52 protein-coding genes and 7 pseudogenes (2 of these 59 running past the window's edge) are annotated in these 56,428 nt (G+C 59.0%); 27 read left to right on the forward strand and 32 right to left on the reverse strand.

Annotated elements, in window-relative coordinates; all coding sequences use genetic code 11:
* Window positions 1-1,619, reverse strand: the start of a protein-coding gene (gene traA, locus HB780_RS01160) for a Ti-type conjugative transfer relaxase TraA (RefSeq protein ID WP_183685973.1). The gene continues 1,684 nt to the left of window position 1, outside the view; the window shows 1,619 of its 3,303 coding nt (coding positions 1-1,619); its start codon is at window positions 1,617-1,619; its stop codon lies beyond the left edge, outside the window.
* A gap of 244 nt (window positions 1,620-1,863) precedes the next feature.
* On the opposite strand from traA, the gene traC reads away from it, so the two are divergent.
* The 6 genes from traC to HB780_RS01190 all read left to right on the forward strand — a co-directional run bounded on the left by traC (window position 1,864) and on the right by HB780_RS01190 (window position 5,591).
* On the forward strand, window positions 1,864-2,160 hold the full coding sequence (gene traC, locus HB780_RS01165) for a conjugal transfer protein TraC (protein WP_183686427.1): 297 nt from the start codon (window positions 1,864-1,866) through the stop codon (window positions 2,158-2,160).
* Between the two features lie 4 nt (window positions 2,161-2,164).
* Window positions 2,165-2,380: a type IV conjugative transfer system coupling protein TraD gene (traD, locus tag HB780_RS01170; RefSeq protein ID WP_183685975.1), complete on the forward strand. Its 216-nt coding sequence runs from the start codon at window positions 2,165-2,167 to the stop codon at window positions 2,378-2,380.
* Window positions 2,367-4,301 carry a Ti-type conjugative transfer system protein TraG gene (gene traG / locus HB780_RS01175; RefSeq protein ID WP_183685976.1) on the forward strand — a complete coding sequence of 645 codons (1,935 nt, stop codon included), beginning with the start codon at window positions 2,367-2,369 and terminating at the stop codon, window positions 4,299-4,301. The genes traD and traG overlap by 14 nt, the downstream gene beginning before the upstream one ends.
* 138 nt (window positions 4,302-4,439) lie before the next feature.
* Entirely contained in the window at window positions 4,440-4,682 is a 243-nt protein-coding gene (locus HB780_RS01180; protein WP_183685977.1) for a hypothetical protein, read from the forward strand.
* A gap of 280 nt (window positions 4,683-4,962) precedes the next feature.
* Window positions 4,963-5,274, forward strand: a complete 312-nt coding sequence (locus HB780_RS01185; RefSeq protein ID WP_183685978.1) for a WGR domain-containing protein — start codon at window positions 4,963-4,965, stop codon at window positions 5,272-5,274.
* A 38-nt stretch (window positions 5,275-5,312) separates the two neighbouring features.
* Window positions 5,313-5,591 carry an HU family DNA-binding protein gene (locus tag HB780_RS01190; RefSeq protein WP_037197799.1) on the forward strand — a complete coding sequence of 93 codons (279 nt, stop codon included), beginning with the start codon at window positions 5,313-5,315 and terminating at the stop codon, window positions 5,589-5,591.
* Window positions 5,592-5,636: 45 nt separating this feature from the next.
* Here HB780_RS01190 and HB780_RS01195 read toward each other — a convergent pair whose 3' ends face one another.
* The 3 genes from HB780_RS01195 to HB780_RS01205 all read right to left on the reverse strand — a co-directional run bounded on the left by HB780_RS01195 (window position 5,637) and on the right by HB780_RS01205 (window position 7,805).
* Window positions 5,637-5,945, reverse strand: coding sequence for a DUF736 domain-containing protein (locus HB780_RS01195; RefSeq protein ID WP_183685979.1), 309 nt, complete (start codon window positions 5,943-5,945; stop codon window positions 5,637-5,639).
* A gap of 356 nt (window positions 5,946-6,301) precedes the next feature.
* Window positions 6,302-7,357, reverse strand: a complete 1,056-nt coding sequence (locus HB780_RS01200) for a Fic family protein (protein ID WP_183685980.1) — start codon at window positions 7,355-7,357, stop codon at window positions 6,302-6,304.
* A gap of 139 nt (window positions 7,358-7,496) precedes the next feature.
* A complete protein-coding gene (locus HB780_RS01205) occupies window positions 7,497-7,805 on the reverse strand; it encodes a DUF736 domain-containing protein (RefSeq protein ID WP_183685981.1) in 309 nt (102 codons plus the stop codon).
* Window positions 7,806-7,934: 129 nt separating this feature from the next.
* On the opposite strand from HB780_RS01205, the gene HB780_RS01210 reads away from it, so the two are divergent.
* On the forward strand, window positions 7,935-8,183 hold the full coding sequence (locus HB780_RS01210) for a hypothetical protein (protein WP_183685982.1): 249 nt from the start codon (window positions 7,935-7,937) through the stop codon (window positions 8,181-8,183).
* 405 nt (window positions 8,184-8,588) lie between these two features.
* On the forward strand, window positions 8,589-9,032 hold the full coding sequence (locus HB780_RS01215; protein ID WP_183685983.1) for a VOC family protein: 444 nt from the start codon (window positions 8,589-8,591) through the stop codon (window positions 9,030-9,032).
* Window positions 9,033-9,090: 58 nt separating this feature from the next.
* On the opposite strand, the gene HB780_RS01220 is transcribed toward HB780_RS01215, so the two are convergent.
* The 7 genes from HB780_RS01220 to HB780_RS01250 form a co-directional block, all read right to left on the reverse strand.
* A complete protein-coding gene (locus HB780_RS01220; protein WP_183685985.1) occupies window positions 9,091-9,675 on the reverse strand; it encodes a hypothetical protein in 585 nt (194 codons plus the stop codon).
* A 702-nt stretch (window positions 9,676-10,377) separates the two neighbouring features.
* Window positions 10,378-11,181, reverse strand: a complete 804-nt coding sequence (locus tag HB780_RS01225; protein ID WP_286202815.1) for a DUF7007 domain-containing protein — start codon at window positions 11,179-11,181, stop codon at window positions 10,378-10,380.
* The gene (locus HB780_RS01230) at window positions 11,111-12,823 is read right to left on the reverse strand and encodes a ParB/RepB/Spo0J family partition protein (protein WP_183685989.1); all 1,713 of its coding nucleotides are present in this window, start codon (window positions 12,821-12,823) and stop codon (window positions 11,111-11,113) included. The genes HB780_RS01225 and HB780_RS01230 overlap by 71 nt, the downstream gene beginning before the upstream one ends.
* Before the next feature lie 601 nt (window positions 12,824-13,424).
* Window positions 13,425-18,512 carry a helicase-related protein gene (locus tag HB780_RS01235; protein ID WP_183685991.1) on the reverse strand — a complete coding sequence of 1,696 codons (5,088 nt, stop codon included), beginning with the start codon at window positions 18,510-18,512 and terminating at the stop codon, window positions 13,425-13,427.
* Window positions 18,513-18,623: 111 nt separating this feature from the next.
* Window positions 18,624-19,241, reverse strand: coding sequence for a DUF1419 domain-containing protein (locus HB780_RS01240; RefSeq protein WP_183685993.1), 618 nt, complete (start codon window positions 19,239-19,241; stop codon window positions 18,624-18,626).
* Between the two features lie 130 nt (window positions 19,242-19,371).
* The gene (locus HB780_RS01245) at window positions 19,372-20,307 is read right to left on the reverse strand and encodes a DUF3991 and toprim domain-containing protein (protein WP_183685995.1); all 936 of its coding nucleotides are present in this window, start codon (window positions 20,305-20,307) and stop codon (window positions 19,372-19,374) included.
* Window positions 20,308-20,482: 175 nt separating this feature from the next.
* The gene (locus HB780_RS01250) at window positions 20,483-20,665 is read right to left on the reverse strand and encodes a hypothetical protein (protein ID WP_183685997.1); all 183 of its coding nucleotides are present in this window, start codon (window positions 20,663-20,665) and stop codon (window positions 20,483-20,485) included.
* Window positions 20,666-21,286: 621 nt separating this feature from the next.
* On the opposite strand from HB780_RS01250, the gene HB780_RS01255 reads away from it, so the two are divergent.
* The 3 genes from HB780_RS01255 (at window position 21,287) to HB780_RS01265 (ending at window position 23,397) form a co-directional block, all read left to right on the forward strand.
* A complete protein-coding gene (locus tag HB780_RS01255) occupies window positions 21,287-21,994 on the forward strand; it encodes a DUF6088 family protein (protein ID WP_183685999.1) in 708 nt (235 codons plus the stop codon).
* Window positions 21,975-23,066 carry a nucleotidyl transferase AbiEii/AbiGii toxin family protein gene (locus HB780_RS01260; RefSeq protein WP_183686001.1) on the forward strand — a complete coding sequence of 364 codons (1,092 nt, stop codon included), beginning with the start codon at window positions 21,975-21,977 and terminating at the stop codon, window positions 23,064-23,066. The genes HB780_RS01255 and HB780_RS01260 overlap by 20 nt, the downstream gene beginning before the upstream one ends.
* Before the next feature lie 127 nt (window positions 23,067-23,193).
* Entirely contained in the window at window positions 23,194-23,397 is a 204-nt protein-coding gene (locus HB780_RS01265) for a cold-shock protein (protein ID WP_065658963.1), read from the forward strand.
* A gap of 64 nt (window positions 23,398-23,461) precedes the next feature.
* On the opposite strand, the pseudogene HB780_RS01270 reads toward HB780_RS01265, so the two are convergent.
* A pseudogene (locus HB780_RS01270) lies at window positions 23,462-23,734 on the reverse strand (hypothetical protein); the annotation flags it as partial.
* Here HB780_RS01270 and HB780_RS32740 point away from each other — a divergent pair.
* A pseudogene (locus HB780_RS32740) lies at window positions 23,731-23,853 on the forward strand (DNA polymerase IV); the annotation flags it as partial. The pseudogenes HB780_RS01270 and HB780_RS32740 sit on opposite strands and share 4 nt — an antisense overlap.
* A 354-nt stretch (window positions 23,854-24,207) precedes the next feature.
* Here the strand turns inward: HB780_RS32740 and HB780_RS01275 are convergent.
* The 4 genes and pseudogenes from HB780_RS01275 to HB780_RS01290 form a co-directional block, all read right to left on the reverse strand.
* Window positions 24,208-24,354: a DUF1127 domain-containing protein gene (locus tag HB780_RS01275; protein ID WP_164049362.1), complete on the reverse strand. Its 147-nt coding sequence runs from the start codon at window positions 24,352-24,354 to the stop codon at window positions 24,208-24,210.
* A 170-nt stretch (window positions 24,355-24,524) separates the two neighbouring features.
* Window positions 24,525-24,788: pseudogene (locus tag HB780_RS01280) on the reverse strand (3'-5' exonuclease); the annotation flags it as partial.
* Window positions 24,772-25,490: pseudogene (locus HB780_RS01285) on the reverse strand (IS6 family transposase). The pseudogenes HB780_RS01285 and HB780_RS01280, both read right to left, overlap by 17 nt.
* A 31-nt stretch (window positions 25,491-25,521) precedes the next feature.
* The gene (locus tag HB780_RS01290) at window positions 25,522-26,916 is read right to left on the reverse strand and encodes a dipeptidase (protein ID WP_183686003.1); all 1,395 of its coding nucleotides are present in this window, start codon (window positions 26,914-26,916) and stop codon (window positions 25,522-25,524) included.
* Between the two features lie 288 nt (window positions 26,917-27,204).
* On the opposite strand from HB780_RS01290, the pseudogene HB780_RS01295 reads away from it, so the two are divergent.
* Window positions 27,205-27,435 (forward strand): annotated as a pseudogene (locus tag HB780_RS01295) (glutathione ABC transporter ATP-binding protein GsiA); the annotation flags it as partial.
* 78 nt (window positions 27,436-27,513) lie between these two features.
* A complete protein-coding gene (locus HB780_RS01300) occupies window positions 27,514-28,860 on the forward strand; it encodes an NAD(P)/FAD-dependent oxidoreductase (RefSeq protein ID WP_183686007.1) in 1,347 nt (448 codons plus the stop codon).
* Window positions 28,861-28,958: 98 nt separating this feature from the next.
* Here the strand turns inward: HB780_RS01300 and HB780_RS01305 are convergent.
* From HB780_RS01305 to HB780_RS01320, 4 genes and pseudogenes are all read right to left on the reverse strand, one after another.
* Window positions 28,959-29,706, reverse strand: a pseudogene (locus tag HB780_RS01305) (IS6 family transposase); the annotation flags it as partial.
* 245 nt (window positions 29,707-29,951) lie between these two features.
* A complete protein-coding gene (locus HB780_RS01310; RefSeq protein WP_183686010.1) occupies window positions 29,952-30,347 on the reverse strand; it encodes a response regulator in 396 nt (131 codons plus the stop codon).
* Window positions 30,348-30,699: 352 nt separating this feature from the next.
* The gene (locus HB780_RS01315; protein WP_183686012.1) at window positions 30,700-31,758 is read right to left on the reverse strand and encodes a sensor histidine kinase; all 1,059 of its coding nucleotides are present in this window, start codon (window positions 31,756-31,758) and stop codon (window positions 30,700-30,702) included.
* On the reverse strand, window positions 31,755-33,194 hold the full coding sequence (locus tag HB780_RS01320) for a DUF7125 family protein (protein ID WP_183686014.1): 1,440 nt from the start codon (window positions 33,192-33,194) through the stop codon (window positions 31,755-31,757). The genes HB780_RS01315 and HB780_RS01320 overlap by 4 nt, the downstream gene beginning before the upstream one ends.
* A 414-nt stretch (window positions 33,195-33,608) precedes the next feature.
* Between HB780_RS01320 and HB780_RS01325 the strand changes: the two genes are divergently transcribed.
* The 7 genes from HB780_RS01325 (at window position 33,609) to HB780_RS01355 (ending at window position 38,006) form a co-directional block, all read left to right on the forward strand.
* Complete coding sequence (locus tag HB780_RS01325; protein WP_027145347.1) at window positions 33,609-33,818, forward strand: cold-shock protein; 210 nt, start codon at window positions 33,609-33,611, stop codon at window positions 33,816-33,818.
* 154 nt (window positions 33,819-33,972) lie between these two features.
* On the forward strand, window positions 33,973-34,248 hold the full coding sequence (locus tag HB780_RS01330; RefSeq protein ID WP_183686016.1) for a hypothetical protein: 276 nt from the start codon (window positions 33,973-33,975) through the stop codon (window positions 34,246-34,248).
* A gap of 612 nt (window positions 34,249-34,860) precedes the next feature.
* Window positions 34,861-35,229, forward strand: coding sequence for a response regulator (locus tag HB780_RS01335; protein ID WP_183686429.1), 369 nt, complete (start codon window positions 34,861-34,863; stop codon window positions 35,227-35,229).
* 208 nt (window positions 35,230-35,437) lie between these two features.
* Window positions 35,438-35,884 (forward strand): PRC-barrel domain-containing protein, encoded by a 447-nt coding sequence (locus HB780_RS01340; RefSeq protein WP_183686018.1) that lies wholly within the window; start codon window positions 35,438-35,440, stop codon window positions 35,882-35,884.
* 246 nt (window positions 35,885-36,130) lie between these two features.
* Window positions 36,131-36,322, forward strand: a complete 192-nt coding sequence (locus HB780_RS01345; protein ID WP_183686020.1) for a CsbD family protein — start codon at window positions 36,131-36,133, stop codon at window positions 36,320-36,322.
* Between the two features lie 62 nt (window positions 36,323-36,384).
* Complete coding sequence (locus HB780_RS01350) at window positions 36,385-36,723, forward strand: hypothetical protein (RefSeq protein ID WP_183686022.1); 339 nt, start codon at window positions 36,385-36,387, stop codon at window positions 36,721-36,723.
* 536 nt (window positions 36,724-37,259) lie between these two features.
* Window positions 37,260-38,006, forward strand: a complete 747-nt coding sequence (locus HB780_RS01355; RefSeq protein ID WP_183686024.1) for an outer membrane protein — start codon at window positions 37,260-37,262, stop codon at window positions 38,004-38,006.
* A 71-nt stretch (window positions 38,007-38,077) separates the two neighbouring features.
* On the opposite strand, the gene HB780_RS01360 is transcribed toward HB780_RS01355, so the two are convergent.
* On the reverse strand, window positions 38,078-39,172 hold the full coding sequence (locus HB780_RS01360) for a GGDEF domain-containing protein (protein WP_183686026.1): 1,095 nt from the start codon (window positions 39,170-39,172) through the stop codon (window positions 38,078-38,080).
* A 150-nt stretch (window positions 39,173-39,322) separates the two neighbouring features.
* Between HB780_RS01360 and HB780_RS01365 the strand changes: the two genes are divergently transcribed.
* A complete protein-coding gene (locus tag HB780_RS01365) occupies window positions 39,323-39,658 on the forward strand; it encodes a curlin (RefSeq protein WP_183686028.1) in 336 nt (111 codons plus the stop codon).
* Between the two features lie 120 nt (window positions 39,659-39,778).
* On the opposite strand, the gene HB780_RS01370 is transcribed toward HB780_RS01365, so the two are convergent.
* Entirely contained in the window at window positions 39,779-40,075 is a 297-nt protein-coding gene (locus tag HB780_RS01370) for a PRC-barrel domain containing protein (protein ID WP_183686030.1), read from the reverse strand.
* 429 nt (window positions 40,076-40,504) lie between these two features.
* Between HB780_RS01370 and HB780_RS01375 the strand changes: the two genes are divergently transcribed.
* The 4 genes and pseudogenes from HB780_RS01375 (at window position 40,505) to HB780_RS01385 (ending at window position 42,476) form a co-directional block, all read left to right on the forward strand.
* Window positions 40,505-40,723, forward strand: a complete 219-nt coding sequence (locus tag HB780_RS01375) for a hypothetical protein (protein WP_183686032.1) — start codon at window positions 40,505-40,507, stop codon at window positions 40,721-40,723.
* A 263-nt stretch (window positions 40,724-40,986) separates the two neighbouring features.
* A pseudogene (locus tag HB780_RS32745) lies at window positions 40,987-41,177 on the forward strand (hypothetical protein); the annotation flags it as partial.
* Between the two features lie 120 nt (window positions 41,178-41,297).
* Entirely contained in the window at window positions 41,298-42,098 is an 801-nt protein-coding gene (locus HB780_RS01380) for a class I SAM-dependent methyltransferase (RefSeq protein WP_183686034.1), read from the forward strand.
* Window positions 42,099-42,278: 180 nt separating this feature from the next.
* The gene (locus HB780_RS01385; protein ID WP_183686036.1) at window positions 42,279-42,476 is read left to right on the forward strand and encodes a hypothetical protein; all 198 of its coding nucleotides are present in this window, start codon (window positions 42,279-42,281) and stop codon (window positions 42,474-42,476) included.
* A gap of 45 nt (window positions 42,477-42,521) precedes the next feature.
* On the opposite strand, the gene HB780_RS01390 is transcribed toward HB780_RS01385, so the two are convergent.
* The 10 genes from HB780_RS01390 to HB780_RS01435 all read right to left on the reverse strand — a co-directional run bounded on the left by HB780_RS01390 (window position 42,522) and on the right by HB780_RS01435 (window position 55,778).
* On the reverse strand, window positions 42,522-43,991 hold the full coding sequence (locus tag HB780_RS01390; RefSeq protein WP_183686037.1) for an FAD-dependent monooxygenase: 1,470 nt from the start codon (window positions 43,989-43,991) through the stop codon (window positions 42,522-42,524).
* 415 nt (window positions 43,992-44,406) lie between these two features.
* Window positions 44,407-45,420, reverse strand: coding sequence for an ABC transporter substrate-binding protein (locus HB780_RS01395; RefSeq protein WP_183686039.1), 1,014 nt, complete (start codon window positions 45,418-45,420; stop codon window positions 44,407-44,409).
* Window positions 45,421-45,799: 379 nt separating this feature from the next.
* Entirely contained in the window at window positions 45,800-46,549 is a 750-nt protein-coding gene (locus tag HB780_RS01400) for a MipA/OmpV family protein (protein ID WP_183686431.1), read from the reverse strand.
* A gap of 113 nt (window positions 46,550-46,662) precedes the next feature.
* A complete protein-coding gene (locus tag HB780_RS01405) occupies window positions 46,663-48,024 on the reverse strand; it encodes a sensor histidine kinase (RefSeq protein WP_183686041.1) in 1,362 nt (453 codons plus the stop codon).
* Window positions 48,011-48,688, reverse strand: coding sequence for a winged helix-turn-helix domain-containing protein (locus tag HB780_RS01410; protein WP_183686043.1), 678 nt, complete (start codon window positions 48,686-48,688; stop codon window positions 48,011-48,013). Before HB780_RS01410 ends, HB780_RS01405 begins: the two co-directional genes overlap by 14 nt.
* A gap of 269 nt (window positions 48,689-48,957) precedes the next feature.
* Entirely contained in the window at window positions 48,958-52,083 is a 3,126-nt protein-coding gene (locus HB780_RS01415; protein WP_183686045.1) for an efflux RND transporter permease subunit, read from the reverse strand.
* Window positions 52,080-53,282 (reverse strand): efflux RND transporter periplasmic adaptor subunit, encoded by a 1,203-nt coding sequence (locus HB780_RS01420; protein WP_183686047.1) that lies wholly within the window; start codon window positions 53,280-53,282, stop codon window positions 52,080-52,082. The genes HB780_RS01415 and HB780_RS01420 overlap by 4 nt, the downstream gene beginning before the upstream one ends.
* 184 nt (window positions 53,283-53,466) lie before the next feature.
* A complete protein-coding gene (locus HB780_RS01425) occupies window positions 53,467-54,312 on the reverse strand; it encodes a glycosyltransferase family 25 protein (protein ID WP_183686049.1) in 846 nt (281 codons plus the stop codon).
* 389 nt (window positions 54,313-54,701) lie between these two features.
* Window positions 54,702-55,490, reverse strand: coding sequence for a COG4705 family protein (locus tag HB780_RS01430; protein ID WP_183686051.1), 789 nt, complete (start codon window positions 55,488-55,490; stop codon window positions 54,702-54,704).
* A 24-nt stretch (window positions 55,491-55,514) separates the two neighbouring features.
* Window positions 55,515-55,778, reverse strand: a complete 264-nt coding sequence (locus HB780_RS01435) for a hypothetical protein (RefSeq protein WP_153370449.1) — start codon at window positions 55,776-55,778, stop codon at window positions 55,515-55,517.
* Between the two features lie 462 nt (window positions 55,779-56,240).
* Here HB780_RS01435 and HB780_RS01440 point away from each other — a divergent pair, with 462 nt between their 5' ends.
* A protein-coding gene (locus HB780_RS01440; RefSeq protein ID WP_183686053.1) for a DUF1344 domain-containing protein crosses the window boundary here: on the forward strand, window positions 56,241-56,428 show its 5' portion. The gene runs 70 nt beyond the window's last position; 188 of the gene's 258 nt are visible here — the first part of the coding sequence; it begins with the start codon at window positions 56,241-56,243; its stop codon lies off the right edge, out of view.

A 56,428-nucleotide genomic window follows, 5' to 3' on the forward strand; every position in this document is an offset into this window, starting at 1 on the left:
ATCCAGTCCTCGCGCTGGCGATAGATGGTTTCGAGTTCGGCATATCCGACACGATCGGCAATGGCGCGAAACGCGGCACCCGCTTCGATCGGTTGGAGCTGCTCGGGATCGCCCACAAGCACGAGCTTGGCGCCTGATCTGACGACGGCCTCGATGAAGCCGGCCATCTGCCTCGAGGCGACCATGCCGGCCTCGTCCATGACGAAGACGGTGTTTGCGTCCAGCGTGTCGCGGCCTCGCTTCCAGCGCAGCTCCCATGACGTGAGCGTGCGGCTCTGAATGCCGGCCTCTCTCTCCAGTCCCTCTGCCGCCTTACCGGCAAGAGCTCCACCGACGACACGGTATCCGGCGAGTTCCCAAGCTTCTCGGGCAGCTTTCATCATCGTGGTCTTGCCCGCACCGGCCCGACCGACGACAGCGGCGATGCGCGCCGGACCTGCGACATGTTCGATCGCTACTCGCTGTTCAGCCGAAAGGCGGGCATGGCGCGCGAACGTGGCCTCCAGGACCGGCTCAGATACACCATGCGTTTTCCGCTCGGAGAGCCAGAGCGAGCGCCTTGCCATCTCCGCTTCGAGCCGGATTAGCTCTCGCGTCGTGTACCGCGCCGGCAGCCTCTGGCCGGTCGCGAACTCGATCGTGTCGCGCTGCAGACGCAGGATTTCCGGGCTTTGGAGAATGCACGCCAGAAGCTGCTGGAAGATGCCCTGATCATCGATATAGCGATGCAGCACCTTGGCCACGTCGCGTTCATCGAAGACGCTCTTCTCACGGGAGACGAGATCGAGCACGATCTCCGGGCGCGCCTGAATGCGCCGCAGGTTGTCGGCCTTGCGCTCCTCCTGCAGGTCGAGCCGCTCCAGCGAAGGACGCTCCCCTTCCACCACGGCTTTCCGCTCGATCGCCTTGGCGCCAACGCCGAGATGGATGGTCGGTCGGAGCTCGATACCCTGCTTCTCATAGGACCGGCCGTCGACCTGTAGCGCGACCCCGTTCAGCGCCAGATGATGGTTCTGACGTTCGAACCAGGCGTCGCGAAACGCATTGAAGTCCTTGCTGTCGCCAGCCCATAGCTCGTAGACGATTTTGCCGGCGGTGTTTCGCAGCGGCTGCCCGTCCTCGCCGACGACCGCAACCTTCTTTGGCCCAAAGCCGCCCTCGGCCAGCGGCCGCAGCGTCGTCATCAGATGGATGTGCGGATTGCCTGGATTGTCGTGGTAGACCCAGTCGGCCACCATGCCTTTCGACAGGATGTGCATTTCCACGAAGTCCCGGACGAGCGCGACGTTCTGTTTGTGCGTGAGTTCAAGCGGCAGAGCAATGGTCACGTCCTTGGCAAGCTGGGCATCTATCCGTTTCTCGAAGGCCTCGACCCTGTTCCAGAAGGCCTCCGAAGCTCCGGACACCGAACGGTCGGCGATCAGCTTCCGTGCCCATTGCGGCGCATCTGCAGGAAGCACGAACTCCTCGTGCAGCAAGCCCTCCTTCCGGGAGTAGTCGATGGTGCGCGCTTCACGCTCGTAGTCCATCTTCGCGCAGTGCCGGTAAGCCGCCGACAGCACCGCGCTGCGGCCGTCGCCGCGGCTGACGATGCTGACTGAGAAGTGGGTGATGGCCACGGCGGTGAAACTCCCGAAGTTGAACCTCGATCGTTGGGAGCGGCGGCCGTCTAAAGCCTCTGAGCACGCGTCGCATCAGCGACGTATAATTGCGCCCTTGGATCCGCTCCTTCGGAACGGCGGGATCATCCACGAAAGCATCGGCTTTGCCGACGTGCAAATCTGCACGTTCCCTAGGACGCGCGTTTGCGGGAATCTTGCAGCCATACACACGCCGCAAAGAGTTCAAGGGAAGACAACCGGAATGAAAAAACCCTCATCGAAAATCCGTGAAGAAATCGCCCGGCTGCAGGACCAGCTGAAGCAGGCCGAAACCCGGGAAGCCGAGCGGATTGGCCGGATCGCGCTAAGGGCAGGCATTGGCGACATCGACACTGACGAGGCCACACTTCAGGTGGCGTTCGAGGACATTGCCGGGCAGTTTCGAGGAGGCAAGAGACAGGCAACGGTCAAGAAAAATCCCGGAGACGCCAGGGCGACCAGCGAAACCTCGGCAGCGCTCGCATCTGGCGCGGCTGCGGGCAACGGTAGCGAGGCTTGAGCGGATGCGGCGGAGCTCATCGACCGACGTCCGCAGACAAGACACGCGCGAGAAAATCCAACTGGGCGGCCTGATCGTCAAGGCTGGCCTGCGCTACGAGAAGCGGGCGCTGCTGCTAGGCTTGCTGATAGACGCAGGTCTTCGCATCCAGGCGGACGATGCCGAGCGGGTGCGCCTGACCGCGATCGGCGCGGGGGCCTTTGGTCGTGACGGTGAATAGGCTTCTCCTCACCCTCTTGCCAGTGATCATCATGGTCGCAGTCACCGTCCTCATGTCGGGCGTTGAGCTTTGGCTGGCTGCGTTCGGCAAGACGGCGCAGGCAAAGCTGATGCTCGGGCGCATCGGGCTTGTCCTGCCCTATGTGACGGCGGCAGCGTTCGGCGTGATCTTCCTGTTTGCCGCCAATGGTGCGGCGAACATCAAGGCGGCGGGATGGGGCGTTGTCAGCGGATGCGCTGCGACGATCTTGATCGCGGTCCTTCGCGAGGCAATCCGCCTTGCCGGCATCGCCAGCCTCGTCCCATCAGACCAATCGGTCCTGACCTATGGGGATCCATCAACTATGTTCGGCGCGGCCACCGTATTCCTCGCCGGCATCTTTGCAACGCGCGTCGGGCTTCGCGGCAATGCCGCTTTTGCGGAAGCAACGCCCCGTCGCATCCGCGGCAAGCGTGCCGTCCATGGCGAGGCCGACTGGATGAGCATGGTTGAGTCCGCAAAGCTCTTTCCGGATGCGGGTGGCATCGTCATCGGCGAGCGCTACCGAGTCGACCGCGACAGTGTGTCGGGGATATCGTTTCGCGCCGATGCGAAGGACACATGGGGCGCGGGCGGCAAATCTCCGCTTCTGTGCTTCGATGGTTCGTTCGGCTCATCGCACGGCATCGTCTTTGCCGGCTCCGGCGGCTTCAAGACGACGTCGGTGACAATCCCGACTGCGCTCAAATGGGGCGGCGGGCTCGTCGTGCTCGATCCCTCGAGCGAGGTCGCGCCGATGGTCGTCGAGCACAGGCGAACGGCTGGCCGCAAGGTGATCGTGCTCGATCCCGCCAACCCTGCAATCGGATTTAACGCACTCGACTGGATCGGCCGCTTCGGGGCTACCCGGGAAGAGGACATCGTCGCCGTTGCGACATGGATCATGACCGACAATGCTCGGGCTAGCTCGGCACGCGACGACTTCTTCCGGGCTTCCGCCATGCAGCTTCTGACCGCGCTGATCGCCGACGTTTGCCTGTCCGGGCATACGGACGCAAAGGATCAGACGCTGCGCCGTGTCCGGGCGAACCTTTCCGAGCCGGAGCCAAAACTTCGCGAGCGGCTGACTCGGATCTACGAGCAGTCGGAATCCACCTTCGTACGCGAGAACGTCGCGGTCTTTGTCAATATGACGCCGGAGACGTTCAGCGGCGTTTACGCCAATGCGGTGAAGGAGACGCACTGGCTCTCCTACACGAATTATGCCGCCCTCGTCTCGGGCGACAGCTTCTCGACCGACGAACTGGCGACCGGCGTCACGGATATCTTCATTGCACTGGACCTCAAGGTGCTAGAAGCGCATCCGGGACTGGCGCGGGTGGTGATCGGCTCTTTCCTAAATGCGATCTACAATCGCAATGGCGAGGTAGCGGGGCGAACGCTGTTTCTGCTTGATGAGGTGGCACGTCTGGGCTACCTGCGCATCCTGGAAACGGCCCGTGACGCAGGACGCAAATATGGCATCAGCCTGGCGCTGATCTTCCAGTCGATCGGCCAGATGCGTGAGGCCTATGGTGGCCGTGACGCCAGCTCCAAATGGTTCGAGTCCGCATCCTGGATCTCGTTTGCTGCGATCAACGACCCGGAAACGGCTGAGTACATTTCGAAGCGCTGCGGTGACACGACGGTCGAGATCGACCAGACAAACCGCTCTTCCGGAATGAAAGGATCATCGCGCTCGCGGTCAAAGCAACTCACGCGCCGTCCGCTGATCCTGCCGCATGAGGTGATGCGCATGCGTGGCGATGAGCAGATCGTCTTTACGGCTGGCAATGCTCCGCTGCGCTGCGGTCGCGCTATCTGGTTCCGGCGCGAGGACATGAAGGCCTGTGTCGGGCAGAACAGATTTCACAAGGTCGGTAAGACGTCTGAAGCCGGTTGATCGAGCGGAGCGCAACGGGTCCGCCAGCGTAAGACGCTCTACGTGCCATATCACTCGAAATAAAGCCGTGGCAGTTTATCATTTCGGGAAAAAGTGCCAGCTCTTATCACATTGAAATATCGCGAGGAATCGACGCTCATGGAATTGCTTTTTACATTCGCCGGATTGGTTGCAATCGCCGTGGCGCTTTACATTTTACTGTCGCAGAGAGGAAAGGGGCTTTCCTTCAAGGTCCAGTGCTTGGTCTTCAGTGCGCTGGTGTTTTGCCTGACAGCATTGTGGTGCGTTGTGTACGGGCCGGAGCTGTGGATTCTGATACAGGCGGGCGTCATTATCGCCGTCTCAACGCTTGCCGGCCTTTTGGCCTCTCGCAAATCCTGATGTCCGCGATCTGCGATCCCGACGAGATCAAGTGAGAATTTGCCCCGCACCGGAGACCGTGCGGGACAGCAGCCAGCAGGGGCCAGGGGCATCTGCCCGGGATCGATGTTCGGTGGGCGGTATCTTCAACGGCGAAGGGCTGGTCGGGAAGTGGCAAGGATCGCGCCGGGGTTAGTGTGAATGATCCGAGCACGGACGGATCACTGTTGTGAATCGATGATGCCTATCCGATTCAAAACTCTCATTGGACGGCGGAATCCAAACGCGCGATTCTGTTTTCATGATCGTTCAGCCCTATCACCTCTATGTCGAGCGTATCGAGCCTGAGAAAAACATGGCACGGTTCTATGCGCTCGCGGTCCATCCGACACTGTTCGGAGAGGTGTCGCTGGTGCGAAGTTGGGGGCGGATCGGGACGCGTGGTCAGCAGAAGGTGCATGTCTTCGACGAAGAGAAGCATGCCATCGGTCTGTTCCTCGAACTTCTCCGCCAAAAGCGAAATAGAGGCTATAGGCCTAAACCACCTGTGGAAATCCAGGCTATCCGGCATTCCTCGCCGCACCGCGTCAATGACAAACCCATCGCAAGCTGACAGGAATTGCGTCTTCTTAGATGATGCGAGGGAATTCAATGACCACCACCAATGAAATTGCCGACAAGATCGCGGCCGACAACAGCCTGACGAAGGTCCAGGCCAAAGGCATCGTCGAGGCCGTGTTCAAGGCGATCGCTGATGCCGCCGGCTCCGACGCTGAAACCTCCATCCCGGGCTTCGGAAAATTCAAGGTAAAGGCTTCGCCGGAGCGCGAAGGTCGTAATCCTTCGACTGGCGCGACCGTGAAAATAGCGGCTTCGAAGAAGCTGACCTTTGCGCCTGCAAAGGCGCTCAAGGATGCACTGAACAAGTAATCCGCAAAGGGAGAGCCCCGCCTCTCGGCGGGGCCTTCGTTGCTATCAGTCCCGGATCGGTCGGGACCAGATGAGGGAGAGGCCTTCCTCGCCTTCGACCTCGATGAGCGTTGCGTAGATCGGGGCCGGGAAGCTCGGGTCGTCGAGCTTGACCGAGAGGTACTCGCGGCGTTCATTCGAGGTCTTCTTCCACGCTGCGCCGAACTCGACATTGCCTGCGAGGATGCGGAAGTCCGGACCCTTTTCGGAGGCGCGCTCGACTGCGCGGACGGTTGCCTTGACGTTGAGGTTGAGGGTCTTGATGGTGCCGTTGAAGCCGTTGCCGGAAGCGGTGAAAGAGCCGATGGTTGCCATTGTCGTATTCCTTTTCGGTTGTTCGGGCCGCGTCCATCGCGGCCTCGATGGCAGTCGATCAGACCGGAGACGATCGGCCTGCACCTGAAAGGCCGAAACGGAGTGGAGGACGGCCAAGGAGAGGCTTTCTTGGCTCGCGAGGAATGGGCGCATTGGCGCACAGGGGAAGAAAACGATCCGGCCGTTGCGGATGCCGATCGAGCCGAGCATCGCGAGGCGGTGTTCGGTCAGACATGCCCCATCGAGACCGCGGTGGAGCGCCGGAAACAGGGGACGAAAGGACATGGCAATGGCGGTCTTGCACGGTTGAACGACCGCTTCGATACCGATCCGCCGGCCGGCCCTTCACACTGGTATCAAGTCAGGCCGTACCAAGTTCCGCGACCTGCTCCGTGCAGGATCAGATGTCCCTCATCGGTCAACGCGCGCAGATGATCCTTGACGGTATTCCGGCTTGCGCCCGTGGCCTTGGCTGCGTCCATCACGGTCACTCTCCCACGCTCGCGCGCCAGCTCGAGAATGGAGACCGACAACTCTGGCAGATCGCCGAGGAGGACGCGCTCGCGGTCCATCTTCCGCTCAAGGCGCTGCTTTTGCCGCTGCAGGCTTCGCAGGAAGAACTCGACCCAAGGGTTCCAGTCCTGCCGATCCGTGCGGATCGTGCCTTGCGTGCGACGAAGCGCCAGGTAGTAGGCCTCCTTGTTCTGCTCGACGATGCTTTCGAGCGAGCTGTAGGGCACGTAGGCATAGCCGGCCCGAAGGAGCAGCAGCGTGGTCAATGCCCGCGACAGTCGGCCGTTGCCATCCTGGAAAGGATGGATTTCCAGAAAGACCACGACGAAGACGGCGACAATCAGCAGAGGGTGGAACGTCCCATCCTCCTCCTGAGCCCGCTGCCAGGTCACCAGTTCCGCCATTCGGCCCGGCGTATCGAACGGAGAGGCTGTCGCAAAGACGACGCCAAGACTCACACCGTTCTCGTCGAATGCCTCGACATTGTTGGCAAGAGTCTTCCAGTCCCCCCGGTGTCGTTCGTCCTTTGTCGAGTGAGCGAGCAGATCCCGGTGAAGCTGACGTATGTGATTTTCGTTGAGGGGGATCGCGTCGAAAGCGGAGAAGATCGTCTCCATCACCTCGGCATAGCCTGCGACTTCCTGTTCGTCGCGGCTGGAAAAAGAGCCGATCCGGAGGTTTACGAGCAGCCTCTCGACCTCGCGGTCACTCAGCTTTGCCCCCTCGATGCGGGTCGACGATCCAATGCTCTCGATTGTCGCGACCCGACGCAGGCTTGACAGGCGATCAGGCGCAATGCGGCCAAGGGCCCGCCATGCGCCTTTGAACTCGTCGATCTCCGCGATCAATGAAAGGATCTCGGGCGTAATACGCAATGTCGAGAGATCGAGAGCTGCCATCCGTTATCCCATCCGTTTCCATCCGAATGGTTATGACACGGCGGGATCCATTTTTCCATCCATTTTCATCCGATAGTGGATATGGATGAGTTAAAGGTAGGGAAGGAGGCCCCGCCTTTCGGCGGGGCCATCGTTGCTATCAGTCCCGGTTCGACCGGGACCAGATGAGGGAGAGGCCTTCCTCGCCTTCGACCTCGATGAGCGTTGCGTAGATCGGGGCCGGGAAGCTCGGGTCGTCGAGCTTGACCGAGAGGTACTCGCGGCGTTCATTCGAGGTCTTCTTCCACGCTGCGCCGAACTCGACATTGCCTGCGAGGATGCGGAAGTCCGGACCCTTTTCGGAGGCGCGCTCGACTGCGCGGACGGTTGCCTTGACGTTGAGGTTGAGGGTCTTGATGGTGCCGTTGAAGCCGTTGCCGGAAGCGGTGAAAGAGCCGATGGTTGCCATTGTCGTATTCCTTTTCGGTTGTTCGGGCCGCGTCCATCGCGGCCTCGATGGCAGTCGATCAGACCGGAGACGATCGGCCTGCACCTGAAAGGCCGAAACGGAGTGGAGGACGGCCAAGGAGAGGCTTTCTTGGCTCGCGAGGAATGGGCGCATTGGCGCACAGGGGAAGAAAACGATCCGGCCGTTGCGGATGCCGATCGAGCCGAGCATCGCGAGGCGGTGTTCGGTCAGACATGCCCCATCGAGACCGCGGTGGACGTGCCAGTTCGCAAATTGGAAGGAATAGGACAATGGCTTCATCTGGCGGCGACCGGTTGGGAACGCCCCGCCGGGTTTCCCGCGAACCTGCGATTGCGCATATGGCACATCATCGATTGACGCGATGATTCCGGGGAGAAGGAGCCTGTGTAGCCGTCAGGAGTGGGAACGTATGCCGGCAATGCCTGGCCGTTGCCGCAGACGGCCAGGGAATAGTCCGTTTCAATCGACCTGCCAAAACATCGCGCCCGACTGAAGGAAGCCCTGGGCCACTTGGCTCAAGGGGAAAAGAACTCGCGGTCCTTAATCATGCCCGGATACTTATAGTCACGGCCCCACGCGGGGTTTCACCGGGCAAGCGAGGTGGCTTTTTAGCTTGAGCGCCTTGCCGTCCTTCTTCATGTTTCTGATGTGGACAGCCGCGAACCGAGCCCGGAGGGCTGCCGGCATTGGGGTGCCTCAAACGTCCTTTGTTAGACGAGGCGGCACCTTGTAGATTGAAACAACACCTTGGAGATTGGAAACATGGCGCTCAAGCGGATGGACAACGTAGGAATCGTCGTCGAAGACCTCGGCGGAGCGATTGATTTCTTTCGCGAACTCGGCCTCGAGTTCGAAGGGCGAGCCACGATCGAAGGAGAATGGGCCGGACGTGTCACTGGACTGGGCGATCAGCATGTCGAGATTGCCATGCTGCGCACACCGGACGGCCACAGTCGGATCGAGCTCTCCCGCTTCCTCACGCCGCCTGTCGTCGCCGATCACCGGAACGCTCCGGTCAACGCGCTCGGCTACCTCCGCGTCATGTTCACCGTTGACGAAATCGACGAGACGCTTGAAAGGCTCCGGACGCGCGGCGCGGAGCTTGTAGGCGAAGTAGTTCAGTATAAGGACGCGTATCGACTTTGCTACATCCGTGGGCCTGAAGGGATTCTCATCGGACTCGCCCAAGAACTTAGCGGAGCGTAGTAAGTGCAGATCGCTTTAGTTGGGAATGAAGAGGCGGGGCCGAAGCCCCGCAATGATACTATTCGAAGGCCGCCAGCTGGGCCGTTGCCGCTTTCTGATCGAGGGAGCTCACGGGCTGTTCGACCGTGCGTTCGTAGGGCTTCCAGGTTTCGCCTGTGATGTCCTCGTAAGCCGAGACGGCACCTTCGGCTGCCATGCGAAGCACGTGGGCCTGCAGGCCCATGTCGGCTGCGAACTCGCGCTTGCGCTGGGCGCGACTGTCGAAGCCCACCGGGCCGTCAAGGTCCTCGTCGCGAAAATCGTTTGAGAGTTTCGTGGTGAGATCGCGTGCCTCGGTGACTGCGCGGCTGTAGAATTGTCCGGCGCCGTAGGCGGAGCCAATGAGCGATCCGACGATGCGTTGCATGTGGATCTGCATGGCCTTTTCGGCGAGGCCCTCTTTGAGCGCATCCGCGCTTTCGATCAACTGGCCGCGATGGAGATCGCGGATCCCGTCACTGTCGACGATGGCAAGGCCGAAGCTTTCGGAGATGCGCAGCGCTTGGGGACTGTCGGGGCAGGCGTGCCTGACCATTTCGAGGGTGGTAGCGCGCTGGGATTTTGCAGGACGGTTTTTCTGGGTGGAGCGGTTGAGCGGTGCCATGATCGGATCCTTTTAAAGCGATGTTTCAGCGAAGCCCGGGGTGCCGGTTGTTGTCCGGCTCAGCCCCTCGGGTGCGGTCAAAAGGACATGGGCGTCAGCGCCCCGGCCCAAGGTCAGGGCATTGCCAGCAGAAGCGGGGAAGGTTTGCGGATGGTGCTGCCCGCTTCAGCGGGCTGCGCCAGACGCGGGCCTGCCTTGCGACGAGGCGATGATCCTGCCGCAACGCGGCGCGAAAGCGGCCTTTGACCGGGACGTGCCCATGTCAGACCGCAGCAAAACCGAGGTGCTGTGACGGGCGGACAATCTGGTTTCGGCAGCATGATCCAGTCGCCGATCGGAATCCGATCCAGGTATCGCCGCCTCACCCACAGGGGATGCTGACAATTCCCACTCCCAGCCGCGCTCCAGTGAGGGGCGGTTGCTGCCGGTTACATGATCCGGCCTGACCGCGCTTCCACCAGAGCGTTACCGGACGCTCGACGGGGTGAAGCCTCCACCCACTATCCGGCTCTGTTGATCTGCATGGCATGATCGGTTGGTGGCCGCGCCATGCTTTGCTTTTCCACCGCGCCTGCATTTTTCGGGTCAGCTCGGCCCGCCGGGAGCGGCAATCCTGCTACCGTGCTCAGATCCCGTGATAAAACGCGATGGCATCGATCACCGGATTTCGCTGACCGTCGGTGTTGGTAGGCGATGCGGCTGTCATCGCCGCGCCGCCCAGGTCACGAAGCTGGATGGCCCATCATATGGCTCGTGCTTGAGCGGATCGATGACGAAGCCATGTTGGCCGATAACATAGTCCGACGATAGAACCAGAAACCGTCGTTCATCGGTTCCGCCACGCTTACCGCCTGGCGTCGCGATGCATTCGACGAAACCGGGCTTGTGATTGGAATTGAGTGCCGCGATGACAACCCAGTCGTTGCGATGTCGCTTCTCGAATTCTTGGGCGTCACGGGCACGGGACTGGCCCTCCAGAAGACTGGCGCCCACGACGCGCTCGTAGGCATCAGGGTAGTAGTCGCGAAGCGTCCGATCGGCCAACCGCCGCTCATAGGCGGTGAACAGCTGCGGGAATGCGTGGGCGACCCTCGCCCATTCACAATCCTCCTCGTAAAATCCGGTGTCATTACGATAGCGGGGATGAACGACGGCATTGGCATTCTCGTCGAGATGGAAACCGCCGTGGCCGGCGGTCGAATGCAGGACGACCCCGTCAGCATACTGCCACGAGATCTGCGCCACGCCCCAAGGGGTTGTCGCTCCAGCTCGTATCGCCGGCCGGGACAACGCCCGAAGTTCAGTCTCATGTGCCGTTTTCTCCGCGGCCATCTCATCAAGGATTTTTGCCATGACAAACTCCTTCTGATTGCTCGAAACAAAGACGCCGCCGGCATGAGCCAGCGGCGTCGGTTCAGTTCCCTGTTGTTTGGTGTTATTCGGCGGCCTCGCGGAAACCCGCGTCGGGTTCTGCGTCAGCGGCGGAATGGTCGACAAGGTCACCATCGGAATGCTCCTCCTCCAGTCGACCCGGCTGATCGGCATCCTCCAACTCGCTATCGGCGCTGGCGTAGCGTCCGACCCACGACCGCACGTCCTCGGCGGAGGGCGCAAGCAGCGCTGCCGGATGTACCAGTTTTCCCTCGGCAAAATGCTCGACCAGAGCCTCACGGGTATCCTTCAACTTGATCCGGCCGGGCACGCCTGCTGTTTCGGCTGCAGCCTCCAGCGCATTGCGCGACAGGCATGAGAGGAAGTCTTCCGTCGCCATGTTGGGCAGGAATTGATCAGCGCCGATGGCGTCGCCGGCGATGCGGGCGATAAAACCGCTATCGGAGCGATTGCGCCGAAGAGACAGGACTTCGATCAGAACGGAGCGCGCAGCCTGTATCAGCGTCTCGCGATCGAATGACAGTTTACCGTGCTCGTCGATCAGGCGGGCGGCGTGCGGGCCGCATTTGGCGTGACCGTAGGGATTGTCCGATGCGCCACAGGCGACCGTGACATTCGTGCCGGTGAAGGCGAGAATGAGCAGAGCCATCAGCGTGTCATCCTCCATCGGCGCACGTGCAAGGGCTTCGTGCAGAGCATCGGTGCGCAGGTCGCCGATCATGTCGAGACCCTTCTGGGTCACATCGGGCCGCACTTTCGGTGCCTCGCCCTCCTCGTCGAGGGTTTCGACACCATCGGCATCCTTGACCAGTTTCGGCTTCTTCACTTCAGGCATGCGATAGGCAACCGACTGCACCGAGCCGTCGCGCGCGTTGATGTACCAGCCGGTCAGGTCACCCTTGCCCGGCTTGCCGTAGACCTGTTGTGCCTTGGACGGTAGCTTTGCCTGGCCATATTCATTGGCCTCGATGATCGAGCCGCGCTTCGGCAGGTTGTTGGCCAACCACTCCTGTTGCGCCCCGAGAAACGCCTCGACATCCGTGGTGTAGCGGCTGTCCTCGTCAGCGGGTGCAAACAGGTCCTCAACCCAGATGATGCCATAAGCCTGCGCTAGCTCGTCACCGAAGCTTGCATGCTTGGCCAGCATCCGGGTCGTGGTCAGTGCGCGGGCAACCTCCCACCATGACACTTGCGGATCCTGCTTCTTCGGCTTGTACTTTTTCCAGACTTCGGCCTGCTCGTCCTGACCCGCGGCGGCGATCGTGCGCAGCTGCTGCTCGTTCGGCATATCGCCACGCGCCATCTGGTCGAGTATGGATGGCAGGATGTTGGCAAGCAGCCGCAGCTTGCGGATCTGCCGGCTCGGGAGCGCCAACGCCATGGCGATTGACTCTTCGGTCCATCCCAGAGCCACCAGACGCTCGATGGCTCGCCACTGGTCGACCGGGTTGAGCGGTTCACGGGCGATGTTTTCCGCAAAGGACTGCATGGCGCCCAGATCGTCGGAGGGATCGGCCAGCAAGAGCGGGATTTCCGGAAGGTCCGCGGCGACCGCCTGTGCGGCGCGGCGATGACCGAAGACGATGATGTAGCAGTTGCCGCCCTTTGGATCGAGTTTGACGACGGGCGGCTGTACGACGCCGATGGCCCTGATCGATGCGCACAACAGCGCGTCGGACTGAGGTGAGGATTTAGACTGGCGGGACCGGTCGGGATTGTCCTTCAGGCTGCGCGGATCGGCTGTAATCAACTGCATGGCTGTGACCTCTCGGGTTTCGGGCGGACAGGCTGTCCATCCCTTCTCGTCTTCTTCTCGAAGACCTCTCTCGATACCCGCGGGACTGACCCGGCGGCTGCAATTGCGGCGGAGCGGACCTGGCTTGCGGGAGAGCGAGGCACACCTGCCTTGCGAGGCAAGCTGACCCGGTCTTGGCGACCGGCGCGATTGAGGAAACCGTCAGCCGATGGGCCGTCCTGCGACTAGTTTTTCGCAATTTTTTAATGAGCCTTGATATAAACCCCTGTTCATTCCATTTTTTAATCCATTGTTTCTACTTATTTTTCTTCTAGTTTCGCCCCTCTAGTATTTATCTTTCCGACAAAAAGGGGATATAAAATCCGGCTCCTATGAACGTTCGGATCGCGCCGGCCGACCCCGATCAGGGAAAGAGAAATACGCGCTACGTGCCATACTGGGCCGTCTGAAAACGAAAGGGCGCTCGACCCTTTCGGGGAGCGCCCTTTCCGACCCGGACAGCTACGCGCGACTATCGCCATCGCGGGGAGCCATCTAAACGGGGATGACCGGTAGATGTTTATCCCGACCCCGTTTCAAGTGAGCGGAGAAGTTCTGCCATTCACGCCGCTTCCTGGCGATCTTTAGGCGGTTCATCGGCGGTCGCCGCTAGATCCCTTTCGATCTCGTCCAGTTGGCTCAGCTTGAGTTCGAGCTCGGCTTCCAAAGAGAAGCGTTCTCCCAGACGCGGCGTATATGAGACGAGGCGGCGTTTCGCGTCGACTAGCCGAATGCGATGGTTCTCTCGTTCCTGTTCAAAACCGCCGAGCGCATGCTCGAGCCGGGAGATGGCGCCGATCGGCGTCGTCGTCACGGCTAAGTCGATCTCGTGGTCGCCACCTGTTCGCTGTAGCAGCGTGTCATAGCGGTAGCCATCCTTGCCGAACCGTTCGCCATGGTATGCGAGATCGAAGCCCCCGATCGAGGCGATGATGATCTCCTTTTCCTGCTGCAATTGAACCAGCGTCAGGATCCCCTTCATCAGCGCCCGGCCGGCGAGCTTACGCTCATCGAACTCCGCGCTTCCGACCTGCATCAAGAATGCATCCCCTATGGTCGGGACCAGACGGTCTATGTCCTTGCCCACATCCTCGATCCGGCGCGTTGAGAACTCGATATCCCGTTCGGCGTCACGGATCTGGCGCCGGATCGCATGCTGATCGTCAATATGGGCGGCACGCAGGCGATCGAGACGGGCGATCTCGGCCTCGAGCCCCGCCTTCTGCATCAATCGCTCGTCGCCAGACGCGATTGCCTTGGCCATCGCGAACTGGTTTGCCTGCCCCTCGCCCATATCCTCCAGCCGTCGGACGCTGGTGTCGCCTGACAGGGCGGCTGCGATGAACCGGGCCTTGCGCTCATTGTTCTGCCACATGGTGGCATCGAGACTGCCGAGCGTCGCATAGGCAAACACATCCACTTCGTCATGCTGATTGCCCTGGCGAATGATACGGCCCTCGCGCTGCTCGATCTGCGATGGCAACCAAGGAACATCCAGATGATGAAGGGCTTTGAGCCGCGCCTGGACATTGACGCCGGTGCCCATGGTTTCGGACGAGCCGATCAGCACGCGGACCTTGCCGGCATTGAAGTCGTTGAACAGCCGTTGCTTGGCATCCGACTTCTTGTAATCCTGCATGAAAGCAATTTCAGAGGCCGGCACGTCGAGGCGGACCAGCTGGTCGCGGATCCAGCGATAGGCGGAAAAACCACGCGTCGTCTCGACCGAGATCGTTCCGAGATCGGAGAAGATCAGTTGACCAGCGCCCGGTCGGTCGAATGGTTTTCCATCCTTGCGGCGATATTCGGCCGCGCCCGTCTCGCTCCAGATCCGGAAGGCATTTTGGACAAGCGCGTTGAGCTTGTTGCTCTCCTCATTGTCGTTGGCAGGGTCGACCAACCGCAGATCGATCACGGCATGACGCCCGTCGGTGATCACCGAGAGCAGGATGTCGTCACCGGGCTTTGCCGCCCCCTCGCGCATCTCGATCGCCTTGATGCGGGCATCTAACTGCTTTTGGTAGGCCTTGAAGGCAGATGTCGGCTCGGCGGTGACGATCTGTCGCTTGCCGCCAGATATCTCAGGCACGTTCACATAGGTTCTCAGATCGACCGGCAGCACGACGTCGGCAAACGACCGGAACATGGCGATCAGTTCCGGGACATTGACGAATTGCGAGAACCGCGTGACCGGCTTGTATCTTCCCGATGGCTGTAGTTCGAGCTCGGTCGAGGTGTCGCCGAAGGTCGACGCCCAGGCGTCGAACTCGTGCAGACCGCGCTCAGACAGGGCCACTGGGCCCATCATGCGCTGCACGGAAAACATCTCGCCGAGTGTGTTGGTGATCGGCGTGCCCGAGGCCAGCACCAGTGCCCTGCCCGGGTTCTTCGTCTCGATGAAGCGAGATTTGACGAACAGGTCCCAGGCGCGCTGCGAGCCGTTCGGATCGACACCGCGCAGCGTCGACATATTGGTGGCAAAGGAAAGCTTGCGGAACTCCTGCGCCTCATCGACGATGATCTGGTCGATCCCAAGCTCGGAGATGGTGAGCAGATCGTCCTTTCGCGTTGCCAGCGCTTCGAGCCGTTCCTTGTGGCCCTCCTTCATGCGCTCAATACGCTTGCGCGACAGCCGGTCCTGACTATCGACCTTGACGAGCAACTCCTCGTAAAGCTCAAGCTCGTCCTCAATCATCTGTGCCTCGAAGGCCGAGGGCACGGAGATGAAACGGAAGGCCGAATGGGTGATGATGATCGCGTCCCAGTTGGCAGTCGCCGCCCGCCACAGGAAGCGGTGGCGCTTTTCCCTGACGAAGTTGGTCTCGTCGGCGACCAGGATGCGGGCATTGGGATAAAGCGCCAGAAACTCGCGCGCTGCCTGCGCCAGGCAATGGCCGGGCACTACGAGCATCGCCTTGTTGATCAACCCAAGCCGGCGCTGTTCCATGATCGCCGCCGCCATGGTGAGCGTCTTGCCGGCGCCGACGGCGTGGGCAAGATAGGTGGCGCCAGCCGAAATTACCCGCCAGATGCCGCGTTTCTGATGCCCATACAAAGAAAAGGCGCCAGAGGCGCCGGGAAGTTGGAGATGATCGCCATTGAAAGCTCGTGGCGCGATGTTGTTGAAGGTGTCGTTGTAGACCCGCGCCAGCCGGTCGGTGCGATCCGGATCCGACCAGATCCACGACTGGAAGGCGGTCTTGATCTTGGACAGTTTCTCCTTGGCGGCTTCCGTTTCCACGGTATTCAGGACCCGGCGCTCGGTTTCGCCATCACGGACCGTGTCGAAGATTTGCGGTACGGACGAGTTCAGGGCGTCGGACAGCAGCTGGCCGGCATGGCGGCGATGCGTGCCCCATTCCGTGGTGCCGGCCGCCGACCACTCCAGCTGTCGGGCATTGACCGTCCATGTCGCCAGTTCCGGCAGATGATGGATGGAGATCTCAGCCTCCATCGTCTGCTTGACGAAGGCGACGACATCGTCGGCGGGGACCCACGGCGCGCCAAGGCGGGCGGTGATGTCGGAGGGCCGAAGATCTGCTGGCTGGACACGCTCCAGAGCCGTCACGTTGCGGGCGAAGGCGGGATCCAGGTCCGCCGCCGCGCGTGCGGTCAGCAGCTTCGACCGGACTGGACCGGACAGATAGGCATCGGCCATCTGCCAAGATCCGTCCGACGGATCGCGGAAGATTACCTTCCCCAACTCCTCGATCACACCCTTCACGTCACGGTGCAGAAGCTCGGCGATATGATCGGGATCGACATGGCCGCGTTCGTTCAAAACCACGGCGAGCGCATCGAGGGCCGAAGTGATCACTGGTGCCGGCGGCGGTGCGATGACGCGCTCGGTAAAGACCGGACCCGGCTTGGCGGTGTTGGTCTCAAGATCGTAGTCCTCGATCGAGGCGACCAGCCAGCAATCCGGGTCGTCGAGAAAAGGCGCGAGGTTCGGTCGGCGATGGGTTTCCCTGACCTCACCTGTTTCCGGATCCTCCGATGTCGAGACGGTGGTAAAATTGATCGGGCCGAACTCGCGCACGAAGCTCGACCAGGCGATGCGAAGCGCGACCTGCGCCTGGGTCCAGGGCTGATCGCGCTCTTGGAAAGCTAGCACCAGACGCACCGCATCTCGGATCGGGATGAGCTTGCGGATAATCAGGGCGTGCTTGGCAAAGATGCCATCGGTGCTCTTGCTCTTCCTGACACCGACCGAAACAGCAACGCCGTCCACCACCTGCATCAGCGCCGTACCCTTGCCGATGAAAAAACTGCCCTCGCGCACTTGTCGGTCGTCGGGCCGCTCGGCAGAGGCTTCCGCAACCTCATCTTCAACTTCGAAATCGATCGGCGTGGCTTCGCCGTCGTAGATATCAGCGGGTAGCTGACTGATCGCCACGCTCAAAACCTCATCGAGGTCAGCACCGATCGGGAGGCAGGTATAGGTCTCGCCGAATGGACCGGACGTGATTGCATGGCGTCCCAGCACCGTGTCCGGGTGATCAACGAACCACCTGTTGATACGGACGCTACTGTCCTCGCCTTCGGCCTGAACATCCGCGAGATCGAGCCAGCTGTCGTTGCCAGCCTGCTGGTCGGCATGGCGCTTCCGGAAGAAGAGGATATCGACGATCACATCCGTGCCTGCGTCAGCGCGAAAGCTGCCTTCGGGCAACCGGATGGCACCAATGAGATCGGCCATGCCGGCGATGTGCTCGCGGGCACGGGCGTCGGCCTTGTCCATCGTGCCGGACGAGGTGACAAAGGCGGCAAGGCCGCCGGGCCTCAGCCGGTCAATGGACTTAACGATGAAATAGTCATGCAGCCGGAAGCCGAGAGAGCGGAAAGCCGGGTCGCTGCGCACTGTCCGATCCGAAAACGGCGGGTTGCCAATCGTCAGATCGAAATGCGCAGGCAACTCCGTCCGCGAGAAATCACTTGTGATGATCCTGGCCCGTGGTTGCAGCAACCGGACAATGCGGGCGGTGACCGGATCGAGCTCGACGCCAGTGACGTGGCTGGTGCGGGAGAGCACATCCGGCATCAAGGCGGGAAACATGCCGGTACCGATCCCCGGCTCCAGGATCCGTCCGCCCTTGAAGCCCAGACGGATCAAGCCTGCCCAGATGGCACGAACGATAAACTCCGGCGTGAAGTGGGCATATTGGGTGCAGCGCGCCAGAGACGCGTAATCGGCCGCCACGACGGCGCTTTCAAGATTGCCGCCGAGTTCTTCCCAGCCTTTGCGAAACCCTTCTTCCCCCGGACGCCGGAATATGCCGTTTGCCAGATCCGACGCGCCGAAACCGGTGAAGCGGATCAGCTTGGCCTGCTGGTCAGGTCGGGCCGCCAGACCATGACGCTCGATCTCGTTGGCAAGCAGGATGGCGGCGATATTGTCTCGCGCCCGGTCGCGCCAGGATTTGGCGAGACCGCGTGAGCCCTCTAGCCGGAAATCGACCTTCGCGCGCATCTGCGGTTTGGCCTCTGGGATCTTCAGAACAGGGACGGCCGGCGCCGGCGTCGAGGGCGGTGGGTCATCGTCGAGATCGCTCCCGAAGTCTGCTGCGAAACCTGAAACACCGAGATCGAAACCGGATGCGAGCGCTGTGTTGCCAAACAGGTCAATGGTGAAGGGATCGTCATGGGCCATGAGAGAACTCCTGTGAGAAGGCGCGCCGAGGCACGCTCGCTGCCTGGCGAGAGTGCCGCGAGCGGGCGTTGAGGGCGGGATGATGAGGATTGGGAGGTGAAGGCTGCGCCGTCAGGCAGCGATGGTCTCGTCCAAGTGGCGGAACTGCACTGGCAGTTTTGCGGCGATCTCCTGGGCGGTCAGATCATCAAGCAGCTTCCAGATCTTGCCTTGTGCTGAGGGATAGACGAGCACAATCTGGCGATTGCGCAGGTCGGCTGGAAAGCGGGCGTCTGCATAGCCACGAAAATCGGGACCGGTCGTGCTCCAGATATGATCGAGTTTTTCTTGGGCGTTCATGGCGCGGACCGGACGGGATTCCCGGGCGATGATCTCGGCGCGCATCCGGTCGGGCGACTGGCGATCGCTCAGATCGCAATAGCCGTGAAACCAGCGGGAGCGATCGTCGATCGTCAGCGCAAAAAATACGCTGGTGATGCTGGCGGTGAGAAATTCCCGCATGGCGAACATGTCGCCGCGATAGAAGAGCGGCGGTAGGATCTCGAGCATATGATCGTGTTCAGCTTCCGTGATTTCGAACCATTCGCCGACGTAGCGCGTGCCGTTCATTCGATCATCGTCGAACGGCGCTTGGGCGTGGCGATTGAACAGGGCGTACATTTCGGGGCGGCTAGCGACGCCTTCGAATACCTTGCGATGTGCTGGGCGGATAGCTGGGGAAACAAACATCTGCGGCTCCTTTTGAGGGTTGGGGCTGAAGCGAAGCCTGTTCGACCTCTCCTTCAGTCTTTCGATCACCCCTCCCCAGCCGGCGCCTCGCGGGCACCGGGTCAAGGGCCGCCGTCTGGCGGGCGAAGCTTCACCCTTGATGCGTTGTCCGCGTATGCGGCAGCTCGCCTCTCTCCCTCATCCGTTTCAATTCCTCATTCCAATCCTCGGATTGCGGCCTCAGCCGTGAGAAATCGCAACCGGCGCCATCCGCCATCTGCCGGATCCTGTCCGCGAACACCTCGCCCTGAACATTATTGTCCGTCGCGGCGACCATATGCGTCTCGCGTTGTGACGCCAGGAGCTCCAGCGCCTGGGCGGTCAGAGGCGACCAGCCGCCGCCGGTGCTGACATAGAGACTGTCAGTCCTCATCCCCTCGATCGCAGCAAGGCTAAGCGCATCGATTGCTGCCTCGGTCACGCAGATCCGGGGAGCGCTCTCGCCCCCGAACCGGAAGAGCGATTTTGCGCCGCCCGTCGAGAACCCGCGCCATTCCGGACCGCGCTCCTCCCAACCGATGACAGTGCCATCCTCGTCGACATGCCTTGCCCATATTGAGCCATAAGGTCCTTCGCGCAGGACGCCCTTTTCGATTGCAGCAGAAATGACCTGCCATGGAAGTGCTCTGCACCGCCGGAGATAAGTCCAGGTCGCCGACGCTCGCCACGGCTGTTTTCGATGTTCCCATCGCTCAGCGACCGAAGCGACCGCCTGCGCCTGACGTGCGGGTTTCTCCCAAGCCGGCGCGGCTGGCTGGAACGCGACCAGATCACCGACCGCCGCCAAGGCGTCCGGGAAACCGACACCTCGGAGATAGCTTACGAGGGCAAAGACGTCGCCCTTGGCGTCCGAGCGCGCGTCGAACCATCCTCGGTCCTCATGGATCACGATGACGATGTCGTAGTCGCGCCGAAATTTGACCGCACGACGGGTGCTTGCTTTCCGATCGATAGCGAAGCCCTCGTGTTCGAGCACGGCTGCGCAGCCCACCCGGGCGCGAAGCTCCTCGATGTCTTCCTTTTCCATATCGCTTCCTCTGTTTTCCTGACTATTCGGGCTCTCAGTGCTCAGGCCGCGAAGATCGAAGCGCGCAAGGGCGCGGTTCACAACGTGCAAAATTGCGAGGAAAGTCCGCGGCGAAGCCTCCCTTGCGCGCGCACCGGCGCAAGCGGCACGTCTTCCCCCGAACGGAGAAACCGGCTCAATGAGCCGGTCCGTACTGGAAAGGATCGTATTCGTGGATGATGGCGTCCTCGTCGCCGTCATACTCGGCGGAAGGCATGACGCCGATCTCTCCATCGATTTCGAAGAGGGTGACCGGGACCATCAAGGTCCGGGCGAGATCGAATGCGTGGTTCTGTGCGAGGCTGAGATCGTTCGTCATGTGAGGCTCCATCGGTTGGCGGGCCGATCCCCGCTCGATGGCGCCCGTTTGATCCGGACCCGGCCGCGGTCACCTCGGCGGCGCAGCCAGAGAGGTCGCAGCTTTGCTAGCGAACCCCTTGCGGGTTGACCGTCCAAGGACGGGACTGGATTAGGGATGCCAGACAAGAGAGCGGGGTCGGAAACGCCAATCGGTGGAGCGCCTATACGTTCGACCTGAATTGCCCGGCTGCTTGCTGATCAGGCGACCTGCTGGTCCCCATACAAAGAAGGTGTTGGACAGTTGCTGCTTGCGTGTTTCCGAAGGGGAACTGTGCGGCAGCGCGCGATGGTGGCAGACCAACGTAGTCATCGAACGCGTCAGGGATGAAAGCCCGAAGGGAGAAGACTCGCGCCCGAGGCTTCTGCGTAGCCAACAGCCCGGCCCGACAGGCGACGTCACCCCCGACGGCGGAGGCCTCGTTTTCTCCTGTGTTCAATGATTGGGATCAACACACCCGTTACGCCGAATTCTGCATGCCCTACTGACCAATATTTAGATATAAAAATTGGTCAGTAGAGCAAGACTAGTTGCTAGTGACCAAAGTTTGTATATAATCTTCGGTCAGAAGGTAGGACAACCATGCCGGATCCCACATCGGACACTCTTGAGCGCATTCACGATCGCATAGCTGCCGCGTCCCCCGGAGGCGTATGGTCGCGTGACGACTTCCTCGATATCGGAACACCCAATGCGGTCGAAAAGGCGCTGCAGAGGCTCACCACCCGCGGAGATATCCGGCGCCCATATCGAGGCTTCTACGACAAACCAGGCATCAGCCAGCTGACTGGGAAAATGGTATTCCCCCCCCGCGCCGCGTTCGTCGACGCGATTGCGCGGCGTGACAAGTTGCGGGTGCTGGTTGACGGCATGACAGCCGCTAACGACCTTGGTTTGACGACAGCTGTCCCCGCTCGTTCGACGATCTATGCGGATACCTACCCCCGCACGATAGAGATCGAAGCCAACTCCGGCGATCCGAACGCAACGAAGCCGGTAATCTACCGGCTTGATTTCAAGAGAATAGCGGCAAAGACGGCTTTTTGGGCCGGGCGACCTGCCATGCGGATCGTTCAGGCCCTAACATGGTTTCGAGATGAACGATCGAATTTCGAAACCATCGTCGACGGCGTGGTCCGTCATCTCGCGCAAAGCTCGCAAAAGCGATCAATCGTCGAGGATCTGCACGATAACATTCGCGCCCTTCCTGCCTGGATGTATCCCGTGGTGGAGAGAATAACGCGCGACATTCGCGTCACAGAGGAAGAAAATGCGCCAGGGCTTCATTAAAGTGCTTCGCAGTAGCGCCGATGAGCGCCGAGCCTTGTTCGAAACGGTGGCTTCCGACCTGCAGACGCGCGCTGAGAATATCGAAAAGGATCTCTACGTCTGCTGGGTCCTCGACTTCCTGTTCAATAGGCGCACCAACGATCCGATCGGCCTCTACTTCAAGGGTGGCACCAGCCTCAGCAAAGCCTATGGCCTGATTAATCGCTTCTCCGAGGATATCGATATCGGCATTTACAAAGCCGATCTCAAAGTACCGACTGAGCGTGAGATTGCGGCTCTGTCCTCGGTGACCAAGCAGCAAAAGGCGCTGGCGGAAGAGGTCGACGAGGCCGCGCGCCAGTATATGTCCGGGCCGCTCAAGGAAAGTCTTAGCCAAGAAATTGCTTCAGTCGAGGCCGAGATCGGCCAGGCCGGGCATTTCTCTCTCAGTTTCGGCTACGATATCTACCGGAAGAAAGAGGCCCTCGACGTTCTGGTGCTCCGATACAAAAGCGTTTTCGATACAAGTGGGGACTATGTCGAGGCAGCGGTGCGCATTGAAGGCGGAGCGCGCCCAGACCCATTGCCGGCAGAGGCGCGTGCCATTGTTGCCTATGTCGCCAAGGAAATGGGGGAAAGCGATTTCACGGTCCCAAACGTTACGACCGTCAAGCCGGACAGGACATTTTGGGAGAAGGTTCTCATCCTGCACGCGATGACGGAAACGACCGAAAAGCGCAGCGCTGAGGAAAATCCGGAACGAAGGGTTCCCGATCTCAATCGCTATTCACGCCACTATTACGACGTCCATCAGATTTGGACCCACCCAGACTACGGTTTGGCAACGGCTTCAATGCGTGAACTCGCAGAGGCGTGCCGACAGCATAAGGAACTGATGTTCCGATCTCCGGACCACCGATATGATCGCGCCGAGCCAGGCACATATCGCCTCGTGCCGACACCAGACATGCGCAAGAAACTTGCCGCTGACTACGATAGAATGTCGGCGATGATCTTCGCAACGCCGCCCGGCTTCGAAGCGGTGATGAAAAGTATTGAGGAGCTCGAGGCAGCGGTCAACACGACCAAATAGCCGATTCGAAGCCCCGCAAAGAAGTCTCGATGCAACTATTGTGGTGTTGGCGGTTGATGGTCAGGCAAACGAGCAGTAGAAAGTCTACCGCGGCTCAAATGGCTGCGGGAAATTAAAAGGAATTCTTATGCCCACCGGTACAGTTAAATTTTTCAATGATGACAAGGGATTTGGCTTCATCACGCCTGAGAATGGTGGAACGGATGTCTTCGTGCACGTGTCTGCCTTGCAGCAAGGTGGGTCGCTGAGAGAAGGTGACAAAGTCAGCTTCGAGGTCGGGCAGGATCGCAAGACCGGAAAGTCCAAGGCCGAGAACGTCAGCGTACTCTGATCCTTGACGAGTCGATTAGCCTGCCTATGAACTGGCAGGCTAACTACATCCTACATCTGGGGATTTACTGAAAACTCCTGCTTTTCACCTTCAGGGTGTCGATGTGCAAGTCAGGCACGAACAAATCCTGCGGTTTCACACCCACCGGCGGCCGCTCACCGCTATCCGGGCTGCCAGGCGCTCCATGGGCGAACTCATCGCCGCGCCCTGAGGGAAGATGGAAACCATCCCGCTCGCCAAGGCTTGCCAGATCGGTGGTCAGATCGAACATCCGTTGCGCCCCCAGACGCACGACGCCCCCTTCGCGCTGGATCTTGCCGTTGATCGCCATCATCGCGGACTCTGCTCGCCTCGGTGTTCCCCTTCAAACGTCCGGTGCGGCTCTTAGGGATCACCCTGTCGTCCCTCAACACGAAAAAAATCGGGCAAGAACCGCAGCTCGATCTGGGACTTTGAACCAGCCGGCCCTGAAAACGAAAAAGCCTGCCGCGGGAGGAGGTGCGGCAGGCTTTTCGAAAAGAACCGAACAACGGCTGGGAGGAGGAGCGCCGCTGTTCCGACAGACGCGCCCTGGGAGGAGGAGTGGGCCGTCTGAAATCAAAGCTCTGCGGGAGGAGGTGCATCGCTTCGATGAAAACCAGAATACCCATTCCATCCGCACATTAAATAGACTTTTCTGCAGTGCAGCCATGCGAAAAATACACGGCCTCAGATAGATCTCCAGCGCAGCGCCTCTCTTCGGTCCAGACACAGGAACGCCCGCGTCATCAGCGGGCGTGTCGTCATTCAGGTGGGCTTGGAAACAGTCGCTTAACGAGCGACCGATGCGCGGGCAACGCTGTGAATGTCGGCGCGATCGATGCCGAGGTCCTGCAGCTCACGTGAGCTCATGCGGCCAAGTTCGGTAACGGTCTGACGATACTTGCGCCAAGTGTTGAAAGAGCGTGCTACGTTCATGATGATCCCCTTTCGTGAGGTCTCTTGACGCCAGCAACCATGCTTTGGTTCCAACGTCGTTTCGATGATTGAGACATGGGCCCTTGCCTACCCCACGATAAGGCACAAGGTCTCAGGTCCGCCATGCGTTCAAAGCATGGGTCCAATCAGAAGATGGCTGAAGGGAGCTGTCAGGCGCGGAACCGGTCGAAGGCGGTGAAGCGTTTGATGGGTGGATCGGCGTCCGGATAGCGGTAGATCTCGGCCCTGAGATAGCGGAGCTCATCATCGAGTGCTTCTTCTCCAACCTCGATCCACCAGGATTTGGGACGGCCGTCGCTTCCGTCGGACCAGCGATAGCCTCGCGCCTTCAGATGGTCCTTCATGTCGCAGGGGCTGTTCTCCGCAAAGATCCGGACACGCGACCTCTGACTTGCTTCATAGAGCTCGGCGAAAGCGGTGGAAGCCGGTCACGGCTTCCCACGCGGCCATGGCCTGGCGTCGATGGGTTCGAAATTGTGCTGAGGAGCGGTTGGTCTGGGATGGGACGAAGAGGTTTCGGACGGCGGAGAAGATCGACACGAAATGTTGCAATGAGCCTGCCAACCGGAAACTCTGTCGCGTTCGCTCCGGTTTTCGGAACGTAAGGTGAGAATTCTCTGCCCGGTTGTTCAAGCCTTTATGCGAGCGCGTTGCACGTTCGGCACGACCTGGCGTTTGGCCGCCCCGTAGGAGCGCAATTTGTCGGTGATCATACGCTTTGGCGGCATGCCCTGCTTCCTCAGAAGTCGCGTCAGCAGGCGCTTGGCCGCCTTGGTGTTACGGCTCGCCTGGACGATCTCGTCGAGCACATATCCGTCCCAATCAACCGCTCTCCACAACCAGCATTTCTGACCGCTGATGCGTACCACGACTTCATCGAGGTGCCAGACATCGCCTTTCGTCGGCGCCTTGCGGCGTATGCGGCGCGCATAATCAGGGCCGTGCTTTCGGCACCATCGGCGGATGGTCTCGTAGGAAACGACGATCCCGCGATCGAGCAGCATTTCCTCGACATCGCGCAGGCTCAGATTGAAGCGGAAGTAGAGCCAGACAGCACGGGCTACGATTTCGATCGGATAGCGGTGGTTCTTGTAGGTCGGTGCACTCACGGTCATGGGCGCGCTGCTACCGCAGTTTCCTTACCGCTCAATCAATGTGACAGCACCCGACCTTCTCCAAAAGAAGCCCGTATGCGAGCATACTTCTGTCGAATGCGTCTAATCTAAAAAACTCGTTAGGAGCGTGAAGGTTTTCATCGCTATGGGCGAATCCAAACATCGTCGCATGAACCCCCGTTGCATGTTGCAACGTCGTCATGACCGAGATCGAGCCCCCAAGCCGAGTGCGATAAGGCGTTCTTCCGTAGACTTCCTCCAACACTTCCGCCGCGAGCTCCGTCGAGAGATGGCCCCTGGGGACCTGGAAGGGGTCGCCCCAACTGTTGTTTCGCTTCACATCTGCGCTGAGGCCAGGAGGACAGTGAGCAACGACGTGGTTGCGGATCACGTCCAATATACGACCGGGGTGCTGAGCTGCGACCAAACGGCAAGTTAGCTTTGCGGTAGCTTCAGCAGGTAGTACTGTTTTACCTCCGTCTCCCTGCCAGCCAGAGGTCAGCCCGTTCACGTCAAGAGTCGGCCGCGCCCACAGCCTCTCGCGCGTAGAGTAGCCTGGCTCGCCGCCGGTAGCTGGAGCGCCTGTCTCTGCCAGATAGTCGGCATCATTATATGGCACACGCGCGATCTCCTGGCGGTCCTGATCTGTCAATGGGATGACGTCGTCGTAAAACCCGTTGATCGTAACGAGGCCTTCGGAGGATTTCATTGAGGCCAGAAGTTGTGCTAACCCCATCGCCGGATTAGCGATCCCACCGCCATGCAGCCCTGAATGCTGATCAGAGTGTGGTCCGCGCACAACGAGTTCAAATGCGACAATACCCTTTAACGCTTCAACGACTTGGGGCTGCTCAGGTCCCCATTGCAGGCCGTCGGCGGAAAAGATCATGTCGCAGGCAAGGCGGTCAACGTTCTGTTCGACAAATTTTGGCATGTCGGGCGAACCAATCTCTTCCTGCCCTTCAAATAAGAACTTGACGTTAACAGGCAAGCGGCCGGTAGTGCTTAGCAAGGCTTCTACCGTCAGGATTGGCGCCAGCATGTTACCCTTATCGTCGGTAGCGCCCCGGCCATAGATCTTGCCGTCGCGTATTTCAGGCTCAAATGGCGGAGTAGTCCAAAGTTCAATAGGCTCAGCCGGCTGGACGTCGAAATGGCCGTAGATCATTACGGTTGGCTTGTGATTACCGGCCCCCATCCATGAACCAAAAACCACCGGATGTGCGCCCGTGTCCAGAACTTCAGCATCTGCAATACCGGCGACTTTCAACCTATTCGCAACCCACCTCGCAGCCCGGTGGACCTCCGGCAGTAAGGCCGGCTGCGCGGAGACCGACGGAATACGGATGAATTCGAGAAGGTCGGCGATGTCTTTTTCTCGGTTTTGACGCAGAAAATGCTGCCATTCTTTTGAAGCTCTTGTCATGTTAAAAACCCAAATCCCCTCCGAAATAATTCGACGCAACAGTCAGCGGTGTATTCCATTATCCATTATTATGAAGGGCAGGCCTGAATATTTTGCACTAAAAATCATACTCTCTGGAAGGACACTGATCGCCGCCCAATTATGAAACGTCCGGCTATCTCAGAGGTGGCTCGGTTTGTCTGAACAGTTTCGAGCGTTTCGCTAAGTGGATTTCCGCCTCGATTATGCTGCGACCTTCATCGGTGTCAGCGAGTTGAAGTAACGCCTGATCCGGTGTCTGCCGGTCAAGGGATGAAATTGGAAATCGGCTCGCGCGCCGATATCTTCGGCAGTCCGCAGCATCCCTATACGAAGCGGCTGCTGGAAGCGGTTCCGGTTCCGGAGCCGGCGCGCCGCCTGACCAAGCGCTTCGTCCCGAACGAAGAAATCCGCAGCCCAATTCGTGCGCCCGACTATGAGGCGCCGATACGGCGGTATCGCGAAGTCTCCCCTGGCCATTCCGTCATTATTGACGATTGAAGTCGCGATATTGTACGACCGGATCATATGATGTAGCCGCTCAAGCTACCGCCGTGACGGCCACAAGGACAAAGCCCTTTGACGACCTTTCCCTTTACCGAAGCGACGCCCATCCAGTTTCAGGCGCCGCTGCCGCACACATCCGATGTCGTGATCATCGGCGGCGGCATCATCGGCGTCACGACGGCTCTGTATCTCGCGCGCAAGAACATCTCGGTGACGCTTCTGGAAAAGGGCCGCATAGCCGCCGAGCAATCCTCGCGCAACTGGGGCTGGATCCGCCAGCAGGGCCGCGACGCCGACGAACTGCCGATCGTGATTGAAGCCTGCCGGCTCTGGAAGCAACTGGCGGAAGAATGCGGCGAGGACATCGGCCTCAACCAGACTGGCGTGACCTATCTCGCGCACAACGATAAGGAAATGGCCGATTTTGCGGAGTTCGTGAAGCTCGCCGGGAGTCATGGCGTCGATACGCGCCTGATGGACTCCAAGCAGGCGGCGGACCTGATCCCCGGCATGGCGCGGCCCTTCAAGGGCGGGATGACCACACCCTCTGACATGCGCGCCGAGCCTTGGGTTGCCGTGCCTGCGATTGCGCGGATGGCCGCGCGCGAAGGCGTCACGATCATCGAGAATTGTGCGGCGCGCATGCTCGACCTCTCGTCCGGACGGATCAGCGGCGTCTGGACCGAGAAAGGCCTTATCGCCACGTCGAACGTGCTTGCCGCCTGCGGCGCCTGGACATCACTCTTCCTGCGCGCGCATGGTGTCTCTATCCCGCAACTCAGTGTCAGGCTCACCGTCGCCGCGACCGAGCCAATGCCGGAAATCTACGCGGGTGCCGCCACCGACGAACATATCGCTTTCCGGAGGCGGCAGGATGGTGGGTATACGCTGGCACCGGGCGGCAGCCATCAGCTTTATATCGGGCCGGATGCATTCCGCCACGCGACGAAATATCTTTCCGCTCTGAAGGCCAATCCGTTTGGAACGTGCTACCTGCCGGCTGCACCGCCGGGATACCCGGATGCCTGGTCAACGCCGCGAAAGTGGGACGCGGATCGTCAAAGCCCGTTTGAGCGGATGCGCGTTCTCAATCCCGCTCCCGAGGCCTCAGGGCTGCGCGCGCTCGATGAAGGGTTCAGGGCACTTTTCCCGCAGTTCAAGTCCGTGCCGCTGAAGGCGAGTTGGGGCGGCATGATCGATGCGATGCCGGATGTCGTGCCCACCGTCGATTCTACGCCGGAAATCCCCGGCCTCGTTGTCGCGACCGGCATGAGCGGCCACGGCTTCGGTATCGGGCCCGGCTTCGGACGCGTCCTGTCCGATATGATCCAGAACAACGATATCGGGCACAACCTCCACCGCTTCCGTCTGTCGCGCTTTGCCGACGGCAGCCCGATCCGGCCGGGACCGGCAATCTAAACCGACTTTGAGAAACGGCGCGCTAGTGCAATGAAGTGGGCTTGTCGCAAACTTTCCTCAGAGGCGGCGGCTATCGCCCGAACGATGCCATTTTCATGTTTTGTTAACCTTGTAAATCCAAAGAGGCGCGCAAGCAGATCTTTCTGGTCGTTGACAGTCCAGTCGCCCGAAAAGCCAAAGCCTTTCCTCAACCACAGCATCGCCTCGAAACCCGCGATCGTTCGCCGCGCTGTGTTGAAGGATTGGAAGCCGCCGATCTTCGGTATGTTCTTCTTCACCCGGAAATGGTCGCTCCCAACGCCTTGCTGTAGATGCTTGGTGACATAGTGCACGGGATCGGGATGTAGACGCCCGTCTTCAACCGACGTTTTGATTGTTGAAGGGAAGGTATTGGCGCCATCAGTCCCGATCTTTCCGGTTGATAACAAGGGCTCGTCCTTCAGCATCTTGCGGAAGAACCGCTTGGCCGCATCAAGATCACGCTTGGCGGTCAGCAGGAAATCCACCCGATTACCATGCTTATCGATGCCTCGGTACAGATAGCGCCATTTGCCGCGGATCTCAGTGTAGGTCTCGTCAATCCGAACCGATCCGCAAATGCGGACGGCGAAACTGGCGGAGACGCTTCTCGATCAAAGGCGAATAGCTCAATACTCAGCGGTTGATCGTGCTATGATCGACCTCGAAGCCGCGCTCTTCGAACATTTCTTCCAGATCTCGATAGCTCAACGAATATCTCAAATATCAAGTGACCGCTTGTACGATCAGCGATGCCTCGAAATTCCTTCCTTTGAAATCATCCTTCGACTAACGCTTCAGCTTTTCGGTAATGGCATTCAGAATCATCGGTACGCTCCACAACATCTGGAGCAGGAATTTCTCTTCCGATGGTCAACATACCGATAAGTGCAGAAATTTGCGATAAGCCCTTTCATCTTCGACCTGTTGCAGGTAACGCTCTTCCCGCTCCCCAAGGCGCAAGAACCGGAGGCAGAGTTGCCGCATGAAGCGCTGGGTCAGCGGCTGATAACGCAAATTCCTTGACTTGTTCGAAGTCTCCGAGTGCGCCAGACCTTTCGCTTCTTTCATCGCTATGCCGTCGCCGAAGGGAGCGAGGATGCGTAATCCCGAACGCCAAGAGCCTTCAACGCATCGGCAATGTGCTGCACGTCGCAGGGTTTTGGAACGCGAATGCCGTGTGCAAAAACCGCGTCATCTTCTCCCGACCCCGTTCCCGAGCTCACAATGAAGGGGATTCCCTGATTTACCAGACGGTGGGCGATGGACTCGGAAGTGCCATCCCGGACGCGGATATCCAGCACTGCAAACAGGGGTGTGTGCACCGCCAACCATTTCTCCGCTTGGAGGCAGGAGGAGACCAGTACACTGGTCTCAAAGCCCAGATCCTGAAGCATCTGCTCCAAATCCATGGCGATCAGCAACTCATCCTCAATGATGAGAACAGACGACCCAGAAGATTTATCCATGGTTGGTCCCTTAATCTGGCATGGCAAATTTTTGGCCCACACCCACTATCAGCAGCGGATCGGGCAAAATCAAGTGCGGCCGAATTGTTGATCCATGACCCACACCTGCCCGTGCGATCGAGAGCAGTCCGATGACCGCCCTTTTCAGTGGCCACGACCTTACCCATTTTGGTGTCGACCATCTTGACGGGCTCGGCTGCCAGAGCCGGCAATGTTGTTGCAGCCAAAAGGCCGATCGCGATTAGCAACGTTTTCATGTTTTCCTCCCATTCGGGAGTGCCTGCGAAATGCCGGTAGTACCCAATATAGCGGCCTGGAAACGTCCGGTCGCGAACGTAGTTCCATTGAACGACTAGACAAACGACTCTTGATTGGAATTGGTGATTCGCGACAGCCGTCCACTCACGCTGCAGCGAAATCCCGATGGCGCAAAGACGATGTCGGGAGCTGCACCAAACAACGCGCGCAGCGCCGAGCGTACATAACGAGTGCCATACCCCTGGCGCGTCGGTTCAAGCACAAGAGGACCGCCCACTTCGACCCAATTCAAGGATAAGTCAGGACCATCCTCGTTGGCGATCGCCCAGGCGATTTCAACCTTTCCATCGGAGTGGGAGAGTGCGCCATATTTAATGGCATTCGTTATGAGCTCATGCAAACACAACGCTATTGTCGTTCCGGCTTCCCGGCTCACAACAACATCCGGACCAGTAAAGTCGATGCGACTGACGCCATTGCTGTTGTAGGGAGACGCCGTCTGCTCCACGACTGCGGAAAGCAAGATCTCCTCCCCTCCGGCCTCGAATACGGCGGTATGCACCTTGGACAGCGCCTGTAGACGGCCAACGAAGTCGCTTGACAAGCTTTCGACGGTTGCCGTTCCGCGCCGCGTCATCTGGAAAATCGAGGCAACGCTCGCCAAAATGTTTTTTACCCGGTGGTTCAACTCCAGGCGCAGCTCTTTTTCCCGCTCAAGGGAGTCACGAACCTGGCGTTGGCGCAGTCGGACCAGCAGATTTGACTGGATCACATTCACGAATTCCAATCGCGCAATAGGACGTGTGTGGAACAGCAATCGCGAACCCGGCCATGACGTCTCCAACTGACCGCGGATCCTTGCAAGTGGTGCAGCACGTTCCAGCAAAACGATGATTGGCACTTCCGACCAGTCGGGTTGTTCCGCAAGATGCTCGCCAATTCTAGCGACGATCTCGGGGTAAAGCGCCTCATGCGTGATGACGATGATGCCCGGAGACAGGGCGAGTTGCTGGACTAGATCATCGTCGGCCCTACCGGCTCTTACCTCAACGTCCTGTTCACGCAGGAATGCGGCGATATAATCGGCATCCTTGCGAAAGGGAGCTAGAACGAGCACCCAGTCCAACTCGCTTTCTATTGGAACTGCATTCATTTTGAATCAGGAAGAGGATTGTAAGCGACAACGCTCACGCTTCCACTTTCGATCAGCAGTTCCCGAATATCGAGGTCGTGCGGACCATGACGCTTTTTAACCACAGTGATGTTTCGGCGCAGATGCCCCTCGTGCTCCACAATCCTCAGCAGAAGAACCGTATCGCCTAGGAAACTCACATCGACATCGATCCCCACATTTTGACCGAGCAGGCCATGCTGGGCCACGATCAGCATCGTCAGGACACCGGACCGCGCAAGGTATTTCAGGAGCGACTGGATATCCCGAACCGCTTTCTCGCGGTACGGCAATGAGTTTAGATACCCGGTCAGGCTGTCGATGACCACGACCCGCACCTTCTCCTGTGTAACCGCTGACTGAACAATCTGGCCAAATTCCCCGGGCGAGATTTCGTTCGGATTGAAATCGCGCAGGATCAGCTTGCCATCCTTATGAAACTGCCGCAGTTCCATTCCCAGGCCTTCGGAGCGACGGAAGAAGGTTTCCAACCGTTCTTCGAATAGAAACAGAGCGACACTCTCGCCGCGTTCAAGCGCCGCGGTCGCGTAGAGGGACGACATGGTCGATTTGCCGGTACCGGACTGGCCGATCACCAGTGTCGTGGTCCCGGCCTCCTGGCCACCACCGAACATATCGTCGAGCTCGGCGACGCCGGATTTGATCAGCTGTGGCTTGGCATTCTCCAGCGCGGTGCTTGCCACAATGCGGGGGAAGACGACAACACCTTCACCTTCACGAATAGCCATATCGTGGTAGCCGTCGGCGACCGGCACGCCGCGCATCTTCGAGACCTCGATGCGGCGGCGCACTCCACCATATTCTTCCAGCGACTTGTCAAACCGAATGACGCCGTGGGCAAGTCCTTCTACTTCCTCCCCGCTGCGATCGCCCGCAGTTTGCGTGTCCAGCAACAGCGCCACGACATTCTTCTTCGCGAGGAAGGATTTGAAGCGGATAAGCTCGCGACGAAACCGCGGAGAATCGCCCGTGATCAAACGGATCTCAAGGAGAGAATCGTAGACCAGGCGGCGTGGCTTGTGCTCATCAATTGCTGCTTCGACGGCCTTTCGCGTCTCGTCCAGCCGAAGATCGGCAGTCAAGAATATGCTTTGCTCATCGGCCTCGTTCACAGCGTCCGAGGTCGACAATTCTTCAACGCGGATGCCATCAAGCGTCCAGCCATGCGAAACAGCGATAGATTCAAGCTCTGCGGCGGTTTGTGAAAGCGTGACATACATACAGCTTTCACCGCTCTCGACGCCGGCGCGCAGGAACTGCAACGCGGCCGTCGTCTTGCCCGACCCTGGCGCTCCTTGCAGCATATAAAGATTGAATGCCGGAAGCCCACCCCGCAAGATCTCATCAAGTCCCGAAATGCCGGTGCTGACAATAGGGGGCTTTTTCCGCTTGGGCATATCTCATCTTCCACAAAAAATCGGCAGCGCATTCTCGAAATCGAATTCGCGCATCTTCTTTGCGAGGATGCATTGCAGTTATATTTGTCTTTCTCAAAACATCAACAAGGTTGGCCTGCCGGTTGAAATCAATCCTGGGAGACGGTCTTGCTCACAGCATGTCTGCATTGGCGCTCTAAAAAGTGCATGCCTGCCGAAAACACGCATTGATTGAATGCGTAGCGTGCGAAAACTAAAAGTTGACGCGGACGTGCAACACCGCTAGGGATATGTTTGTCGATATTTGCTTGCTGAGCTTTGGTTACCGCGCGATTAGCACCGCGCCCTGAACGAACCTTCCTTTCAAAAATCGTTATCATCATCCGCAGCGCATTCGTGCTGCGGTCGTCTTATATTGCTATGAAAGGGTTCATTATGACCACTGGCACAGTTAAATGGTTTAATTCCACTAAGGGCTTCGGCTTCATTCAGCCTGACAATGGCGGCGCTGACGCCTTCGTTCACATCTCTGCCGTCGAACGCGCCGGAATGCGCGAAATCGTCGAAGGCCAGAAGATCGGCTACGAGATGGAGCGCGACAACAAGTCGGGCAAAATGTCTGCTTGCAACCTGCAGGCTGTATAATCGGTAACTGCTTTCCTTTGACCACGGATGTACTGGCACTGTCGAAAGCAAATTACCAAGCGAGGTCAGGCAAATCGCCTGGCCTTTTTTGTGCCTGATTGCCACGACGCCCATGCTGGCTGGCTATCCAAGGCTGCAATAATGGGAGGATCCGATGACGGATCAAGCGAACGAACTTCAGGCCATTAATACAGCCTGGCAGATCGCCATTCAGGAAATTTTGAGGATGGTTGTCCGCGACGTTTATAAATCCGGCGACGAAGCATCCTTCCACGCGCATATAAAGCGCATCGAAGAAGCTGCTGTCGACAGTATCTATACCGGGCTGATGCTCCGCGGAACGGATGAGTGGACCGAAGTTCTCGTCAAGGAGAAGGCAAGCAATTTTGTGACCACGCTTCTGACATCGTTCACTTACGACAAAATCTGAAGCTCTCTCGATCCCATACGCCCCCCGCAATTGCAGAAGACGATCGCTGATTGTCAAAGTGTGCCGGCAATTCCAGCCGCTGCTCATAGATTTTTCTCCTCCCACACCAGCGATACCTCGGGCCAGGTTGATTACCCAGTCAGGCAGTTCTGATCAGCGGCGGCGGGGATTAAAACTCGACTTGGCAAAGACGTAGCCCCGAATGAGGCGAATGGCCTGCGCCCGTTCGTCAATCGCTGCTTTGTCCCCATATTTGCTCCACATATGGTACGGAGGACGTGCTTTGTGTCGGATTGCTCGTTTCGGTGATCTCGAAAATGATCCGATCCAGCGGAAATCCGTTTTTATGGCAGCGCCGATAGCGACCTGAATACCGACGCGCGGCTCCTGGAGACGTGGGCGGCAAGTGAAACGACAGGCGCCTATGATCCATCGGCTTGCCCGAAGCCGCAAATGGTCACTGTGCGCTTACCTGCGATATAGATTGAAAGGCACGGATCAATTCCGAGGTGCACGCGTTAGGTATGTTCTGAGGCTGCCTTGAGCCGCCCCGATCCACGCCTGCTGTCACCAGCTCCAGAAGATAGGTGGCCAAAGAGAATTGAGACTTCAATGATCGATGCCTGTATTGTCGTTCTCGTGGTCGAAGACGAACCGTTGGTGAGGATGAACACTGTTGGTGCCCTGGAAGATGGCGGGCTTCTGGTCTTTGAAGCCGCAGACGCCGACGAAGCCATTGTCATCCTCGTCGAACACACGGAAATACAGGCCCTGTTCACGGATATCGATATGCCCGGCAGCATGGACGGCCTCAAGCTGGCGGCCGCTGTTCGTGATCGCTGGCCACCCATCAAGATCATCGTGACGTCCGGCCACCATGCCATTCGAGAGGAGAGCCTTCCGTTCGATGGTCGGTTTTTCAGCAAGCCCTACGATCCCGAAAAAATCATCGGCACCATCCGGGAAATGGTCGCGGCCTGAATGAGGCCAGCTCCTATCATAACCACATTCGGGTCAGCTCTCGTTGCCGCGCACAAAACTTTTGTTACCCGCCCATGAGATGCTGCCCTCTTCGCGAAGAGAACGGAAAGGAAGATAAATCAACGAATTAGGGAACGTTTTCTGCCCGCAAGGGTTACCTCTTTGCATTGGCATACACGTCGTATGCTGGATAATACAGGAGTATCGCATGAAATTTCGTTCGCTCGTTCCCGGTTTGGCTCTCACTCTTATCAGCGGCGTAGCCTTCGCACAAACGACGGCCGCAACTGGTGCAGACGCCGCTCTGGCCGGCCCCGGTATCACGATGGGCAAGACGGCAAACGGTCCCTTAAAATACGTCAACATCCAGGATAGCGATCTGGTCACGTCGAAGCTGGTCGGCGTCGACGTCTACAACAAGCAGAACGAAGCCATCGGTGAAATATCCGACGTGGTCATCGGTGACGGCAAGTCGGTCATTGGCATTGTCGCAAGTGTCGGCGGCTTCCTCGGCATCGGTGAAAGCTACGTGGTTCTCGATCCATCCTCGGTCGCGCTGGCACAGGATAACGGCACCTGGAAGGCTTATGTCGATACCTCGAAGGATGACCTCACGAAGGCTCCGAAGCTCGACTATTCCAAATTGAAGAAATGATGATCGGGGCCAGCTTTAAGCTGGCCCTTTTCCTCGGTCTCGCCTGATGCGATTCACGTCATTTCTATCTGATGTTCATTTCGCACTGATCCAACAAAATCGTCCAGAATCCCTGCGGCACCTGCCTTGTGCGATCGCGCGGCGCCAGGACATGCGAAGAGTGCACCGGCGGACGTCCATTGCCTGCCAGTGGAACCAACAGGCCGCTCAGCACGTTTCAAAAGAGCTCAATAGAGGAGACGAAAAATGGGAAGCACATCCGACAAGATCAAAGGCGCCGCGAATGAAATGGCCGGCAAGGCACGCCAGGCCGTAGGCAAGGCTGTAGACAATCACGAGGAGCAGGCCAAGGGCGCTGTCCAGGAAGCCAAGGGCAAAATCCAGGTTGCCAAGGGCAATGCGAAGGATGCCATCAAGAACTTCGTCGACAAGGCCTGAAGTCAAATCACTGGTCACAATTTAAGCCCGCGTTCGCGGGCTTTTTAATGGGAGAAGATCGCATGAAATTCACTGCCTCAGCCGCCGCGGGCGCACTCGTCCTTTTCGCAGCAAACCATGCCTTTGCACAGGCGGCCCAAGACCCCGCTGTGAGCGCCTGTAAATCGACCGGATTGCTCGCCCTGCAGGAGCGGTCGCCTGAGATCACCGATCTCGTGATGGACATGGAAAGCCTTGCCATCAGCAAGGCCGACACCAAGGTCGAGGACGTCGCCGTCAAGACGGTTATTCTGGGAGAGGCCTACATCGCCCGCAAGGAAAAGACCGGAAAGCCCGACAGGTTCGTCTGCTTGCTTGGCGACAAAGGCAAAGTTCTGCTGACTTTCTTTACGGCTCAGTAGACGATGAGGGTTCCCAGCTCCGAGCACTCAGGGTTTCGCGAGCGCGCTACTCCGGTCGTCGTTGTGCAATCGGACTAAGCCGATAATAAGCGGCGAGTACCAGCGCCGTGCCGGCTGCCATGATGATCTGGCGGACGGCGGACGGTGTGTGGTTTCGCGAGTTGTCCAGATGACGATGTCGCCGGGCCTGAGAACGGCAAGCACGTTCTGGTCGATAACATCTGGATCCCTGTGCAAGCCGTGCTGCGCGCGCAATCTCCTTGCTCGACGTTTCGGGCGGCAGCTGCGTGCGCGCTGCACCGAAACGTTCGCGAGACAAGATCTGTGACCTGTTCGGTCGCTTCTGCGTATAATCATGCAGTCGGTGTAGGGCGCACCGACCAACTGTGGCAGGAATGTAACGGCGCGCCACTACCGGTCGTAGTTAGCACTCAAAAGCCTGCCTTAATTCGAGGAGGCAGAATTCCACGACCTATATCGACCTTGAGCATCGCAAGAATTGAAAACGAACTTTCGGCTACGTCCAAGGAACCACTATGAAAAAGCTTATTCTCGCCGCCCTGATCTCAACCTCGCTGGTCTCCGCTGCCGCCGCTGCCGACATGGTTACGCCAATGCAGCCGCCTTCGGCAGTCGATAACGGCATGGGCTTTTACCTCGGTTCGCTGAGTTCGGTATCCTTCCTGAAGCACACCGACTTTGACGTAGGCGGCTTCAACATCAACACCAAGTATGACACGGGCTTCTACAGTGCTATCCGCGGTGGCTACAACTTCGGTTCCATGGGCTACGTGACGCCACGCGTCGAACTGGAAGTCGGCTACGGCAGCGCCTCGGTCGATGAGCACCGCGTGACCGGTTTTGGCAGCGTTGGATCGATCAACTCCTATGGCGACGCAAACACGATCCAGGGCTTCGTCAACGGCTACCTCGACATCCCGCTCGCCCCGGCCGGCGACACAGGCTTTCTGTCGGTCTTCACGCCTTACGTCGGCGGTGGCGTCGGCGCGATCAACCTGAAGCTCCGCAAGCAGGGCGTCGGATCGGTTGGAACGCTGATCGACGACGATGACACCGCGTTCGCCTACCATCTCGACGCGGGCGTCGGCATCAATCTCCAGAGCGTATTTTCTGGCTCGACGCTGTTCGAGAAGACGTCGCTGGACATCGGCTACCGCTATACCGCCGCTGACAACTTCGACTTCACAGCGCGCGACGGCACGTCCTCGAGCACGGACTTCAGCAGCAACGCTGTCACCGTTGGCTTCCGCAAGCAGTTCTGATCGGTTGACACTTTGAAACCATCGAAGGTCTCCGCAGGTTTTGCGGAGACCTTCGAAACACACCTATAAGCTTATGCGGCAAACGCCATCTCAACTCTGTTGCGGCCAGACCGCTTCGCGGTGTAAAGAGCGGCATCGGCGGCCTTCAGCGCCTCAGCCACCTCCGTCCGATGAATATTGGTTGCGCTCGCGCCAGCACTTATTGTCACGGATACCCCGCCTGCTTGGCTCGTGACGATATTTGCCTCTACACGCAACCGTATTTTTTCTGCGACGGCTGCAGCTTTCTGACTTCCCAAACCGGGCAACAGAACTGCAATCTCCTCGCCGCCAAATCGAGCGACGATGTCCGCCTTGCGGACTGACGCCGCGATGATGGAGGCAACGTTCATCAACACGGTGTCACCCGTATCATGGCCGAATGTATCATTCACCGCTTTGAAATGATCGATGTCGATCATAATGACGGAGTATTCGCCGTTCGGGTTGTGTCCCAGAGAAAGAGCTAACGCAGCTTTGGCATCAAATGCGCGTCTATTGACCAACTTGGTCAATGGATCGACTGCAGCATCATGCTCAAGCGCTCGGAACAGCCTCATACGCTTTCCTTCATTCGAGAGGAAATCATGCAGCAGAAAAATTCCAATCGGATTGGCGATCATTATCAGCATAACCGCATGATAGTTGAAGGACGCCACCGAAAGATGGGGCAGCGCCAGTACGGAAACGGTCGACATTGTGGCGGCGGCACTGAGAGCGGCAGGGCGTCCGAGCCGCTGCCTGAAAAAGCGATTGGGAATCATACCGACAGCAATTCCGGCAGCAGCGGTCACAGAGATGCTGATGAGGCCCGCATAAACCCCTGCTCCTCCAAGCCAAATCCTGTAACCACCGAGTACGATGGCTGTGATCATTGCACCGGCTAGCCCAGAGAAGGTGTAGGCGAGCGCAAGGATCGGAACGCGCCCATCGTAAAACACACCTGGCGCAAAAATGACCGGGTCATTCATGGAAAGGATACCGGCAGCCGCGAAAAGGAATCCAACGCCGATATTGCCGGCGACGGCCCCCGTGGTGGCCTGGATCACCCGGGAATATCCAAGGATCACGAGAGCTGACATGGCCAAGCTTCGACATAGCCCTATCAGCAGCGTGCTTTCATCCATTCGTTTGTACCTCGCCTTTTCCCGTTCGAAAATGACAGGGCTGGCCTAAGGGAGGATGAAGAACAATCGCGGATTATTGGATTTCACATCTAGATGCAGTAATTGGCTGCGATATCCCGAGTTGCGCAGGCCCGCGTGAACGCCAACTGAATGGCGTCTTCAGCATTGGTTCGAATAACCTTTGCTCCCAGTGGTGCCGAAGATACAGGTGCGCTTGCGACCGGCCTGCGCTTCTATTCGCTGTATCGCAACATTCGGGGCGCCGGCATTCGCCAGTCGGGGCACGGCAATACCGCCGGCATAAGCCAGAACAGTCACGGCGATCTCGGTATCAGCGAGCAGCATGGTAACGGCCATTCCGCCATCCTTCGGCAGAATGGCAACGACAATGCTTACGGCGTTTTCCAGTTCGGTAGAGATACCAGCGCCAATGTCGAGCAGAACGGCGATGGCGGTAGCGGCGCCACCTTCAGCTATGGCTGGTGACAGGGAGATCGCGGGCATCGTTGCGATCCTCAGCAGCATCTCGCCGAGCTTTGCAAGGTCGTCCAGATACGGAAAAGCCCGGCACGATGGCCGGGCTTCGATGCTCGTGGGCTTGGACGGCTAGTCTTTGTGCTCGGGCATTTCCTTGAGCTCATCCTTCGTCCAGTTTGTGACGGCATGGATGTCGCCATCCCCGTCGCGCATGAATTCCAAATCGGTCAGCGCAACGCTGACAGGCTTTGCTCCGATGCCAAGGAAGCCGCCTACGTCGATGATTGCGGTGCCGCCTGCGCCGGAGCCGTGAATGTGATCCAGTTTGCCGACCTTGTGGTCGTCGGCGCCATAAATGGTCGCGCCTTCAAGCACGGCAGGCGTCAGTTCGATCGTGGCGAGACGAACATGATTTGTATGATCCATTGGTGATCCTCCTTGTTTCCTGAAAAGAGGTAACCCGAAGCGAACGAGGTTTGTTCCGTCTCCATGCTGACAAGCGATGTCACTTTCCATTTAACTGCCAAGCGACACCAAGATCTAGTGCATGGGCTGGAGACCTTTGGGTTCGGACGACATGCTTGACGTAAGTTTCGTGCGCCAATGTTCCAGGCGCGAGAAATTTTACCGGCATGAAGCTGGCCCCCCAAGATCAAGAACAAGAACAAGCGTGCCAGCCGGTTCAGCGCTCCCTACGTGTCACGATAGTGCAAACAGGTGACAACGACCGCAACTTCCGCTGATTTTCGTCGGCGATCGGAGGGCGTTGTGAACCTCCTGGCTGTCGTCAAAACGCCTTGGAATCTCGCAGTGGCAGGAGCGTGCGATATAAATCCCAGCGTGGTGGAACGAAATATGGACATCGAAGAGATATTGTACATTCAGGGATGTGGCATGCGCGATCGTATCCTTGGTCTGACACCTGCAGAAAACCCCGTATTGCAGCAGCGGTTACGCACCCCGGAACACCGTTCAGATCTTGTTTCGGCGTGGGAGTTTGGCTGGGCGATAGAAGATGCTATCCGCCGTACGAGATTGCCCATTACTGAACTGAGTCTGGTTGGCGCCTGCTAAACTATCTCCATGACCAGCACCATCACGGACGTGCTCCTAACTTCGTATCACCACGGAGGCGTCACGATATCCAGGATCGAACAATGTGGATCAGCACCGAGGGCTCACCCCTCAATGTTCCCGCGCAAGGCACTGAAATAGAAATGCAAAATTGGAACCGTCCGGGGTTATGATCGGCGCTGACGTTGACCCTGTGCAGGTCACCAATTTGCTCGCAAAGTCACGCACTTGTTGCCTTTCGACTGAGGTCAACCTTCGGTGCTGATTTACACCGCAACGCCTTCGCCCGCGGTGCCGGCCTTCGTATCGACTACTTCTTGCTGAGCCCGTCCCGGCGTGACCGGCTGACAGCGCTGGCGTCGACAGGTTCGCTCGGGCCGGGGACCGCACCAGCGATTACGCGCCCGTGTGCATTGAACACGTGGTATGCCCCCGCGGAATGATCTGGGTCTAATGTTAGTGCATGCGGAGGTTTCACCGTTTCGAGTAGGTGGGGACCAATTTCATCTGCGAGCCGTGCCGCCTTGGTGCATACCGTAAACTGATGTAATATCGACGGTCAGAGAGGCGTCCGATGGCATCAAGCTTCCACATACACAATGCAGACGGGTATGAGCAGCTAATGGGTCGCTGGAGCAAAGAGCTCGCGCCTCGGTTCATTGAGTTTGCTGGAATTTCCGGCGGCGAAAAAATCCTCGATGTTGGTTGCGGCACGGGCAGCCTGACATTCACTCTCGCCAGTTTTGCGGACCTCAGCGAGATTACGGCGATCGACTATTCCGACATCTTTGTCGAAGAGACCACCCGCCGAAATTCCGACCCGCGCATAGTAGTCCGCCAGGCAGACGCCTGCGCCCTGCCCTTCGAGGAAGGGACGTTCGATCGGGCGCTGGCGCTGTTGGTGCTCCATTTTGTGCCGGAGGCAAGCAAGGCCATTGCCGAGATGCGCCGCGTCGTCAGGCCAGGCGGCGTAGTGGCGGCGGCCGTGTGGGATCATTTCGGCGGCATGTCAGGCATGCGTATGGTAATCGACACCGTGGCGGCACTCAGCGACCGCGGCCGTCAGCTCCGTGCACGTTACTGCTTTCAACCGATGACTCAACCAGGCGAAATGAGCCAGGCTTTCGCAGAGCAGGGTCTCATCAGTGTGAGCGAAACACAATTGATGGTTCGTATGGTCTATCAAGACTTCGATGACTTTTGGGCACCGATTGCTGCCGGCGAGGGCCCCTTGGGAAATTATATCGGCTCCTTGGAGGATTCAGAGCGGACGCGGACGGACGCGGCGGTGCGTGACGCTTATGAAGCAGGTCACCCAGATGGCCCAAGGTCATTTGCAAATATCGCATGGGCATGCCGGGGGCTCGTTCCCTAAATGCGCGGTTGGCTGCCTTGAACGGGATCGAATCGCCGCCTCGTTGATGCGGCTTCAACGCATGTCCGAATGCATTGATATCCCCGAGATTTCAGGCTTCATAAGTCGGATTAAGCAAAAAACTCAACTCGGGATCGCTTCTGTTACGTGGAAGGGTGTACATGCCACTCCGCAACAATCATGGGAAACGTCGAAAAACATCCGGCTGGTGTGGCCACCGTTGTGCACAATTTTGCCCAACAAACAGGAGCTGCAATGGGCGTCGCCATCTTCGGCATGGTGATCGCCGCGCTTCAATCGTTTGAGGCAGACGTGCATGCGGTGCTCGGCCACGTTGGTTTCGCGATCCACGGTAAATGCCAGCGAAATCAACGGTAGCCAAGCAACCGCTCTTGAGGCCGGGATCACGAATGCTGCCGTTCGCTAGTCGCTGCAACCACCGAACCAGGCTCTGCATGCATCAAACAGGCCTTTGGGATCTCCCTCTCCAACCCACGCCACATGCCCATCAGGACGGATCAGTATGGCGGTCGGCGTCCGGACCGCGCCGATAACGGGAAGCTCGAACACGCCGTCAAATTTCGCATCGACCACCTTGACCCGATTTGTCCATCCCTCGATAGCGAGCGAACCTGGTTTTCCGAAATTGAGTAGCACTGGCCGCGCATCATGCAGGAGCATGAAGACACGCGTCGGCCCGGCCGCGGTAACGATGTCCAGATCGGGCATTCGGCGGCCGAGCAACGGGTGCCCCTCGCCAAACTCGTAGCGAATGTCGAGACCGGACATCATCGCGGAGTACCATTTGCGCGCTTCGTCCATTTGCATCACCGAGGCCATCAATTCGCGCAAGGCATTCGTCCGGTCGTCGCCGCGGTTGAGCGCCGTGAGCGCCAGCGTGTGCTTGAGCAAGGCTGCTCCGACCGGGTGCCGCTCCGCATGATAGGTGTCCAGCAGGTCGTCCGGCGAGATGCCCTTGACCACCTGCGATAACTTCCAGCCTAGATTGACGGCATCCTGCAAGCCGATGTTCAACCCCTGCCCGCCGACCGGGGAATGCACATGGGCGGCATCTCCGGCCAGCAATATGCGTCCTTTACGGTAGGAGGCTGCCTGTCGCGCCGCATCGGTAAACCGCGAGAGCCAAGTAATATTGTGGACGCCGAAGTCCGATCCGTAAGCGGCGACGAGGGCTTCGCGAAGCTGGTCGTCAGTTGGTTGATCGTCCCGTTCGAGACGCTGCTCTGTCACGACGCCACGAACGCGATTTTCGTCGTCCAGCCTGCCAATGGCATAGACGCCCCGTTCGCCATGACGCATGCCCAAAGGCGGTTCGTCTGCCATGTCGGCCTCGAAAATCAGGTAGCTGAGGGCAGGCTCCCATCCCGGGAAGTCGATACCGGCTGTCTTGCGGACGAGACTGCGGCCGCCGTCGCATCCGACAAGGTATTTCGACCGCAGTATCCGGCCATCGTCCAACGCGATTTCGACGTCAGCGTCTCTCTGCACGAAGCCCGTTATCTCGCAGCCGCGATAGACATGCACCGGCAGCTCGGAGATCCAGTCGGCAAGGCCGCGCTCAATCCTTTCCTGCCACAGCGCTAGGGTGTAGTTGTGGCGGGTCTGGCGGTCGCTGGCGTCGAGAACGACACCGGCAAACGGCACGACGTAGTGCTTTTTCCCCTGCGCGATGAAATGGTCGGCGAGGCCGCGCTGGTCGAGCACTTCGATCGATCGCGGATGCAGTCCGCTTGCCCGTGAGCCCTCAACGTCCTGGTTTATACGCCGCTCGACTATTGCGACATCGACGCTCGCAAGAGCCAATTCACCAGCCATCATCAGCCCCGTTGGGCCGCCTCCGGCAATAATCACTTCATGTTCGAACACCTGCATTTGCCACCTCGCAGATTCAGTAGGGCCTGTCTTTTACCAGGTGGCGGGGGCCTTGAAGCAAGAGGCTTGCGCATCATATTTCTGTCGTGACGGGGCAGCGTCGATTATTGCGCAATCATCGTTCAAGAGGCACCGAGTGTTGAGACGCAACAGCGACCGCCACCCTTGAGCGTCGCCAAGGCGCAAGCGTTGTTATTGCTTCTGAGGGATGAAGGCGGTGCTTTTGGGGCGCAGCGATCAAGGGTGTTAATCGGCAGCGAACCCTGCCGCCAGCGGATTTTGTATTAAGCACCCGATAATACTCTCGCGAGATTGTGAATTTTCGCGGGCCGAAGCTTACTGGGATGGAATGGCACCTCGCAGGTGCATTTTGGCCGCCTCCGGTCTTTGCCGGAAGCGGCGTAGCACAGCCAGCTTATTTGGCGGCCTTGACGAACTCCGTCGTGTAGGTCTTCGACAGGTCGATCGACTTACCCTGAACGTTCTTCGAAAACGCTGAAAGAACGGCAAGAACGGTCTTCGGACCATCTTCAGGCATGACGCCATCGGGCGTGAACATCGCCTTGCCGTTTTCAAGCGCTTTCACATAGCCTTCCTTGTCGCCGATGTAGAAATCCTTTGGCATCTTGTCGGCGATTTCGGCGGCGGAATGGGTGTTGATGAAATGCAGCGTCTTGACGAAGGCGTTGGCGAGCTTCTGGGTCTCCGCCTTGTGATCATTGATCCACGACGTCTGCATATAGAGAGAGGCTGCCGGATAGGTGCCGCCGAGCACTGCCTTGGTGCCGGCCATCGTACGCATATCGATCAGGACCTTGGCTTCGCCGGTCTTCAGCAGATGCGAGATCGTCGGCTCAGTGGTCATCCCAGCCTGAATGGCATCCTGCTGCAAGGCGGCTATGAAAGTCTGGCCGGCGCCGACCGGAACCGAGGTGAAATCGCTTAGCTTCAGGCCGTTTTTGACCGCCAGATACTGCGTCAGGAAATTGGTCGACGAGCCGAGACCCGTGACGCCAAGGCTCTTACCCTTGAAATCAGCCGGCGACTTGATCTCGGGATGTTTGCTGGACACCAGCTCCACTTCGCCGGGCGCCTGGCTGAATTGCACGACGGACTCTACAAACTTACCCTTGCCTTGAAGATCGATGCAGTGATCATAGAAACCGACGACACCCTGGACCGCGCCGGCAAGCATTTCGTTTTCCGCGTCCACGCCGGCGGGCTCATTGAGAAGCTCGACCGTGAGACCCTCGTCCTTGAAGTAACCCAGCGATTCAGCAAGCTTGGCCGGCAGATAGATCTGCTTTTCATAGCCGCCGACCATGATGGAGATCTTGTCGGCTGCCTGTGCCGCCGTCGCCCCGAGCGAGACCGCCGCCATCGCAAGGGAAAGGGCCGCGGAATAAAAGAGAATGCCTGTCGAACGCATTGATGTCTCCTCCCGTTAACTGCCGGCGGCACTTGAACACCACAAGGCAGACGCTTCCTCCTGAAGCGAGAAAGACTTGCACCAGCAACCTTTCAGTGAGCTGAAGGGATGCCGACAGCTCTTCATTCGCATGACACGATTTTACTTTCAGGAGATATCGATGATGTCCGAAGACGTCGATTGCGGTCGGGATTGATGCCATTGCAGTCCTGCGGATCGCTTCATGCACAGACGAAGCGATCTGCATTAATTGAATGCCCCGAGGCCATGAAGGGTCGCCGATGCATCACACTTTTCACCGGCAGATTTCGCCAACGACGTCATCGCTATTCCCGTATTAAGCCTGCACGACATCGCCGATCATGAAGTGCGCAGCGCCTCAAAAATTGAGGTTGAAGGTTCTGTTGAGGGTAAAGCCGATAATATTCTGGTCGGGTGAGCCGAACCGCGAGGTGATCGGGCTGTCGGCGGCGTCGCCCACTAGACGGTTATATTTCTCATAGACCTGCACGCTCCATTGAGGCGTGATCGTATAGGTCGCCGCCACCGTGAAGCCGACCGATTTCAGGCCGCCGGCCGCGTCGAAGGCGCTGACATGACCGTTTCTTGCGGCTTGACCCGCCGAGATGCCAAAGTTGCTGCGCATGTAGGTGGTGTCTGCCAGCGACATGCGTGGCCCCGCCGACAGGACCAGCTTGTCGCCAACCGGCTGAAACCAATCAAGCGCCAGATCGGCGACCAGACCGTCGCCGCCCCAAAGGGACTGGCGTACTTCCGTCCGCAACCGAAGCTGATTTTCCATCAGCCAATATTGTGCGAAGCCGCCGGCATCGAAATTCCAGCGCACCCTGCGCTGGCTCTGTATATGCAGATTGTTGAGGTCCAGGCGATCGTCCCTCAAGCCGACGACGGGGCCGATTTCAAGGCTACCGAGGTCGAAGAGCGTATAGTCGAAATTGTCGTCCGGAGCGCTGTATTCAGGGGACTCACCGAGGCGATAAAAGTCGAAAGACGGAAGGGCACCGAAGGTATAGCGCTTCGAGCCTTCGTAGCTCGGCCCATACTCCACCGTAGTGCCGAGCGTCACGACCCAAGTGTCCGAAGGAGATTTAGCCGCCTGCTGCGCCATGACGGGTGTCGTCGGCAGGGCGGTAAATGCCAGCAAGAAGACCGTCGTGTCCAAGTGCAGGTTTAGACACATGGGTCGGCTTATGGAGAATACGTTGCAGCGCATGTCAGCCTTCATCGATCAACCCTCGCAAATACGATCTTGACCTGCAGCCCAGGTTCGACGTTCGCCATGAAAATGCGCGCACCATGAAGGTCAGCGACGGCCTTCACCAGGCTGAGCCCAAGCCCGCTGCCGGGGGAAGTGCGGCTTTTCTCCAGTCTGTAGAGACGGCGGAACACATTGCCGTGCTCCTGTTCGGGGATGCCGGGACCGTTGTCCTCCACATATGTCGTGATCGTTTCGGCATCTGCCTCACTCCGGATCACGATGTCGGTTCTTGCGGGGCAGTGACGAATGGCGTTCTCGATGAGATTGGCATACATCTGGGTCAGCAGTTCGCGGTCGCCCAAAATAATCGCGCCGGGCTGGTCCAGGCTGCTTTTGAGTTGCTGGCCGTTATCCTCGGCGACACTGGAATATATGTCGGCAAGGGATTGCAGGATATTGCCAAGATCGAGGATGTCGAACCTCGATTTGCGGGCCCCGGCCTCGATCTGGGCAATCCGCAACAGCGCCTCGAAAGTTTCGTTGATGCGGTCCGCCTCGGCGCTTGCGGCCTCGAGCTCAGCGATGACCGCCTGGCCGCTCTCCTGCTTGGCCAGCGCCTCGTCGATGGTCATTTTGAGGCGGTTGAGTGGGGATTTCAGGTCGTGGGCTATATCGGCGCTGACCTGCCGCATGCCTTCGACCGTGGCGGCGAGGCGCGCAAGCGCGTCGTTGATGTCGTGGGACAGCAGATCGACGTCATCGCCACGTCCGACAATCGGAATCCGGGCATTCAGGTTTCCTCGCGCCACATGCTCCATCGTGCTTCGCACGGCGCCGAAACGCCGTTGCACGCGCAGCGCAATCAATCCGCCGCCGGAAATCGCCAGCAGCAAAACGATGATGGAGGCCCAGCCAAAGCTTTGCAGCATGATTGCTTCGATGTTCTCGGTTTCCCGTCGACTGAGACCGACAGTCAGGCGATTTCCGTCAACGGCGCCTGAGAAAATCCGGTATTGCAGGTCGTCGGGCAGTTGCATCTCTTCGCCATCGATGTTGCTCCAACCCTGTGGAAACTTGAGATCAGGGATATTGCCGGCAAGAACCTTTCCCGAGGGATTGACGAGTGAGAACACGCGCTGGCGATCGCCGGCTGCCTTGATATAGGTCTGCACCGTATCAAGCAGGTCCGTGATGTCCTGATCGCCATAGGCCGCGGCGATCACCGCAAAGGTCTCCTGAATGGTCTGGTCCTGGCGCTGCTGGAGTTCCCATCGAACAAGCTGATAGACGATCATGCCCGTGATGATGAAGGCGCTGATGAACATCAGCGAGAAGATCAGCGCCAGGCGAAACGACGTACTGCGCAGAATGTTATCGCGGCGCATGCAACGAATAACCGGTGTTTCTGATCGTATGAAGGAGCTGAACGTCGAAGGGCCTGTCGATTTTTCCGCGCAGCCGGCTGATATGCGTTTCGACCACGCTGGTCTTCGGATCGAAATGGAAATCCCAGACGCGCTCAAGGAGCATCGTGCGGGTGAGAACCCTGCCCTCGTTGCGGGCGAGAACCTCCAGAAGCGTAAATTCGCGCGGTTGCAGCTCGATCTCCACCCCTGCCCTGGTGACGCGGCGTTTCATCATGTCCATCGTCAGATCGGCGACCTGCAGCACGGTCTTCTCGGCGACCGCGGGCGGGCGGCGGGCAAGCGCGTTGACGCGCGCCAGGAGTTCGGAGAATGCGAACGGCTTGACGAGGTAGTCGTCGGCTCCTGCTTCCAGACCCTCCACACGGTCGTCGATGCCAGCGATCGCGCTCAGGAAAAGCGTCGGCGTCTTGACGCCGGCGGCGCGCATCGAGCGCACGATCGACAGGCCGTCGAGACCCGGCAGCATCCGGTCGATGACATAAACATCATAGGTCTCGCGGATGGCATGGAAAAGTCCGTCCTGCCCGTCCGGCAATACGTCGCATACATGACCCGCTTCACGCAGGCCGCGCGCGATGAAATCCGCCGTTTTGATGTCGTCCTCTATGAGCAGTATACGCATAAGACAATCCGTTCCCCATGCCGGCAGTGAAATGGCATCGCTTTGAAGCGACCCCGTCCGTCACCATCCAGTTTAGCAAGTCCTGGCAAGTCAGGATAGGAGATGCAACCGAAGAGATCCTCTTGATATCCAATATATCCCGGCCGGCCTCTGGCACCGTTGCTCGATGGCCGGAGGCAATTCCGGCTTTAAGATCAAACCTTCGCCACAGCCTTGCCGACACCTTACCTATCCGTAAAGTCTCGGTAGCTCATCGGGAAAAGGCCGATCTATCTCGAATTTGCCGCTTCACGGCCCATGTTGGCACGACGGACCAGCTCATAGGCATGCGAGACGGCATTGGTGCGCGGGCGCGACAGACTGTTGAGCGCCAGATAGACGACGGGGGTGGTGAAGAGGGTAAGGACCTGCGACACGATCAATCCACCGACGATCGCGATCCCGAGCGGAACCCGAAGCTCGGCACCCGCTCCCGTCCCAAGCGCCAGCGGCAAGGCGCCGAGAAGCGCTGCAAGGGTCGTCATCATGATCGGCCGGAAACGAAGCAGACAGGCCTGGCGGATGGCTTCCACCGGCGGCAATCCCTGGTTCCGTTCCGCCTCCAGCGCGAAGTCGATCATCATGATCGCATTCTTCTTGACGATGCCGATCAATAGAATGATGCCGATCATGCCCATGATCGAAAGATCCTGACCGCATAGTCTCAGCGCCACAAGTGCGCCGAGACCGGCGGACGGCAGTGTCGATATGATCGTCAACGGATGAATCGCGCTCTCATAGAGTACGCCGAGAACGATGTAGACGGCGATCACGGCGGCCAGAATGAGCCACGGCTGGCTGCTCAGCGAATCCTGGAAGGCCTGCGCCGTCCCCTGGAAGGAGCCAATGATCGTGATCGGCATGCCGGCGGTCTGCTCGGCGCCATGGATGGCCGTTACCGCGTCGCTGAGGGCAATGCCCGGTTTCAGGTTGAACGACAGCGTCGTTGCGGGCATCGAGCCCTGATGGTTGATCGAGACGGGCATGACGCCGGTCTTCAGCGAACCCAGCAGGCTGAGGGGCACCAGCTTCTGTGTGGTGGCCGACCTGACGTAGAGATGGCCGAGCGCCTCCGGCGACAGTGCAAACCGCGGGTCGAGCTCCATCACCACATGATATTGGCTGACCTGCGTAAACAGCGTTGCCACCTGCCTCTGCCCGAAGGCGTCGTAGAGCGTTTCGTCGATCGCTTCGATGCTGATGCCCAGTCGCGCCGCCGTCGCGCGATCGATGTCCAGTGTGAGGCTGCTTGCAGCCTTCTGCTTGTCCGATATGACATCCTGGAGCTGCGGCAGGGCCGCCAGCGCCTTCGTCATCACCGCTGCCCATTTGTCGAGTTCGGCGGGGTCTGGCCCCTGCAGCGTGTACTGATACTGAGAGGCGGCGGATCGCCCGCCGACCTGAATGTCCTGGCGGACCTGCATGCCGAATGTCAGGCCTTCGAGACCGGAGACCGCCTTCTTCAATCGTGCCATCACCTCAGGCGCCGGGCTTCTCTCGCCGAACGGCTTGAGATTGATCTGCACCTGGCCGACGCTGGCCGACGGGCTGGGGTTGATCCAATAGGCGGTATTGTCGACGGCGGGGTCGGCCATCACGATCTTTCCAAGTGCCTGCATGCGCTCGGACATATTGTCGAACGAGATATCCGTTGCCGCCTGCGCCTGGCCCTGAATGAAGCCGGTATCCTGTTGCGGCAGGAAGCCCTTCGGAACCACCACATAGAGCCACAATGTGGCTCCGAGCGTCGCGATGGTGATGGCCAGTGTGATCAGGCGGTAACGCAGGACGATATCGAGGCCATAGCCATAGCCTCGCGTGCAGGCATCGAAAAACGCTTCGGACCAGCGATAAAGGCGGCCCCGCGGCCGCCCGTGCTCATGCTTGATAAGCCAGGCACAGAGCATCGGCGTAACGGTAAGCGACACCACGCCGGAAATCAGGATGGCGACGCTCACCGTCACCGCGAATTCGCGGAAAAGGCGCCCGACGATGCCACCCATCAGCAGAATGGGAATGAAGACGGCGATCAGCGAGACGGTCATGGAGACGATGGTGAAGCTGACTTCGCCGGCGCCCTCGATGGCGGCCCGCAGTTTGGGCTTTCCCTCTTCGATGTGGCGGACGATGTTTTCGATGACGACGATCGCATCGTCCACAACGAAACCGACAGCGATAGTCAACCCCATCAACGACAGGTTATCCAGACTATAACCCATCAGATACATGACGGCGAAGGTGCCGACCAGCGACAGCGGAATAGTGACGGCCGGAATGAGCGTGGCCCACAGGTTCCGCAAGAAGCAGAAAATAACCATCACGACCAGCGCAATCGTGATGAGCATGGTGATCTGGACGTCACGGATGGAGGCGTCGATGATCTGCGTACGATCACCCACGACCGAGAGCTTGATGCCGGCCGGAAGAGAGGCCTGCAGCATGGGAAGCCGATCCTTGATGGTCCGGATCGTATCCAGCACATTCGAACCGGCCATCTTGTGAACGTCGATCATCACGGACCGGTTCATCTGCAACCACGCTGCCTGGTTCGAGTCCAGCGGGGCCGTCAGCACGGTGCCGATATCCTGGACAAGGATCGGCGCGCCGTTGCGATAGGCGATGACCATCGATTTGTAGGCCGGTACGTCGACGATCTGATCGGTGGCGTCGAGCACCATCGTCCGCCCGCCGCCGGTGACCGATCCTTTCGGCGCGTTCAACGTTTGCTGTCCGATCGCCGTGCGGACATCTTCCATTGTAAGGCCGCGCGAGGCTACCTTGTCGGGATCGAGACGCACCCGGATCGCCGGACGTTCCGGCCCGTGGAAATCCACCAGCCCGACACCGTCCATCTGGGAGATCTGCTGCGCGATGATGTCTTCGGCATAATGGTCGAGTTCGGTCAGCGGCAGCCTGTCCGAGGTCAAGGCCAGGGTCAGGACCGTCGCCTCCGCCGGATTGGCCTTATGAAAGGCTGGCGCGCTTGGGAGATCCTTTGGAAGCTGGCCGCTGGCCGCGCTGATTGCTGCCTGCACATCCTGCGCAGCGCTGTCTATGTTGCGGTTCAAGTCGAACTGCATGGTGACGTTGGTGCGGCCGGAGGAACTAACCGAGGTCATCTGCGACACGCCGGCAATTGTCGAAAGCTGATTTTCCAGTGGCGTTGCGACCGATGTCGCCATGGTGACGGCGCTGGCGCCGGGAAGCGTGGTCTCGATCTGGATCGTCGGGAAATCGACCTGCGGCAACGATGCGACCGGCAGCATCATATAGGCGACGGTGCCAAGAAGCAGAACCCCGAGCGCAAGCAGGCAGGTTCCGATCCTACGCCGGATGAAGATCTCTGAAAGGCTCATTGGCCCTGATCTCCAGCGGCAGCCACATGCGGCGTAGAAGGTCGCGCCTTGACCAGCGTGCCGTCCGTCAATCTCGACTGGCCCGAGATCACCACGTTATCTCCCGGCTTCGGGCCGGATAGAAGAGTCGTCACGCCGGCGGCAACTGGGCCGGTGTTCACCGAGACCGTAGCGACCGTGCTGTCCGGCTTCACTATGAAGACATAGGGACCTGTCTGGCCATTCTGGATGGCGGCGGATGGCACGACCGTCGAGCCTCGATCGGTCCTTAGAATAATACGGGCGCTCACCAGCTCTCCGGGCCAGAGCGCCAGGTCGTCATTGGAAAAGACAGCCTTGAGCTTGACCATGCCGGTGCTCGTATCGACCTGGCTGTCGATGACGGACAATTTGCCGTCGGCCAGATGGCGGACGCCGTCCCGGCTGTCCACCGCAACGGAAAGAGCGCTCTGAGCCTGCCCGGAAACCAGATCGGGCAACTCGTCCTGCGGCAGGGAGAAAAGAACCGCGATCGGCTGCATCTGCGTGATGGTAACAATCCCGGTGGCGTCATTGGCGTGGACGATCGCGCCCTGCTCCGCCTGACGCAGACCTGCGCGGCCGCTGATCGGAGCGGTGACGGAGGCAAAGCTGAGGTTCAGCTTGGCGGTCTCAATCGCAGCCTGCTCTCCGGCGGCCGTCGCCTCCATAACAGCGACTTGCGCCGTGGCGGTATCGGCGGTTTGCGTCGTGCCGCTTCCCGTGGTCGTCAGCTTCTTGGCGCGCGCCTCGTCGATCTTGGCGGCATTGAGCTGAGCGATATCCTTCTGATAGGCGGCCTGCGCCTGGTCGATGGCTGCCTCATAGGGCCGGGGATCGATTTCGGCAATGACGTCGCCCGCCGTGACATTCTGTCCTTCGGTGAAAAGCACCTTCTGCAATTGCCCATCGACCCTGACTTTCACGTCCACCGCCGTGAGCGGCGTGACATATCCGAGGCCGGACCGTTCGATCGGAACATCCTGTGTCGAAACGGATGCGGTTTCGACCGGCACCGATGCAGGAGCGGACGAGCTAGCCTGTGGTGCGGATTGGCTTTTGTTTGCGGGCAATGCGAAGAATATGGCTGCTCCGGCAGCCGCGATGCAGGCAACGGCTCCCAATGCGATCTTACCGCCACCTGATGTCGTGTCGGGCTTTAGAGGATCCGGGCCGTCCATGTTCATTCTCCATTGCCTGGCCGTAAGGGCCATCCTTATGATTTCAAAAAATCTTTCATGTCGCGGCATCGCGTTGGGACGCTGCGGAACATGGCTGGCGGCATTCAAGAGGGTTTGATGCTCCTCCAATCATCATGGCCTCTGATTGCGACAGGCGACTGCGAGAAGAGTAAATATCGCAATGTCATTTCACCAACCTGAAGCGCAGCAGCATTCCTGCCCGAAACAGAAAGCGTGATGCCTCAAACCAGGCACGGTAGGGATAGATACTGAGGCGACGCCACCATGGCAGCCGGTATTGCCGGCGCCCTTGCTGGATCTGAGTCGGGAAATTGGTCATCTGATCTACCGGGGCCGGGATGACGAAAACCGCTCGCAATCCGGCGAAATGCTCAAGGTCATAGGCGATATCGTAGGGCAGCCTCATCGGCACCAGTTTTTCGACCATCCATCTGGCTGCACGCCTGTTGATGATGTAGGCACCGGACCCCTTCTCCCGTGTCAGCGCGACGGCAAGCGACCGCCTCGGCGTAATGTCCAAAAAGGGATATTTTCGGCCGGTGTTGACCGTCGAGAGACGCAGGATGTCCCATGTCGCCGCCGCGTTCAGCGAGGCACGCAGCAGATCGCCGAAATCCTCCGGAAAGGTCAGGTCGTCTTCAAGAATGAGGGCATGTGGTTCGCCCGAGGCGAGGAAACGTCTCGCGCACTCGATATGGCTGAGATAGCAACCCACTTCGGATGGATTTGCCTGCCTTCCATGGCATCTACGATATGCCTGCGCGTCAAATTCCGGGATCGGGAAAGCGATATTCCGACCGGCTATCGCCGATACCCGCTCGAACAGCAGCCCCGCGCGGGACAATTCCTCGCTCATGAACGCGAGACGATCCTCGGCGCGGTCGAGATTGATGAGATAGATCTTCAGCCGAAGGCCGGTTGAATCCAGCTGGATCTCTATAGGAGGGTTTTCGAGGGCAATGTTTTCGAGGGTGGCGGATCTGTTCAGACGAAGGCTGTCAGCGTTCATGATATACTTTCCGCAACCACTCGATTTTTCCTTACACAGGCTCGGCTTCCTCCTCATCTCGGGTGCGGGCGATGAAGGCGGCGGCAGGGCCTCGTGCTTTTATGGGGTGAACATCGCCGGCTTTTTTCCGGAACTTTACGGTTTCGTAAGCCGCGTTTTTTTGCCGTTGCCGAGCCGCTTTACCCGCTGGGGCATCCCGGCTCGAACGGAACGGATAGCCCCGGCTTTCGGGTCATGGTCGTTTTTCCGGTACCCAGACAGGCGCTGACGCGTCTGATCCATCTCTTGAGTAACGTTGAAACCGCGGCGAATAAATTCGCGGGGGTGACGGATGCCCGTTTACGCTGTCAGGGCTACGAGGGGACAACAGCGTATAACCGAGCGACTCGTCAGATCTCCCCGTGCGCGTCGAGTTCCTCATCATCAGGTTCTTGAGCAGCGATCATGTAGATCACCAGACAGATGATAGTAGACAGGAAGAGCAGGCTGGTAACGATCGTGCCGAAACCGAGCCCGCCATATTCGGGCGGCTGCGATAGCAGATCACCGAAGGAGGCACCGAGTGGCCGCGTCAGGATATACGCAAGCCAGAAGGCCAGGATGGCGTTCAGCTTGAAGACATAATAGGCGACAGCGATCACGACAATGATGCCTCCGAAGAGGCGACCCGTGGTGAGATAGCCGAGCGCGAAGACTTCCGCCACCAGGTCGCCCACCGCCGTTCCGAGAGCGAAGGTGAAAAGGATGGCCAGCCAATAGAAGGCTTCCCTAGGTGTCGTGAAGATGGAGTGGATCGACAGCGTCTTCTCGGCCGCGTACCAGACCGCGAAAGTCACGGCGAGCGCGATGGTGAAACCGATGGCAGTCGTCTGGAGTGCGACACCGAAATTATCGACGAGATTGTCGGTCACCAACGTACCAACGATGCTGATCAGAACAACGGCTGCCCAATAATAGGGTGGGATATAGCGCCTTTGCGCGAACTGAAGCACCAGGGCAACGATCAGCACCGCGGCCATCAGCAGGGATGTGGCGGTCAGGCCGAGACCGAGATTGACCGCAAGATAGTCCGCGGCCGTCTCACCCATGGTCACGGCCATCAGCTTGATCAACCAGAACTCGACGGTGACCTCGGGGACCCGGTTCCATTGAACCGGGTCCGTTTGAATTTGTGTCATAGGATGTCTCCCGTTCGCTGGGGTTTATTTGCCCATGATCTTCATCGCGTCGGCCAGAAACTTGTCCGAGCGGACGTCGTCATCGGCATTGCAGCGCTCAATGGCCTTGGCTTCGAGGTCGTTGACCTTGGCCATGTCGGCGTCACTGAGCTTGGCCGTTGCCTTGGCGGCACGCATGGTCTTCAGCGTATCCTCGCAAGGGGCGGCCGCTGCGGCATGGGCCTGGGGGACGATGGATCCAAGGCTTGCGATGGCGGTGATAAACGTGGCGGCGATAAGCTTTTTCATCGGAGATTCCTTCGTTTTGTCGCAGGGCAATCATCGAGGCCGGCGGCCCGGTCGATCAGCCGGCAATATCGTTCTTGCCGGTGGGCTAACGATCTAGCCCAGTGCTCCTACAACGGCCTTGCCGTCAGGATACGATTTCGTAAGGTTCCAAATGCCGAAGGTCGTGCCGATACCAGCGGGCTCTGATGTTGTCGCTTCGCAGCAAGATTTCTGATCCAACCGGCGCAGGATTACGGTGAAAAAGCAGACCGTTGCCTGCAGTCGACGGCTGCATGACGGCGTGTCCGGTTTCGTGGGGTTACGCATCCGTATGATCCAGGCAATCTGCCAGAGAATTAGCTCGTTTAGCTTGGGCTGGTCACCTCGGCATGCCCATCAAGATTAAGCGCGCGAGGTGCCGGCTTTGCCGTTGACACCGGTGAGGTCCTTGTTGAAACCATCAACTCTAACAGGATCAAGAAGATGAAAAGATCAGTCATCATCGCCGCAGTCATCGTTGCGGTCGCATCGTCGACGGGGGCCCTTGCTCAGGGCCTTACCGGTACGATCAAGAGTGTCGACAGGAAAGCCGACACGATCACGCTGATGAGCGGGAAAGTGCTGAAACTGCCGGAGCAGATCGAAGTGGAACGCTTCAGGGCTGGCGAGAA

The sequence above is a fragment of the Rhizobium lusitanum genome, assembly GCF_014189535.1.
Lineage (GTDB): Bacteria > Pseudomonadota > Alphaproteobacteria > Rhizobiales > Rhizobiaceae > Rhizobium > Rhizobium lusitanum_C.

Excerpts from the sequence above, each read along its gene's own strand:
- HB780_RS01260 (WP_183686001.1), top strand. The coding sequence starts at position 21,975 with ATGCGCCAGGGCTTCATTAAAGTGCTTCGCAGTAGCGCCGATGAGCGC.
- HB780_RS01310 (WP_183686010.1), bottom strand. The coding sequence starts at position 30,347 with ATGGATAAATCTTCTGGGTCGTCTGTTCTCATCATTGAGGATGAGTTG.
- HB780_RS01255 (WP_183685999.1), top strand. The coding sequence starts at position 21,287 with ATGCCGGATCCCACATCGGACACTCTTGAGCGCATTCACGATCGCATA.
- HB780_RS01375 (WP_183686032.1), top strand. The coding sequence starts at position 40,505 with ATGGACATCGAAGAGATATTGTACATTCAGGGATGTGGCATGCGCGAT.
- HB780_RS01315 (WP_183686012.1), bottom strand. The coding sequence starts at position 31,758 with ATGAATGCAGTTCCAATAGAAAGCGAGTTGGACTGGGTGCTCGTTCTA.
- HB780_RS01425 (WP_183686049.1), bottom strand. The coding sequence starts at position 54,312 with ATGAACGCTGACAGCCTTCGTCTGAACAGATCCGCCACCCTCGAAAAC.
- HB780_RS01350 (WP_183686022.1), top strand. The coding sequence starts at position 36,385 with ATGAAATTCACTGCCTCAGCCGCCGCGGGCGCACTCGTCCTTTTCGCA.
- HB780_RS01240 (WP_183685993.1), bottom strand. The coding sequence starts at position 19,241 with ATGTTTGTTTCCCCAGCTATCCGCCCAGCACATCGCAAGGTATTCGAA.
- HB780_RS01380 (WP_183686034.1), top strand. The coding sequence starts at position 41,298 with ATGGCATCAAGCTTCCACATACACAATGCAGACGGGTATGAGCAGCTA.
- HB780_RS01395 (WP_183686039.1), bottom strand. The coding sequence starts at position 45,420 with ATGCGTTCGACAGGCATTCTCTTTTATTCCGCGGCCCTTTCCCTTGCG.
- HB780_RS01365 (WP_183686028.1), top strand. The coding sequence starts at position 39,323 with ATGGCGTCTTCAGCATTGGTTCGAATAACCTTTGCTCCCAGTGGTGCC.
- HB780_RS01230 (WP_183685989.1), bottom strand. The coding sequence starts at position 12,823 with ATGCAGTTGATTACAGCCGATCCGCGCAGCCTGAAGGACAATCCCGAC.
- HB780_RS01405 (WP_183686041.1), bottom strand. The coding sequence starts at position 48,024 with ATGCGCCGCGATAACATTCTGCGCAGTACGTCGTTTCGCCTGGCGCTG.
- HB780_RS01195 (WP_183685979.1), bottom strand. The coding sequence starts at position 5,945 with ATGGCAACCATCGGCTCTTTCACCGCTTCCGGCAACGGCTTCAACGGC.
- HB780_RS01220 (WP_183685985.1), bottom strand. The coding sequence starts at position 9,675 with ATGGCACCGCTCAACCGCTCCACCCAGAAAAACCGTCCTGCAAAATCC.
- HB780_RS01360 (WP_183686026.1), bottom strand. The coding sequence starts at position 39,172 with ATGGATGAAAGCACGCTGCTGATAGGGCTATGTCGAAGCTTGGCCATG.
- HB780_RS01250 (WP_183685997.1), bottom strand. The coding sequence starts at position 20,665 with ATGACGAACGATCTCAGCCTCGCACAGAACCACGCATTCGATCTCGCC.
- HB780_RS01400 (WP_183686431.1), bottom strand. The coding sequence starts at position 46,549 with ATGGCGCAGCAGGCGGCTAAATCTCCTTCGGACACTTGGGTCGTGACG.
- HB780_RS01370 (WP_183686030.1), bottom strand. The coding sequence starts at position 40,075 with ATGGATCATACAAATCATGTTCGTCTCGCCACGATCGAACTGACGCCT.
- HB780_RS01330 (WP_183686016.1), top strand. The coding sequence starts at position 33,973 with ATGACGGATCAAGCGAACGAACTTCAGGCCATTAATACAGCCTGGCAG.
- HB780_RS01415 (WP_183686045.1), bottom strand. The coding sequence starts at position 52,083 with ATGAGCCTTTCAGAGATCTTCATCCGGCGTAGGATCGGAACCTGCCTG.
- HB780_RS01320 (WP_183686014.1), bottom strand. The coding sequence starts at position 33,194 with ATGCCCAAGCGGAAAAAGCCCCCTATTGTCAGCACCGGCATTTCGGGA.
- HB780_RS01200 (WP_183685980.1), bottom strand. The coding sequence starts at position 7,357 with ATGGCAGCTCTCGATCTCTCGACATTGCGTATTACGCCCGAGATCCTT.
- HB780_RS01275 (WP_164049362.1), bottom strand. The coding sequence starts at position 24,354 with ATGAACGTAGCACGCTCTTTCAACACTTGGCGCAAGTATCGTCAGACC.
- HB780_RS01335 (WP_183686429.1), top strand. The coding sequence starts at position 34,861 with ATGATCGATGCCTGTATTGTCGTTCTCGTGGTCGAAGACGAACCGTTG.
- HB780_RS01345 (WP_183686020.1), top strand. The coding sequence starts at position 36,131 with ATGGGAAGCACATCCGACAAGATCAAAGGCGCCGCGAATGAAATGGCC.
- HB780_RS01410 (WP_183686043.1), bottom strand. The coding sequence starts at position 48,688 with ATGCGTATACTGCTCATAGAGGACGACATCAAAACGGCGGATTTCATC.
- HB780_RS01185 (WP_183685978.1), top strand. The coding sequence starts at position 4,963 with ATGATCGTTCAGCCCTATCACCTCTATGTCGAGCGTATCGAGCCTGAG.
- HB780_RS01385 (WP_183686036.1), top strand. The coding sequence starts at position 42,279 with ATGGGAAACGTCGAAAAACATCCGGCTGGTGTGGCCACCGTTGTGCAC.
- HB780_RS01190 (WP_037197799.1), top strand. The coding sequence starts at position 5,313 with ATGACCACCACCAATGAAATTGCCGACAAGATCGCGGCCGACAACAGC.
- HB780_RS01215 (WP_183685983.1), top strand. The coding sequence starts at position 8,589 with ATGGCGCTCAAGCGGATGGACAACGTAGGAATCGTCGTCGAAGACCTC.
- HB780_RS01435 (WP_153370449.1), bottom strand. The coding sequence starts at position 55,778 with ATGAAAAAGCTTATCGCCGCCACGTTTATCACCGCCATCGCAAGCCTT.
- HB780_RS01225 (WP_286202815.1), bottom strand. The coding sequence starts at position 11,181 with ATGGTGACCTTGTCGACCATTCCGCCGCTGACGCAGAACCCGACGCGG.
- HB780_RS01290 (WP_183686003.1), bottom strand. The coding sequence starts at position 26,916 with ATGACAAGAGCTTCAAAAGAATGGCAGCATTTTCTGCGTCAAAACCGA.
- traD (WP_183685975.1), top strand. The coding sequence starts at position 2,165 with ATGCGGCGGAGCTCATCGACCGACGTCCGCAGACAAGACACGCGCGAG.
- HB780_RS01420 (WP_183686047.1), bottom strand. The coding sequence starts at position 53,282 with ATGGACGGCCCGGATCCTCTAAAGCCCGACACGACATCAGGTGGCGGT.
- HB780_RS01235 (WP_183685991.1), bottom strand. The coding sequence starts at position 18,512 with ATGGCCCATGACGATCCCTTCACCATTGACCTGTTTGGCAACACAGCG.
- HB780_RS01265 (WP_065658963.1), top strand. The coding sequence starts at position 23,194 with ATGCCCACCGGTACAGTTAAATTTTTCAATGATGACAAGGGATTTGGC.
- HB780_RS01430 (WP_183686051.1), bottom strand. The coding sequence starts at position 55,490 with ATGACACAAATTCAAACGGACCCGGTTCAATGGAACCGGGTCCCCGAG.
- HB780_RS01340 (WP_183686018.1), top strand. The coding sequence starts at position 35,438 with ATGAAATTTCGTTCGCTCGTTCCCGGTTTGGCTCTCACTCTTATCAGC.
- HB780_RS01180 (WP_183685977.1), top strand. The coding sequence starts at position 4,440 with ATGGAATTGCTTTTTACATTCGCCGGATTGGTTGCAATCGCCGTGGCG.
- HB780_RS01245 (WP_183685995.1), bottom strand. The coding sequence starts at position 20,307 with ATGGAAAAGGAAGACATCGAGGAGCTTCGCGCCCGGGTGGGCTGCGCA.
- traC (WP_183686427.1), top strand. The coding sequence starts at position 1,864 with ATGAAAAAACCCTCATCGAAAATCCGTGAAGAAATCGCCCGGCTGCAG.
- HB780_RS01355 (WP_183686024.1), top strand. The coding sequence starts at position 37,260 with ATGAAAAAGCTTATTCTCGCCGCCCTGATCTCAACCTCGCTGGTCTCC.
- HB780_RS01205 (WP_183685981.1), bottom strand. The coding sequence starts at position 7,805 with ATGGCAACCATCGGCTCTTTCACCGCTTCCGGCAACGGCTTCAACGGC.
- HB780_RS01390 (WP_183686037.1), bottom strand. The coding sequence starts at position 43,991 with ATGCAGGTGTTCGAACATGAAGTGATTATTGCCGGAGGCGGCCCAACG.
- HB780_RS01325 (WP_027145347.1), top strand. The coding sequence starts at position 33,609 with ATGACCACTGGCACAGTTAAATGGTTTAATTCCACTAAGGGCTTCGGC.